Source organism: Lacrimispora sp. (assembly GCF_036758025.1).
Lineage (GTDB): Bacteria > Bacillota > Clostridia > Lachnospirales > Lachnospiraceae > Lacrimispora.
On record NZ_DAIOXM010000001.1, the window covers coordinates 1 to 57,671 of the forward strand.

The following is a 57,671-nucleotide window of genomic DNA, read 5'->3' on the forward strand; positions in this document are numbered from 1 at the left end:
GGAAGTAAGAACGGATGAAAGATATATAACAATGTGTGGTTTTGAGGGTATATGCAATTGATGATATTGCATAACATTGAATTTTAATGCGTGAATCCATGTCTGGGTTTGCGCTTTTTTTATTAAAAATTTTCATTCCGGTATTGCAATCTGCGGAATGAAAAGGTAAATTAAAAGAAGGATCATGCAAAATACAGCAGCAGGGACAGATAAGGAGCATTGATTATGGAGAAAGATCGGGGTGTCATCCGCATTTTGATGGTCTGTCATGGAAATATATGCAGATCTCCTATGGCGGAGTTTGTGATGAAGGATATGATAGAAAAGGAACGCTTAAGCGACTGTTTTTATGTGGCGTCAGCGGCAACCAGTACAGAGGAAATCGGAAATCCGGTACATAGGGGCACAAGGGAAAAGCTGAAGCAATATGGAATTTCTACTGAGGGAAAATATGCGGTGCAGATATCACGGAAGGACTATGATAAGTATGATTATCTGATTGCCATGGATAAGAGAAATGTGGTGAATATGCTCCGGATTTTAGGAGGAGATCCGAAAGGAAAGGTAAAACAGCTCCTGGACTTTTCAAATAATCCGAGAGACATTGCAGATCCATGGTACACCGGGGATTTTGATCTCACTTATGATGATGTTTATGAAGGCTGCCAGGCTCTTTTATCGTACATTCTGGACCAGGATTACCCCTGGAATTAAGAGGATTAAGAAACGGACCAGATTCCTTTGTAAATCAGGAAGGGCCCGTTTCTTTTTTTAATTATTCATCTGTGTCAAGAATGGTGACATTCAGTGCCTCGGAGGAAAGATCCAGATCTGTTCCGGCCTTTGTGGGAGGTGCAATAATGCGGATAATGGGACGCAGCGCAAATCCCGGTGTATTACCTCTGACAATAGCTGTGCTGCCATCGCTTAAGTGGACCACTGTACCAACAGGATAAGCGGCAACACACTGCAGGAAAGCGGTAAGCAGTTCCGGGTCAAAATGGGTGTCAGCGCAGCCGCTTAAATAATCAAAGATTTTTCTTGGAGCCCAGGCTTTCCGGTAAGGTCTTGTAGAGTTTAAGGCATCATAGACATCTGCAATGGCTAAGATGCGCCCATAAAGAGGGATGTCCTCTCCCGCAAGGCCCAAGGGGTATCCGGTTCCGTTAAACTTTTCGTGGTGGGTGCGGATTCCCTGCAGGACTGCCTGAGAAATAATGGTGTTCTGTCCCAATTTTTCATAGGAGATGCTGGGGTGCTGCTTCATAACTTCAAACTCATCGTCAGTAAGAGGACCGTTTTTATTGGTTATTTCAATGGGGATGTCGGTCTTTCCGATATCGTGAAGAAGACCGCAGAGAGCCAGATCATTTAAGCGGTTGAGGGGCAGTCCGATGTACCGGCCCAGCAGGACGCTTAAAATGCCCACATAAAGACTGTGGGAGTAAGTGTATCCGTCATAATCTCTGATGTCAATCATCTGGAAAAGATATTTATCCTTGCTTAAAATATTCATAACAACAGTTTCAGCTACACTGGTGATCTCCTGGTAGATCTGCCTGCTGGATTGAAAGGTCATCTTTTTCAGACTTTCATCAAAGGCCTTGCGAATGCTTGTGAGCATCTTTGCCTTTAATTCCGGCTCCACAAAATCCTCCGGTTCAATTCCCTCTGCCAATTTTGTATTGATATAAGCCCCCTGAACCCCGACACTTTGCATGCGGGCGATAATCCGTTCGTTTAATTTACACCCGGCTACTGCAAAGGGAAGCATGGGGTTTGGCCCTTGAATGTTTCGAGCCAGTTCCATGCCATCAACCAGCTTTTCAATAGGAAGATAAATCAATTTTTTCACCTCAAAGACTGGATCCCAGTCTTTTTTTCCTTTAGTCGGTATATTCCTTATTTTATCATAATTGGAAGTATATACATAATATCTCATTAAATTATAGATGTTATTGAGCCCTGCGTCAATGGAAATTTGTTATAGTCTGAAACATCAATGTGGTCTGATTTGGTACTGGTCCGGGGCCTTGACAGCCGTATAATGGAAAAGTCGCTGAAAGCCTTGAAATAGCCTTGTTTTAAGCTTTTCTTACATGACATTTCCGGATTTATATGTTATTGGATGAGGAGGAGCTGGAACAGTTTTTCAAAAGACTGTGCCTTAGGATCAGGTTATCATTCTGTCTGATTTATTTGGGGGAAGCGTCAACAAAGAACTTGCAGCAGGGCAGGTCATTTTATGCACAAGTGAGCTTTTTCCAAGTGAAATTGCAGAAATGGGAAAAGCCAGATTAAAAGCTGTAGTAACGTCCAGGTGTTCTTCCTGCTCCCATATGGTCATACTCGCTAAGAGTCTTGGCATTCCTGCCATTGTGGGAGTGGGGCATTTTCCGGAGAATATTGGCGGAAAACGAGGAACTGCGGATACTGGTGCCGGAAAATTATTCATCGGACAGGTATAAAAATAAGCATAAAAACTTTTGTTTCAAAGCAGCATGGTAATGTGGTCCGATTTGGTACTAACTTAAAAGTCCTTTGCATATGATGGTAAAAACGTCCTAGCAGGGGGATTTTCTTGAAGGAATATATTGAAGAGCGGGCGGTAGCGATCGCCAATTACATCATAGACTACCATGCGACCGTGAGGCAGACGGCAAAAAAATTTGGCATATCCAAATCCACGGTACATAAAGATGTAACAGACCGCCTGGAGCATATCAATCCCTCCCTGGCAGCAAGAGCCAGAGTGATTCTTGACATCAATAAGTCAGAACGCCATATCCGGGGGGGCCTTGCCACTAAAGAGAAATACCAGCATCGGCTGCAAATGTGCAGCAAAAGGAATTAACAGAATAAAAATGGGCAGCCGCCGCTTTTCGGGCGGCTGTTCTGCTGTAAAAATTATTTTTTTGTTACAAATTCCTTAACAATTTTATCCAATACTACTTGTTTTTAACATGAAATTTTATTATAATAACTAGTATGTATAAAATAAGAATATATAGCATTGTTATATAGGAATTGGTACAAAGGAGGCCGTATGATTAAAAAACAAGAGAGCAATTTCAAGAAAGCTGTCAATGAATTGCTGGGTTATTCTTCGGGAACAGGGGATGAGACCGATATTCCGGACTATAAAGAGGAACCAAGGGCAGCTGTGCAGGAAGCCCGGACCAGTGAAGAGGTATTGAGCCCGGACCAGAGCTCATTTTTTAATCCTTCCGGCTTTCAGGACCCTTCTGCCGGACAGGCACCGGTCCGCATGACAGCGGAGACCAGCAAGGTTTCCTCCTATACTGTGGAGACAAAGACATTGTCCATGGAACCTGTAAACCAGATATCTTCCAAGGTGGCTGTGATTACAGAGGACATGATTGTCAACGGCGATATTGTCACGCAGTCGGATTTGAATATTTACGGTCAGGTAACCGGAAGTGTTGCCAGCAGAGGTGATGTTTTAATCATGGGCCGTGTGACCGGAGACGTTTCCGGTGTCAACGTGAGAGTGGAAGGTGAGGTCAACGGAAACTTAACGGTTGACAAACGGGCTGATGTAGGTGTCAATGGAAGAATCAAGGGAGATATTACGGCCGCCAATGTGTTCAGCGAAGGTGTCAGTGAAGGTGATGTCAAAGCGGAAGATACCATACACTTTGGGGGAAGCGCTATGGTGACAGGTAAGGTTTATGCCAAAGCATTTGCTATTATACAGGGAGCCAAGATCAAGGGAATGATGACTACCTACGATTGATAGAGAAGATTATGAACAAAAGAAGAAACCTCAGGCGCAAACCTTACTTTGGAAGTGTACGGTTTTTCCGTCATTTAATACTTACAACCATTGCATTGCTTATCCTGGTCCCCACCAGCCTGGCTGTATATTTTAAAACAGAAAACAGCAGGCTGGCAAAGGAACGGTACAAGCTTTACAATGAAAATAAAGAGCTTCGGAATCAGGCTGATGAGGTGAAAAACAGCAAGCCTGTTCCGGAACCGGAGCCGGTTCAAGTCTCTTCCAGCGTATATGGAGATATACTGGTGGATACCAGCTCCTGGGAGCTGATGCTGGTCAATGACACCCATCCCTTAAGGCCCAGCTTTCAAGTGGACTTAGTGGAGATACAGCCGGGACAAAGTGTGGACAGGCGTATTGCAGGGGACTTGGAGGATATGCTGTCTGCGGCGGAAGCAGAAGGATATCACTTTCAGATATACTCCGCCTATCGTGATTTAAAGAGGCAGCAGTCCCTTTTTAATGAGTGCTTAAGACGGCTTCAGGAGGAAGGGCTGGATTATCATCAGGCTTTTTATGAAAGCAAGGCCAGGGTTGCCCTGCCGGGAACCAGTGAGCATCAGACCGGTCTGGTAGTGGATATCGCTCCCAATGCTTATTTTTATCTGGACGAGGATAGGGAGGAGACGGCGTGGCTGGCTGAAAACAGCTACCGCTTTGGTTTTATCGCCCGTTACCCGAAGGATAAGGAAAATATTACAGGAATCCGCCACGAGCCGGAGCATTTCCGTTATGTAGGAAAAACAGTAGCCAAGTTCCTGGTGGAAAATGACCTGGTGCTGGAAGAATTCTATGCTCTTCTGCAGGACAGCAGCGGGTCTGAAAAAACGGAATAAAGTTAAAAAAAATTGTTTTTTATAAAAAAATCTGTTGACATGGATCTGCAGATTGTGTTATTCTTTACCCCAGTATGAAGAGACATTATCGTTTTCATGCAAATATCGACCACTTCGTAAGAAGTTAAGCCCAGACGGACAGGCGGGTCGGCTGCCGAGCGTGGGAAACCACATTATTGATTGAGTTAGAAGCTCAAATTTTATAAGTTGATTACTTAATAATCAGTGCAATTGCACATCATCTTGTGAAACGATCAATAATAGCAGGGACGATATATTTGCTATGTAGACGGAAATGATAATTGTCATGAAGAAATAGGGGAAAAGTGCCCTTGCAGCTATTTAATTCATGAAATTACAGGCAGGTGATGTGAAGTCACCTGCTTTTTTGATGCAAAAATTTTCGCCCAATCCCCGTGCCTGCGGGAAGGGATAATCTCAGGATAAGGAGAAATAGAAGGCCATATGAACAGAGAAGATCAGAAGAGGGCACCCATTTATGAGGCTCTTGAAATATTCCGGAGAAAGAGAGTGGTTCCCTTTGATGTGCCGGGGCACAAGCGTGGGAGAGGAAATCCCGAACTGGCCCAGCTTTTAGGGGAGCGGTGTGTAGGACTTGATGTAAACTCCATGAAACCCCTTGACAATTTATGCCATCCGGTTTCCGTGATCAGGGATGCGGAACAGCTGGCAGCCCAGGCATTTGGAGCGGCTGATGCATTTTTAATGGTGGGAGGGACCACGTCAGCGGTCCAGAGCATGATTTTATCGGTCTGCAAGGCAGGAGATAAGATCATACTCCCCAGAAATGTCCATAAAAGTGCCATCAATGCCCTGGTCTTGTGCGGTGCGGTTCCGGTTTATGTAAATCCTGAGGTGAACAGCATGCTGGGCATTTCCCTGGGAATGGAAATCAGCCAGGTGGAGAAGGCTATTGAAGACAATCCTGATGCGGTGGCTGTATTTGTAAACAATCCTACCTATTACGGCATCTGTTCTGATATCCGGTCCATTGTACGGCTGGCTCATGCCCATGGAATGAAGGTTCTGGCTGACGAGGCCCATGGAACCCATCTCTATTTCGGGAAGGACCTTCCGGTATCTGCTATGGAAGCCGGAGCAGATATGGCGGCTATTTCCATGCACAAGTCAGGGGGAAGCCTGACTCAAAGTTCCCTGCTCCTGTTAAACAAAGGGGTAAACGGGGATTATGTGCGCCAGATCATCAACCTGACCCAGACTACCAGCGCTTCTTATCTTCTGTTGTCAAGCCTGGATATATCCAGAAGGAATCTGGCCCTGAGGGGAGAGGAATCTTTTGCCAAGGTGGCGGAAATGGCTGAATATGCCAGAGGGGAGATCAATTCCATCGGAGGATACTATGCCTATGGAAGGGACTTGATCAACGGAACCAGTATTTTTGATTACGATGTGACAAAGCTTTCGGTCTACACCCTGGGAAATGGCCTTGCGGGAATTGAAGTTTACGACCTCCTTCGGGATGAATATGATATTCAGATTGAGTTTGGGGATATCTGCAACATTCTGGCCTATATATCCATTGGGGACCGGATTCAGGACATTGAACGGCTGGTAGGGGCTCTGGCGGATATTGAGCGGCTTTATAAGAAGGACAGGGCGGGAATGCTCTCCGGAGAGTACATAGCGCCTAAGGTGGTCATTTCCCCTCAGGAGGCATTTTACTCTCAAAAGGTATCTTTGCCGGTGCGGGAAGCCGCAGGTGAGGTCAGCGGGGAGTTTGTCATGTGCTATCCGCCGGGAATTCCCATTCTGGCTCCCGGAGAAATGATTACAGAGGAAATTGTGGAATACATCATCTATGCCAGGGAAAAGGGCTGCTCCATGCAGGGAACCGAGGACCCGGCAGTGGAGCATCTGATGGTGCTGAAAAAGTAAGAGGAGGAAGGAGAGGGCAAAAAGATGGAGATATGGTTTTCTGAATTGCATACTTCCAATGTAAAGCTTTCAGTGCGGATCGATAAACAGTTGTTTTCCGGAGAAAGCGAGTATCAGAGGATTGATGTGTTTGACTCCCAGGAGTTTGGAAAATTTGTGGCTCTGGATGGGGACATTGTTTTTTCTGAAAAGGATGAATTTATTTACGATGAAATGGTGACTCATGTTCCCATGGCAGTCCATCCAAATGTAAGGAATGTGCTGATCATCGGCGGGGGAGACGGAGGCGTGGCAAAGGAGCTTTTGCAGTATCCTTCCATTGAATCCATTGACGTGGTGGAGACGGATAAGCTGTTTGTGGATGTGTGCCGGGATATATTTCCGGAGGTGGCAATAGGACTTGAGGACAAGCGGGTCCGGGTCTTTTACGATGATGGGCTTCGGTTTCTGAGAAATAAAAAGGAAGCCTATGACCTGATCATCAACGATTCCACAGATCCCTTTGGGCATACGGAAGGGCTGTTTACTAAGGAATTTTACGGAAGTTGCTATAAGGCCCTTAAGGATGACGGAATCATGGTCTACCAGCATGGAAGTCCCTTTTACGATGAGGATGAAATGGCCTGCAGAAGCATGCACAGGAAGGTATACCGTTCCTTCCCCATAAGCCGGGTCTATCAGGCTCATATTCCCACCTGTCCGTCAGGTTACTGGCTCTTTGGCTTTGCATCAAAAAAGTATCACCCCATTCATGATTTTAAACCGGAAACTTGGAAAAAATTAAATATAGAAACCTGGTATTATACAGCTAATCTTCACACAGGAGCCTTTATGCTGCCAAAATATGTGGAAGATTTATTGGAAGAGGAGGAAAAAGAATGAGCAGATTATTAATTATCGGATGCGGCGGTGTTGCCTCAGTGGCAATTCAAAAATGCTGTCAGAACAGCGAGGTGTTTACAGACATCTGCATCGCAAGCAGAACAAAGGAAAAATGTGATGAGTTAAAGGCTAAACTGGAGGGAACGACCAAAACCAGGATTGAGACTGCAAAAGTGGATGCGGACTGTGTGGCTGAGGTAGCTGCCCTGATTAAGGGGTATAAGCCTGATGCAGTTTTAAATGTGGCCCTTCCTTATCAGGATTTGACCATTATGGAAGCCTGCCTGGCAACAGGGGTGGATTACATTGATACGGCTAACTTTGAGCCGGAAAATACCGATGATCCGGAGTGGAGAAAGATCTATGAGAAACGCTGTGAGGAACTGGGATTTACCGCTTATTTTGATTATTCCTGGCAGTGGGATTATAAGGAGCGCTTTGAAAAGGCTGGGATTACCGCTCTCCTTGGAACCGGTTTTGATCCGGGAGTGACCAGCGTATTTTCCGCTTATGCGTTAAAACACTATTTTGATGAAATTCACACCATTGATATCTTAGACTGCAACGGAGGAGATCACGGCTATCCCTTTGCAACCAACTTTAATCCTGAGATTAACTTAAGGGAAGTATCTGCCAACGGTTCTTATTGGGAGAATGGACACTGGGTTGAGACAAAGCCTATGGAGTTTAAGTCCAAGTATGATTTCCCCGAAGTAGGAGAAAAGGACATGTATCTCCTTCACCATGAGGAAATCGAATCCCTGGCTAAGAATATTCCGGGAGTGAAGAGAATCCGCTTTTTCATGACCTTTGGGCAGAGCTATTTAACCCATATGAAGTGTCTGGAAAATGTAGGTATGCTTTCTACCTCTCCTATTGAATTTAACGGACAGGAAATCGTTCCTATCCAGTTTTTAAAGGCTTTGCTGCCTGATCCTGCTTCTCTCGGCCCCAGAACCGTAGGAAAGACCAATATTGGCTGCATTTTTACGGGAGTAAAGGATGGGAAGGAAAAAACTATCTATATTTACAATGTGTGCGACCATCAGGAGTGTTATAGAGAAGTGGGCTCACAGGCCATTTCCTATACAACCGGCGTTCCGGCCATGATCGGCACCATGATGGTGATGACCGGCGCATGGAAAAAGCCCGGTGTATTCAATGTGGAAGAGTTTGATCCCGATCCCTATATGGAAGCTTTAAACAAATGGGGGCTTCCATGGGTAGTATGCGAGGACCCGGAAACCGTAGAGGTTTGGAGACAGGAATAAAGCATGAAAATTGAGGAATTAAAGACTCCCTGCTATGTAGTTGATGAAGGCAGGCTGGAGGAAAATTTAGAGATTTTAAAGGGGGTCAGGGAACATACGGGGTGCAGCATTTTGCTGGCTCAAAAGGCGTTCTCCTGTTTTTCCCAGTATCCCCTTATTGGAAAATATCTTGACGGAACCACTGCCAGCGGCCTTTTTGAGGCCCGCCTTGGCAGGGAGGAGATGGGGCTTGAAAACCACGTCTTTGCTCCGGCCTATAAGGAAGCGGATTTTCATGAGCTGGTTAAGATTTGCGATCATATTGTGTTTAATTCCTTTTCCCAGTTGGAGAAGTTTAAGGACTGCCTCCATGGGGTGAGTGCTGGAATCCGGATTAACCCGGAGTGCTCCACCCAGGAGGGCCATGAAATTTACGATCCATGCGCACCCGGGTCCAGGCTGGGCGTGACTCTTGACAATTTTAAAGAGGAATGGCTGCCTTATATTTCGGGCCTGCATTTCCATACGTTATGTGAGCAGAATGCAGATGATTTGAAAAAGACTCTGGATGCGGTAGAGGAGAAATTTGGGAAGTATTTACACGGCTTATCCTGGCTGAATATGGGGGGAGGCCATCATATTACCAGAGAAGACTATGATATCGGCCTGCTGGAAGAGTGCATTAAGAGAATGCAGGAGAAATACGACCTTCATATTTATTTAGAACCGGGAGAGGCCATTGCTTTAAATGCCGGTTATCTGGTGACAGAGGTGATGGATGTGGTGGAAAACGGGATTAAAACTCTGATCCTTGATGCTTCTGCCGCCTGCCATATGCCTGATGTGCTGGAAATGCCTTACAGGCCCCCATTAAAGGACAGCGGTCTGCCGGGAGAAAAGGCCTTTACCTATCGGCTTTCTTCCTGCACCTGCCTGGCCGGAGATGTGATAGGCGACTATTCCTTTGACAGGGAGATAAAGCCGGGGGATAAGTTGTATTTTATGGATATGGCCATTTATTCCATGGTGAAGAACAATACTTTTAACGGTATGCCATTGCCTTCCATTGCTGTTATGGACAAGGCTGGGGAGTGCCGGGTGATCAGAGAATTTGGGTATGAAGATTTTAAGAACAGGCTGTCTTAAGCGGACGTGCCGATTAAGGAAAATGAATGTTCAGGTGCGTTTCGAGGCCGGCATGAATCTGGATAGATAGAAAGGGCGGAGAATGACGATAGAGAGATTGAAAAATCTTCCGGCTGATGACGGATTTTATATGCCGGGGGAATTTGAGCCTCACAGGGGCTGTATCATGATCTGGCCCAAGCGGCCCGGTTCCTGGCCCTTTGGGGCAAAGGAGGCCAGAAAGGCCTTTGTACAGATTGCAGAGGCCATTGCAGACAGCGAATCCGTGATCATGCTGGCAGAGCCTGATGTTGCAGAAAATGCCAGGGAAATGCTTTCTGAGCGGATTGAAGTGGTGGAAATGGAATCGGACGATGCCTGGGCCAGAGACGTAGGTCCTACCTTTGTGGTCAACGGCCATGGAGAGGTCCGGGGAATTGACTGGCAGTTTAATGCATGGGGCGGAACTGCAGACGGATTGTATCAGGACTGGGATAAGGATGATCTGGTTGCCGGACGGTTCTGTGAACGGTTCGGATATCCGGTTTACGATGCCAAACATTTTGTTCTGGAGGGCGGCTCCATTCATTCTGACGGAGAGGGAACTTTACTGGTGACCGAAGCCTGCCTGTTAAGCCCCGGGAGAAATCCTTCTCTCACTAAGACTCAAATTGAAGAGCAGTTAACGGCTTATCTGGGAGCAAAAAAGATTATCTGGCTGAAACACGGAATTTATCAGGATGAAACCAATGAACATGTGGACAATGTGTGCGCATTTGTCCGCCCAGGTGAGGTGGTGCTGGCCTGGACCGACGATGAGGATGATCCTCAGTATGAAATGTCCCTGGCAGACTTAAAGCTGCTGGAAGAAGAGACAGACGCAGCAGGACGGCATTTTAAAATCCATAAGCTTCTTATTCCAAAGAATCCGGTTTGTATCAGGGAAGATGAGCTTTCCGGCTTTGTTTTTGAGGCGGGAGAGGATGAAAGGGAAGCAGGAGAGCGTCTGGCGGCCAGTTATGTGAATTTTTATATATCAAACGGAGGGGTGATTGTCCCTCAGTTTGGAGATGAGCATGACGGAGAGGCCGTGAGGATATTAAAGGAATGTTTCCCGGAACGGAATATTTATCCGGTCTATGCAAGGGACATTATCGTTGGAGGCGGCAATATTCACTGCATTACGCAGCAGATCCCAAAAGGAGAAATTCAGTGAGAAAAGTGACAGTGGCGGCAGTTCAGATGAAGTGCTGTGAAGATATTAATAAGAACATTGCAAATGCGGAACGTCTGGTGCGGCAGGCAGCAGGGGAGGGGGCCAATGTGATCCTCCTTCCCGAACTGTTTGAACGCCCTTATTTCTGTCAGGAGAGAAGATACGAATACTATCCCTTTGCAAAGACGGCGGAGGAAAACGACGCGGTAAGGCATTTTGCCGCAATAGCAAAAGAGCTTTCCGTAGTTCTTCCCATCAGCTTTTATGAGCAGTCGGGAAACACCATGTTTAACTCTGTGGCAGTTCTGGACGCAGACGGAAGTAATCTTGGAATATATAGAAAGACTCATATTCCCGATGACCATTATTATCAGGAGAAGTTTTATTTCACCCCCGGAGACACGGGCTTTCAGGTGTTTGACACCTTATATGGAAAAATTGGAATCGGCATATGCTGGGACCAGTGGTTTCCTGAGACGGCCAGATGTCTTGCATTAAAGGGAGCAGAGCTGATCTTGTATCCAACGGCCATTGGAAGCGAGCCTATATTGGAGTGTGACAGCATGGAGCACTGGAGGCGCTGTATGCAGGGTCATTCTGCTTCTAATATTGTTCCTGTGGCAGCAGCCAACCGGATTGGAGAGGAAGCTGTCACTCCCAGTACAGAAAACGGCGGACAAAGCTCTTCTTTGAAATTTTACGGTTCTTCCTTTATTACAGACAGCACCGGGGCCATTGTCCGGTCCATGGGCAGGGAGCAAGAAGGGGTGATCCTGGCTTCTTTTGACTTAGATGAGATTTTGAAAGAACGTAGAAACTGGGGGCTGTTTAGGGACCGCAGACCGGAAATGTACGGGGAAATTGCAGGAAGATCCTGACCTCACTTTTTTGTGCAAGGAAAGTTGCGATTATAACGCTGGAATAGTCTATACTGAGGTTATCAAGGACAGATAGGGGAGGGTTTGGATGGATTGGCTGGAAAAGATGAACGGGGCGCTGAATTACGTGGAAGACAATCTCACCGGAGAAATTCACCTGGAAGAGGCTGCAAAACGGGCCTGCTGTTCCAGTTTTAATTTCCAGCGGATGTTTTCCTTTATGGCGGACGTATCCCTGGCGGATTACATCAGAAGGAGGCGGCTGTCGCTGGCTGCCATGGAGCTTTTGACCACAGAGGAAAAGGTCATTGACGTTGCCATGAAGTACGGCTATGAGTCTCCCGTTTCCTTTGCCAGGGCATTTTGTGCCATCCACGGTGTAAATCCCAGTGAGGTAAGAACCCCTGGGGTCAAGATTAAGGCCTATCCCCGTATCTCATTTGAAATAACCATTAAAGGAGTAGAGGCTATGAATTATTGTGTAAAAGAGTTGGAAGAGTTTCGTCTGGTAGGCTTTAAGAAAAGAATGTCTGTGGAAAACGGAGAAAATTTCAAGCGGATTCCGGAGTTCTGGTCCGAAGTGGGCCGCCAGGGCAAGTTTGAAGAAATGATGAAATTCAATGACCGGGAAGATCTGTCCTGCATGGGAGTATGCGCCAATATGGAAGAAAAGGTATTCGATTACTACATTGCAACCGGATCAGGAAAAGAAATACCAAAAGACATGGAGGAAATCATCATACCGGCCGGCACATACGCCATATTTGAATGCATAGGCAGGATGCCTGAGGGGCAGCAGAACGTGTGGAAGAGGATATTTACAGAATGGTTCCCTCTGTCCGGCTATGATATGGCTGACGGTCCCCAGTTGGAATGGTATTCCATGGAAGATATGGATTCAGACGATTACAGAAGTGAAATCTGGATTCCAGTGCATAAAAAGGCATAAAACTTTCTCATAAAGCCCCTGTCATTCCCATATAAATAGTACCAATCAATGAGTTTGGGAGTGTGGTATGAAAAGATTGTTTATGAAGCAATGGCCGATTTTATTTGGCCTGGCCGTTCTGATGCTGACAGGGGCTTTGCTGGGCGGCTGTATTTTTAACAAGGATAAAGGCGGCAAGGTGCGGGACCTGGAATTTTCAGTGGTTGCCGAAGGGGATATTCCTCAGGAGCTTAAGCAGATTATTGGGGAGAAAATGCAGTCCCCGTTTAAGCTGACCTTCAGCGATGATCAGAATCTTTACATAGTGACCGGGTATGGCCATCAGGCCAGCGGAGGTTACAGCATTGCTGTCAATGAACTGTATCTGACCGATAATTCCATTGTTCTGAATACGGAATTAATCGGGCCGGGAAAGGGAGAGAATGTGGGAACGGAAGCCTCTTATCCCTTTATTGTCATCAAAACAGAGATGTCGGAGCTTCCGGTGGTATTTCAGTAGGCAAATTGAGCCGGGCGGCCGTTCTGCACACTTTGAGGGAGCAGGGCGGCTGTTTTTGTGAGGAAATGGGGATTTGTGTAAATTCTCCTTTTTTCTTATTCCGCCATATGATATACTAACTCAAACAGGAGTCAGGACAAAAGGAGAGGATCACTATGATATTAAAGGATATATGGCTCGATGTGAAGGCAGTAAAGGAGAGGGATCCTGCGGCCAGAAATGCCCTTGAAGTGCTTTTGCTTTATCAGGGCATACATGCGCTGATCTGGCACCGCTTTGCGCACTGGTTTTACCAGCATAAATTGTTTTTTATTGCAAGGCTGATTTCCCAGCTGGCCAGGTTTTTCACACTGATTGAAATTCATCCCGGTGCCCAGATGGGACACGGCATACTCATTGACCACGGATGCGGAGTGGTCATCGGTGAAACTGCGGTGGTGGGAGACAACTGCACCATTTACCAGGGAGTGACCCTGGGAGGTGTGGGATTAAATAAAGGAAAGCGCCATCCTACTCTCGGCAGCAATGTGACCGTAGGCGCGGGAGCCAAAATACTGGGTTCCTTTGATGTAGGAGATAATTGTACCATAGCTGCCAATGCAGTGCTTTTAAAGCCTCTTGAAAATAATGTGACTGCAGTGGGAATCCCTGCCCGTCCCATCAAGATTGGCGGAGTGCCCATTCCCCAGGAGGGAACCGGTGTGGTGTCTGCCGAGGCATATATGAAACTGGAGGCGCGGATGAAGGAGCTGGAGGAACAGATTTTAAAGCTTCAGAAGGCTCTGGAAACCGGGGAAAAGGAAGAAGAAACACCCTGAGGACAGGATATGTCCGGAATGCGAACAAAAAAAGTATATTGAAACATGCACCTGCATAAACTTTCTTAAAGGAATAAAAGAAGGTAAGGCAGGTGCTTTTTTATGTTGGAGCTGGTGAAGAAAAACATACATATGAATCGTTGGAAAGGATATGCCACATCACAGATCACTCTGGATGATGATTTTATTGTACCGGATACCATGGATGATGTGGAGCAGATTATTTTAAGTTCTGGTGAGATCGTCATTGATTCTGTAAAAAGCCAGGCGGAGCGGGTGGTGGCCCGGGGCAAGCTGGAATTCATCATCCTGTACCGGGGAGCAGAAGGCGGATTACAGACCCTTCCCGGAAGCATTAGTTTTGAGGAGCCGGTCAATGTACCGGGGCTGGAGGAAAAGGATTTTATTCAGCTTCAGTGGGATTTAGAGGACTTGAATGCAGGACTTATTAACTCCAGAAAACTCAGTGTCAAGGCCATTGTGACCTTGCAGGTCAAGGTGGAAACCGCATACGATGTGGACGCTGCCGTGGATGTGGACACAGGAGTGTCCTCAGGAGACGCACCCGTGGTGGAAAGCCTCCGCCGCAATGTGGACGTGGCATCCATTGCCCTGCGCCACAAGGATACATTCCGTATCAAGGACACCATTACTCTGTCCGGAAATAAGCTGAATATTGACCGCATTCTATGGAGCGAAATGAGGCTGCGGGGTGTGACCACCAGGTGCATGGATGGAAAAATGATGTTGGATGGAGAACTGCCTGTTTTCGTCATTTATCAGGGCGAAGGGGAAAATGTGCCCATACAGTGGGTGGAGCAGAGTATTCCATTTTCAGGGGAACTGGATATTCCGGGGGCCTCCGGGGATATGGTTTCTTCCGTTATGGTCCATTTAATACATAAAGATGTAGAGGCAAAACCGGATTCAGACGGTGAAATGAGAGAAATCGATGTGGATGCAGTTTTAGAGCTGGATATGAAGCTCTATAAAGAAGAAAATATGGAGCTCTTAAGCGACTTGTATTCCACCAACCGGGAGCTGACTCTTCAGACCGGGGAAGCCCGTTTTGATAAAATTCTCATGAAAAATATGAGCAAATGTAAGGTTGCAGAAAAGATCAGCCCGGAACAGGCGGAAAAGATTCTTCAAATATGCCACAGTGAGGGCGCAGTAAAAATTGACGAGACAGAGGTTCGGGAAGACGGACTCCATGTGGAGGGTATTTTAGAGGTGCGGCTGCTTTATCTGACCTCTGACGACACCCAGCCTATTTTATCCGCAGTGGAGAATATTCCCTTCCACTTTTTAATTGAAGCTCCTGGAATCAATAGCGATACGGTCACCCAGTTAAATCCGGGCCTGGAGCAGTTAAGTGCTGTTATGCTGGGCGGCGGAAGCGTGGAAGTCAAGGCGACCATTTCCCTGGATTTACTGGCTCTCCAGCCGGTGTTTGTACAGATCATAGCCGGTGCATCTGAGGCTCCCGTGGATTTAAATAATCTGCAAAGGCTTCCGGGAATCGTGGGATATATTGTCCAGCCTGATGATTCTTTATGGAAAATTGCCAAAAAGTTCCATACCACCATTGATACAGTTATGGCTACCAATGGTCTGACGGACAAAACAGTGAAGCCGGGAGACCGCCTGATTCTTGTAAAAGAGCTGTCATAGACATAATTTTTTTAATCATATTCATAAAATGCCAGGCAAACAGGTAACTTTTGCCTGGCGTTTGCCGTGCTCTTTTTCCTGAATGATTTTTTGAAAACAGGGAAAGATAAAGATTGCTATTCACATATCAGCATGTCCTGTTATATAATATATTATGAAAATAAAAAAGACATTTTCATAATCGGATGCACGGTGCTGGGAAACAGCACCTTTTATGAGAAGTTAAAAAGCAACTTCTCATAAGAAGTATTATGAAGATAAGAAAAGACATTTTCATAATCGGATGCACGGTGCTGTAAAACAGCACCTTTTATGAGAATTAATAAGCTATTTTCGTAATCGGATGGACGGCGGCAGAACGCATCCAGCTGGTGCTTTAAAATAGATGACAGGATACCCTGGACGGTAGTGACGCGATTGCAAGGCGTTATTGCCGTTTACATAGCACGGATTTCCTGTACCGGGAGAGAAAAAGTGAATTACACTTATATTTTAAAATGCGCAGATAACACCTTATACTGCGGCTGGACAAACCACTTGGAAAAGCGTCTGGAGGCTCACAACCAGGGAAAAGGGGCCAAGTATACCAAGGGCCGGAGGCCGGTGGAACTGGCTTATTATGAAGCGTTTTCCACAAAGGAGGAGGCCATGAGCCGGGAATGGGCCATAAAACAGCTTTCCAGGGAGGACAAGCTGAAATTGATCAATGGATGAGAAAACCGCCGTCCCTTTGCTTAAAAAGGACCGGCGGCTTTATGTGGTTTCTATGCTACAAAGCGGTACATAAGAATATAATGGCACAAGCTGCCTCCCATGACGAAGAGGTGGAAAATCTCGTGGTTTCCAAGCTTGCTGCGGCCATTTTGAAAGATAGGAAGCTTTAAGGCGTAAATCACGCCGCCTATGGTGTAAATAATTCCTCCGGCCAGAAGCCATATAAAGGCTGCTGGAGGCATGGCCTTTGTAATTTTACTGAATGCCAGCATGCATACCCAGCCCATGGCAATGTAAATGGTAGAAGAAAACCATCTGGGGCACATGATAAAGCAGGCTTTAATGATAATACCTGTTATTGCAATTCCCCATACCAGAGCCAAAAGGCCCCAGCCGGTACGGTCCCCTAAGACCACCAGGCACACGGGAGTATACGTTCCTGCTATAAGAATGAAAATCATCATGTGATCGATCTTTTTCAGCAATTTATTCACCTTTGGGGAAATATCCAGGGTGTGATATGTGGCGCTGGCTGCATAAAGCAGAACCATGCTGAAAATAAATATGGCCAAAGCCGCAAAATGAAGAGTTCCGGCAGAAGCCGCTTTAATCAGAAGAGGGGTGGCGGCAATGAGAGCCAGCAGCATGGCAATAAAGTGGGTAAGTGCGCTGATAGGATCTTTGACTTTTACATTCATATGGGGTTCCTCCTTTTGAAACAATGAAAATATATAACGTAGTAATGAATACTATGTGTAGTCTTTTTCTATACTATACACTTGCAAAAGAAAAAATGCAACTGTTTTTTTAAAAACAGGAAAGGAATGTTATTTTATGAACCTTAACATATTATACGAAGATGAAGAAATACTGGTTGTGGAGAAACCGGCAGGGGTGGAATCTCAGTCTGCCAAGTCTTTTGAGCCTGACATGGTCAGCGAGGTGAAGAGACATATCCACACCTTATCCCCAAAGCCAGCTCCGCCATATGTGGGAGTTATCCACAGGCTGGACAAGCCCGTGGGAGGCGTTATGGTCTATGCAAAGACAAAAAGAGCCGCGGATGTTCTCAGCAGGCAGGTTTCAGGCCATGAAATGGAAAAAGTATATGCAGCAGTTGTTTGTGGAAAACCAGTGGAAAACTCAGGAGCCTACGTGGATTATTTGTGGAAAGACGGGAAAAATAATTGTTCTAAAATTGTGGATAAGGGGATAAAAGAGGGAAAACTTGCCGAACTTTCCTTCCTGATTGTGGACAGCCGAAAGAACGGGGAAGAGGAATACAGCCTGCTTGAAATTACATTAAAGACCGGACGCCATCACCAGATCCGGGTGCAGATGGCAGGACATGGAACTCCACTGTGGGGAGACAGAAAGTATAATCCTGGTTTTCAAGAGGGGTCTGTAAGGGGAAATGTGGCCTTGTTCGCCCGCAGCCTGACATTTTCCCATCCGGTTACAAAAAAGAAAATGACCTATGAGGCAGAGCCTAAGGGAGAGGGCTTTGAGATGTTTCAGGCTTTGCCGTTAAAATAAAACAGGAATTTTTTACTAGGAGGAAACTCCGCATATTTTTTTCATAGCGGCTCATACTAGAAAATGTACAAAAGAAGTACAAATCAGAAACAGGTGAGTCCATGGAGAAGCCCAGCAGGAAACTGAAGAAAACATTATTAATATTGGGAGTTACGGGGGCAGTATATATCAGCTTTAAATATCTGCTGCCCCTTGTGATTCCCTTTTTGATTGCATATGTATTTGCACTTTCCCTCCGCCCCTCTGCTCTTTGGGTGGAACAAAGATGCCGTTTTACCATAAAAAAAAGAACCATTACCCTGCCTCTGGCAGTGATCGGCGGGGTGGAAATTATTATACTGATGATTGTTCTTGGAATCCTGCTCTATGTGGGAGGGAGAAAACTGTGCATGGAAGCCCAGCTTTTGCTTGAAAACCTTCCGGGGATTATGGCCCGGCTGGATCAATGGCTGATGGGGCATTGTTCCTGGGCAGAAGGGATTTTAAAGCTGCCTGACGGCTATATGGTGGATATCATGAGAGAAATGATCTCAAAAGGAGAAACAGCCATAAAGGACGGAGCCATGCCGTTTCTCATGGTAAATACCATGACCATGGTGAAATGGATGATCCGGGTTACTGTGTTTACCGTAATTTTATTTGTCGCCACAGTGCTGACTTTGCAGGAAATGGATGATATCCGGGTGAGACGGGATAATTCCATGTTCTGCTATGAGTATGCCATGCTGGGAAACCGGCTTATGACCGTTGGAAATGCCTGGTTAAAGACCCAGGGCACAATTATGATGTGTACTATGATTGTCTGTTCCGTGGGACTATTCCTTATGGGAAATCCATATTTTATTTTAATGGGAATTGCAATCGGGATTTTAGATGCCCTGCCTATTTTTGGAACCGGAACTATTTTGATCCCATGGGCCATATTTTCCCTGGTAAGCCATAACTGGGTCCGCGGAATCGGTTTGATTGCCATTTTCATCATCTGCTACTTTTTGAGGGAAATCATGGAGGCAAAGATTATGGGCGGAAAGGTGGGGCTGACTCCCCTGGAAACTCTTGTTTCTATGTATACAGGGCTGCAGTTATTTGGGCTTTTAGGATTTATTCTGGGGCCTATCGGGCTTTTGATTATTGAGGATATTGTGGAGTTGTATGGGGGATCGTGTTATAATAGTGGGAAAGAAATGGGGCATTGACCTTTGGTACATGCCCCGCCCAGCTTAAGCGGATGCTGCCGGGCTTTGAAAGGAAGAGGCGGAAATGGAGTATCATACATATGAGAAGTTAAGGGGCTTAAGGAGGGCATTGTATCAATGTCCGGAAAAATCCGGAGAAGAACGGGAAACCATGGAATTGCTGAAGGATTTTATAAAAAACCATACTTCCCTTACGATCATTGACCGGGAAGGCTGGTTTTACGCTGTCCATGAGGAAGAAGGGGCAAAGGAAAGTATTGGGTTCCGGGCGGATATGGATGCGGTTACGGGAGAGGATGGAAGCCTTTTTCATGGCTGTGGCCATGACGGACACAGTGCGGTGCTTGCAGGGCTTTGTCTTCTGACTGAGGGAAAAAGTCTTGGAAAGAATGTGTACTTTATCTTTCAGCCTGCCGAGGAGACAGGGCAGGGAGGGGAGATGTGCAGCAGGCTTTTAACCGAAAAGGGCATAGACCGGATTTATGGCTTTCATAATCTGCCGGGATATCCTCTTGGAAAGGTGGTTCTTAGAAAAGGGACCTTTGCCTGTGCTTCAAAGGGCCTTATTCTCCGGTTTAAAGGAAGGCAGAGCCATGCGGCTTACCCGGAACAGGGAGTGAATCCTGCCTGGCTCATTGGAGAACTGATCTGCCGCATTCCGGGGTTTACAAAACAGCCGGAAATGAAAGGCATGGTGCTTGCCACCATCGTAGAGGTGAAGGTTGGGGAGGAGAGTTTTGGGATTTCCCCCGGAGACGGGAAGCTGGCTCTTACCCTTCGGGCGGAACGGCTGTCTGATTTGGAGAGACTGAATGAGTGCATACTTTCCTTTGCAAAAGAGAAAGCCGAGGAGCAGGGCATAGGACTTCAATACGATTTTCAGGATGAATTTCCAGATACGGTCAATGATCCTCTTATTGTGGAAGAATGCAGAAAAACCTTGGAGGAAAAGGGGATTTGCTGTGTTGAGGCAGAAATGCCCTTCCGGTGGTCAGAAGATTTTGGCTGGTATTTAAAACGGGCGGCCGGAATGTTTTTCGGCGTGGGGGCAGGGGAAGACTGTCCGGGCCTTCATACTGCAGGCTATGAATTTCCTGATCAGGTAATGGAGACGGCACTGGCGGCTTTTGAGATTCTTATTTAGCTGATCAATACCTGTCTTGATTATGGGGATAGGGTATGTTATATTTTACAATATAAAAGCTGTTGAACATACCGGGAAACGGATAAAGGGGAGGTAATTCATATGAGCTGGTTCCAAAAGAAAACAGTTCCAACTGTGGAAACAGAAGTTGAACACCAAGCAGCAGAGCGTACGGTTTTAGAAAGTAAGCCGAAACAGGAATCCTGTTTCAACCTATTAAGCCAGGCTATGGACTCTGGAGAGAGAGGGGCTGTGCTGAAGATTTACATAGAAAATTTTAAGCGGCTGAATCAGATATTCGGTTATGAATACTGTGAAAGTCTTTTGGACCAGATTCTCACATATTTAAGAGAGGTGACAGGGAAAGAGGTCTGTCACTACATTGGTGTGGAGTTCATTATTGTACTGGACAAATATACTCAGGGACAGGCCTTGAATCTGGCCGAGGAAATTGCAGGACGGTTTGACAGTGCCTGGAAGGTCAGAGGGACAGACTGCTTATGCTCTGTCCAGATGGGCATTTGTTCCTATCCCGGACATGCTGCTTCTCCGGACCAAATGTTAAAATGTCTGGATTTGGCAGTTATAAAGGCAGAAGAAGGCGGCCCTAACCAGGCGGTAGTTTTTGACAGCAATTTACAAAAGCAGCTGCAAAGACATCAGGCCATTGCCCTTTATTTAAAGACAGCCCTGGAAAAGGGAGAAGTAGAGGTCCGTTATCGTCCCACAGTGAACCTTGATACCGGAAAGTTTACACGGGCCGAGCTTTATATGCGTATCTTTATTAATGGCCTGGGATTAGTCGGAGCCGGAGAGTTTCTTCCTGTTGCCGAGGATTCCGGACAGATCAGGGCTGTTGAATACTATGCTCTGGAAAAGGCGGCTCAGTGCATCAAAGAACTGATAGAAGCTGACTGTGAATTTGAATCCATTGCACTGCCTATTTCCCCTGTCCTCTTTTTGCAGGAAGATTTCCTGAACCAGGTAGCCCGTATGCTGGATACCTATCAGATACCAAAGGGAAAGCTGGCTCTGGAACTTACGGAAGGCGTTTTGACTATGTCTTCTTTAAATGTCAATGTCATTTTCCAGGAGCTGCAGGAAATGGGAGTGGAGTGTATTCTCAATGAATTTGGCTCGGGCCACTCCGGAGTTTCTTCTATTTTAGAGCTTCCGGTCGACACCTTAAAACTGGAGCGTCTGTTTGTATGGCAGTTGGAGACCAATCCCAGGTCACGATTTATTCTGCAAGGGCTGGTGCGGATGGCCAGAGAGCTTGGTATCAACATTATTGCCGAAGGTGTGGAGACAGAGAACCAGGTTAAGATACTGACAGAAGCAGGATGTAATTACCAGCAGGGATTTTATTATTCCCCTACTTTGGAAAAAGACACGCTGCTAAAGACATTGGGAGTTTCCGCAGCAGACTGCTCCGAAATATTGAATCAGGAAAAGGAAAAAATGAGCAGGTGATATGGTATTTCTGCACGGCATACCCTTGACAAATATATGCAAATAACGTAGAATCAACCATACAGTCACAATTATCATATCGGTAAAATGACGTTGAAGAGGACTAGTAAGTGATGATGTATCCCAGAGAGAAGGCCCTATGCTGAAAGGTCTTTATACCCCTCATGACCCAACCTGCCTCGGAGTCCCGCAGCAAACTGCGGCGTAAGTCCTGCGTTAAGGGATACAAAGTGAGTCATGGAATTTCCATGGCTAAATTGGGTGGCACCGCCGAGCTGTTCGGTCCCTTTTATTGGGAACGGATGGCTTTTTTGATTTCAGAAAAAAGAGAGGAGAATTGTCATGTCAAAGGACAAAAAATTAGTAGAGGCCATCACATCTATGGAGGTGGATTTTGCACAGTGGTACACAGATGTGGTGAAGAAAGCAGAATTAATCGATTATACCAGCGTAAAGGGATGTATGGCTATTAAGCCGGCCGGCTATGCCATTTGGGAAAATATTCAGAGCGAGCTTGACAGAAGATTTAAGGAAACAGGAGTTGAAAATGTTTACATGCCTATGTTCATTCCTGAAAGCCTGCTTGAAAAGGAAAAAGACCATGTAGAGGGCTTTGCGCCGGAGGTTGCCTGGGTGACTCATGGCGGTTTAGAACCGCTGCAGGAAAGGCTTTGCGTCAGACCTACTTCAGAGACTTTATTCTGCGACTACTATTCCAGGAATATTCAGTCCTACCGGGACCTTCCGAAAAATTATAACCAGTGGTGTTCTGTTGTGCGCTGGGAGAAGACTACCAGACCGTTTTTACGTTCCAGAGAGTTCTTATGGCAGGAAGGCCATACAGCCCACGCAACTGCTGAGGAAGCTCAGGAGAGAACCGAGCAGATGCTTAACGTATATGCTGATTTCTGCGAAGAGATTCTGGCAATGCCTGTTGTACGTGGACAGAAAACTGATAAGGAAAAATTTGCAGGAGCAGAGGCTACCTATACCATTGAAGCCTTGATGCATGACGGCAAGGCCTTGCAGTCAGGAACCAGCCATAACTTTGGGGATGGCTTTGCAAAGGCATTTGATATCCAGTATTCCGATAAAGAAAATAAGCTTCAGTATGTACATCAGACCTCATGGGGCATGACCACCAGACTGATCGGTGCCATCATCATGGTTCACGGAGATGACAGCGGCCTTGTGCTTCCTCCAAGAATCGCACCTGTTCAGGTTATCATTATACCGGTTCAGCAGAAAAAGGAAGGCGTTCTTGACAAAGCATTTGAATTAAAAGAAGTTCTTTCCAATTATAAGGTAAAAGTAGACGATTCTGATAAGAGCCCAGGCTGGAAATTCAGTGAATGTGAAATGCGCGGAATTCCTGTTCGTGTGGAAATCGGGCCAAGGGATATTGAGGAAAATCAGGCTGTGCTGGTGCGCCGCGATACCCACGAGAAAATCACTGTTTCACTGGATGAGATCAATGAGAAGGTGGGAGAGCTTCTTGAAACCATTCAAAAGGATATGCTGGAGCGTGCACGCCTTCACAGGGAAGAACACACTTATGAGGCTGTTGACAGAGAGTCCTTTATCAAGACAGTGGAAGAAAAGCCCGGTTTTATAAAGGCTATGTGGTGCGGCTGCCAGGAGTGTGAGGATGAGATCAAGGAACTGACAGGAGCAACCTCCCGCTGTATGCCATTTAAGCAGGAAAAGCTGGCTGATACATGCGTATGCTGCGGCAAGCCTGCCACAAAAATGGTTTACTGGGGCAGAGCTTATTAATAATTGAGAAATGGAAAAGCCAGGAGGTAGAATGTGGTAAAAATTCAGATTCCAGAAGCAGCAGAAAAGATCATGGAACAACTGAATACCCATGGATTTGAAGCCTATGCGGTGGGCGGATGCGTCAGGGACAGTCTGCTGGGCCGTGAGCCGGAGGACTGGGATATCACCACCTCAGCAAAGCCGGAACAGGTGAAAGAAATCTTTCCAAGGACAGTGGATACGGGAATCCAGCATGGAACGGTTACAGTATTAGTTGACCGCATGGGATATGAGGTAACCACCTACCGCATTGACGGGGAATATGAGGATGGACGCCACCCCAAGTCTGTGGAATTTACGGGAAATCTGCTGGAGGATTTAAAACGCAGGGATTTCACCATCAATGCCATGGCCTACAGCAGCCGGGAAGGGCTGGTAGATGCCTTTGACGGAAGGAAGGACTTAGAGCGGGGAATTGTCCGCTGTGTTGGAAATGCCATGGACCGGTTTACAGAGGATGCCCTGCGGATTTTAAGGGCTATCCGTTTTTGTGCCCAGCTTGGCTTTGATATGGAAAAGGAGACGGAGCAGGCCATTTCAGCCATTGCCCCCAATCTGGCAAAGGTCAGCAAGGAGCGGATACAGGTGGAGCTTACCAAGCTTCTACTTTCCGCTCACCCGGAGCGCATAAAGGACGTATTTGAAAACGGCATAGGGCCCTTTATCTCAGAGCGGTTTGAAGAGGCGGGAAAAAGGCTGGCAGGCGGTGAGTCTGTCCGTCTTTTGCCGCCCAGAAAGCACATGCGCTGGGCCGGTTTTCTGCGAATGGAGGATTCCGGAGATGCCGTTTCCATCCTGCGGGATTTAAAGCTGGACAACGAGACTATTGACGGGGTGAGAACCCTGGTCAGCCTGTGGAAAACCCCGATTCCGGCTCATAAGCCTGCCATCCGCAAGGTGATGAGCAGCTTAACGGAAGAGCTTTTTAACGATCTTCTCTGCTTTCAGGAGATATTTTGCAGGGAAGAATACAGGGAGCAGTTAAGGCAGGTAAAGCAGTATTCTGAGGAGATCAGAAGGGCTGGAGACTGTATCCGGTTAAAGGATATGGCGGTGACCGGACGGGAGCTGATTGCAGCAGGAAGAAAGCCCGGACCTGAGCTGGGAGTCCTGTTAAACAGCCTGTTTGAAGAGGTTTTAGCATGTCCGGAATACAATGACAGGGAATATCTGATGGAGCTGGCAAAAAAGCTGTAAAATCGTACAAATCTTTCTGCATGTCTGAACTGCAACGCATATTTTTTTCCGCCCCTTCATACCCTAGAAGTAGCTGATGAGCTAAGAGTTGGAGGGGTGGTTGTGAACGAAAAATACACAGAGGTGCTTTCGCAGTATGAGCTTGAAATTCTGGATGTGAAGCGCGGCCGGGGCGCCTGGCTGTGTGAAACCAATCAGGGGCTTAAGCTGCTTCGGGAATATAAAGGCACTTTAAGACGCCTGGAATTTGAAGATCAGGTATTTTCACAAATGAAAGAGAACGGCCGTTTAAATGTGGATCGCTATGTCAGGAATAAGGAAGGAGAACTCCTCTCCAGTGCCGATGATGGAACCCGTTGGATTGTAAAAGACTGGTATGCGGACCGGGAATGCAATTTAAAGGACAGCAAGGAAGTGCTGTGCGCCATAGAGAAAATTGCTTTTTTACATAAAATGCTGCGTCAGATCGAATTCAAAGAGGAGTGGAACTTAGGCTCCATTCTGGTGCAGCTTCCTTCTGAGGAAATGGAACGCCATAACAGGGAACTGGCCCGTGCCCGGACTTTTATCAGAAATAAAAGGAAAAAGTCTGAGTTTGAATTATGTGTAATGGGAAACTATGACATATTTTTTGAACAGGCTGCAGAAGCCTGCAAGGGAATGAGGCTGTTCTGCCAGCAATGCGGCGAAGTAGAGGGGTATTTATGCCATGGTGACTTAAATCAGCACCATGTCCTTATGTGTGCCCGGGATGTGGCTATCGTGGAATTTAACCGTATGCACCGGGGAATCCAGATGGAGGACTTATACCACTTTATGCGCAAGGCCATGGAAAAACATGACTGGAATTTAAAGCTTGGTATGTCCATGCTGGAGACTTATGCAAGGGTTCTTCCTCTTACGGAGGGAGACAGGACCTGCCTTTATTACCTGTTTTTATATCCCGAAAAATATTGGAAGCAGATCAACTTTTATTACAACGCCAATAAGGCCTGGATACCGGCCCGGAACATTGAAAAACTGAAGGATTTAGAGGTTCAGCAGCCCATGCGGAATCTTTTCCTGTCGAGAATAAAATAATGGAAATACACTTCCTTTTTACCGTATTTTGCTTTATAATATACATTAACAAAAGTGGAGAGAAGGGAGTATTTTGATTATGAAAGAGTACAGGAATATCTACGAAGAATGGCTTTCCAATCCGTATTTTGACGAGGCAACCAAGGAGGAGCTCCGTGCTGTTTCAGGCGATGATAATGAGATCAAGGAACGTTTTTACCAGGATCTGGAATTTGGCACCGCCGGCTTAAGGGGAGTAATCGGGGCAGGAATCAACCGCATGAATATTTATGTGGTGAGAAAAGCGACTCAGGGTCTTGCTAACTATATTATCAAACAGGGCGGCGCAGATAAGGGCGTAGCCATTGCCTTTGACTCCAGACGTATGTCACCGGAGTTTGCAGAAGAAGCTGCCTTAACACTGGCTGCCAATGGAATCAAGGCGTATAAATTTGAATCCCTCAGGCCTACTCCGGAGCTTTCCTTTGCGGTAAGAGAGCTGGGCTGTATTGCAGGCATTAACATTACAGCCAGCCACAATCCGCCGGAATACAACGGATACAAGGTATACTGGGAGGATGGCGCTCAGTTCACTCCGCCTCATGACAAGGGAGTGACGGCTGAGGTTATGGCGATTTCCGATATTTCCACGGTTAAGACCATGAGCGCAGAAGAGGCAAAGGCAGCAGGAAAGTATGAGATCATCGGAGCGGAAATTGATGATAAATACATTGCCAATGTAAAGGCTCAGGTAGTAAACCAGGATGCCATTGATAAAATGCAGGATGGAATCAAAGTAGTCTATACCCCTCTTCACGGTACAGGCAACCTTCCGGTGAGAAGAGCGTTAAAAGAAATCGGCTTTACCCATGTGTATGTAGTTCCCCAGCAGGAGCTGCCTGACGGAAACTTCCCCACGGTCAGCTATCCCAATCCTGAGGCAGAAGAGGCCTTTGAATTAGGTCTTGCACTGGCAAAGGAAAAGGATGCGGACCTGGTTCTGGCAACAGATCCGGATGCCGACCGTCTTGGAGTGTACATAAAGGATGAGAAATCCGGACAGTACATCCCATTGACCGGCAATATGTCAGGCTCCCTGCTTTGTGAATACGTGCTGAGCCAGAAAAAGGAAAACGGAGAGATTCCGGAGGATGGACAAGTTATCAAATCTATCGTAACCACCAATCTGGTAGATGCAGTTGCAAAGGCTTACGGATGTGAACTCATTGAAGTATTGACCGGATTCAAATACATAGGCCAGCAGATTTTAAAGGCAGAGGCCACCGGACAGGGAACCTATATGTTTGGCCTGGAAGAAAGCTACGGCTGTCTTATCGGTACTTATGCACGTGATAAGGATGCCATTTCCGCAACAGTGGCTCTTTGCGAGGCGGCTGCTTATTATAAGACAAAGGGCATGACCTTATGGGATGCCATGACCGCCATGTATGAGAAATACGGTTATTATAAAGATGCGGTGAAATCCATCGGATTAAAGGGCATCGAGGGCCAGCAGAAGATCAAGGAGATCATGGAGACTATGAGAAATGATACTCCGCTGGAGGTAGGCGAATATAAGGTGATTTCCGCCAGGGATTATAAACTTGATACCGTAAAGGATATGAGCACCGGAGCAGTTGCTCCAACCGGACTTCCTCAGTCTGACGTGCTTTACTATGACCTGTCTGACGGCGCATGGCTGTGTGTCAGACCTTCGGGAACAGAGCCGAAAATCAAATTTTACTATGGCATCAAAGGCGCTTCCATGGAAGATGCAGATAAAAAGTCTGCAGCTCTTGGGGATGCAGTGATGGCTATGGTGGATAAGATGATGGCATAACGCTGGTAAATGAAATTTGTCCATAAAAAAGGAGTGAATGGCTGATGATGTCATTCACTCCTTTTTCTGCATAGCAGGATTTCTGTAATCTGTAATGAAGGTTTATTATTCTGATTTTCTGTACTTTCTGGAATATTCCTTTAATTCCTTCAATGCCTCTCCAAACAGACGGGAAGAAGCAGAAGGATTTCGCCGCAGAATTCCTTTGGTGGAAATGGTCAGACGCTTTGTCAGCTTTTCTCTGGCCTCTGTCAATGACTGGAGGCGTTCCGCCAGAACTGATTCCTTTAAGACATCGGCAGTTTCAGCTTTTATAGAGGCAGCCTTTAAGCGTACCTCGGTCCGAAGCTCTGCCACCTTATCCGTGGTTTCAGCCTTTAACAAGGCGATTTGGACCTGGGCTTCCTCCAGTTCTGTCTTCAGCTTTGTCATGGATTCCAGCACCCGGCCAAGATCCAGGGCCTCTCTGGTGGAATGTATGGCATCAGCCAGAAACAGGCCGAATAGGGCAAGGGAAAGGACCGTGCATAAAGCGGGATTGATCTGGAAAATCAGCCATTCCACAGGCCTGTGAATGAATTCCGTAAGCATGATGGTAAGAAATCCCCAGGCAAGAGAGCTGGTGAGACAGATATAGCCATTTAAATTAAATGGTTTACCGCTATAGTCCCAGTATTTCATTTTAAAAAGCCGTTCCATGGCGTAACCGGTCACGTATTCCAAAACCGTAGCACCGGCCATACCGAAGAGGAACACCAGAAATAAGTGATTCTGTACCGGAATGGTCAGAAAGAGCATGAGAATGGCCCCGCTCCCATACAGGGGAAGGAGGGGAAGACGGAGAAATCCTCTGTTAATGAAACCGGCACTCTTTATAGAAACATAAGTAGATTCAAAGATCCAGCCAAAAAAGCAATATACATAAAAAAACATCAGCCATTGATACCATGTGTAGACGTACATAAGACTAATCCTTTCTTCTTTTGGCTCTATCATAAATGTTTTTGCAATATTTTGCAACTTGATTCGTTAAAGGGAGAAGTGCAGCAATATAAATCAAATAAGAAGGAGCATTGCTTCATGGCAGTAACCGCCATCATGCGATGCTCCTTCTATATAATGCGACAGACTGCACTTGCAGCCGGTTTAATGTATGATTTTACTCACCAGCTTCTTCTTTTAAAATGATATTCAGCACAAGCGCTACAATGGTACCTGCTGAAATACCGGAAGAGAACAGAGCGTTTAAAATGCCGGGAAGGTTTGCCACAAGTGCCGGTCTCATGGTAACTCCAAGGCCAACTGCCATGGCAGAAGCAATGATCAGCATGTTGCGGTTGTTAAATTTAACCTGTGAAAGGGACTGAATACCGGAAGCAGCTACAGTTCCGAACATCAGGATTCCAGCACCGCCAAGAACCGGAGCAGGCATAATGGAAACAAGGGTTGCCAGCTTTGGGAAAAGGCTCATGATAATCAGCAGTCCGCCGGCTGCAATCGCTACTCTGCGGGAAGCACAGCGGGTCAGTGGGATCAGACCTGCATTCTGGCTGAATGTAGCCACAGGGCCGCTTCCCATAATTGGAGAAATGAGGGAACCGAATCCGTCGGCACGAACGCCGTTTGCAATGTCTTCATCAGTAAGCTTTGTATGGGTAACTTCACCAATAACCTGAACAACGCCTACAGTCTCAATTACTGTAACAAGGTATCCTGCAATAAAAGGAACCACAAATTTAGGATTAAAGTCTACGCCGTAACGGAATATCTGAGGAAACTCAACCCAGGGAGCATTTACAACCTGGCTGAAATCCACCATTCCAAGGGGGATACAGATGACATAGCCTACAACGATACCGATTAGAACGGATGCAGTGCTTACCAGTCCCTTTCCGTAACGGTTTAACAGGGCTATAATGATAAATACGACCAGAGCAATGGCGATATTGATGGGAGCGCCGTAACCTGGGTCACCCACCTGTCCTCCGCCAATCCAGTCCATGGAAACGGGCATCAATGTTACACCGATCAGTGTGATTACAGTTCCTGTAACAACCTGAGGGAAAAACTTCATAAGCGGTTTGATGAAGTAGCTTAATATCAGTTCCAGGACAGCTCCCAGCATACTGGCGCCGTAATATCCTGCCATACCGCCGCCCATGGTATTGATGATGCTGTAAGCAGGAGCAACAAAACCGAAATCCGTACCCATAATAGTTGGAAGGCCGCTTCCCACCCGGAAAGGCCTTTTTCCGATTCCCCTTGACTGAATAATAGAGCAGACACCTGAGGCCAGCAAAGCAGCACTTACCAGGTATGCGCTGTTTCTGACGTCAAAGCCCGCCATTCCGGCCAAAATGAGAGGAACAGCCACGATACCCCCAAAGGCTGTTACAATATTCTGGAATCCCAAAAGCAGGGAAACCGATATAGGCGGTTTGTCCGTAAGGGTATACTTTAAGTTGTTTTCTTCAACCCTGCGGGACTCTGCTGCAGAGGAGTCGCCTGAAAAATGCTCTTTTTCATTCATTGGAGCTTCCATTGTGTTTTGATTCATTTTACCATTCTCCTTTTTTAATTGTAAGGTTTCCGGAATCCGTTAAATTGCGGATCCGCTGATGTCTTATACCTGCTCTGTTTGGTAAAACCATTTAACCGGACTCCTTCCCCTTGGTTTCCTGATAAACAAAGTGAACAGAAAGGTACTTTTTTATAATAACATATTGGTGCAATTTTTCCTATTGTTTTTTTGAAAAAAATAAAAAATTTTTTAGGCTAAATCTAAAAAAATTTTAGGTGAATTTCAAGGGTAAAGCTGGGGGCTATATTGTATTTTTACTTGCTTTAATTCTCCTTGTCGTGTAGAATTATGTTGTTTCGTATTATGGCGGAAAATTATCAGGCGAAACCGCCAATTATTAATAGAGGAGTTTTTCAATGAGCATTTTAAACGTAGAACATCTGACACATGGATTTGGCGACCGTGCCATTTTTCAGGATGTGTCCTTTCGGCTGTTAAAGGGTGAGCACATCGGGCTGATCGGGGCAAACGGAGAAGGCAAATCCACATTTATGAATATTATAACCGGAAAGCTGCAGCCGGATGAGGGAAAAGTGGAGTGGGCCAAACGGGTCCGCACCGGTTATCTGGATCAGCACACGGTGCTGGAAAAGGGAATGACCATACGGGACGTGTTAAAAGGTGCCTTTGCCTTTCTGTTTCAGATGGAAGAACAGATGAATGAGCTCTGTGACAAAATGGGAGAAGCAGATGAGGAGACTCTGGCTTCCATGATGGAGGAGCTGGGAACCATTCAGGACCTTTTAATGGCCCATGATTTTTATATCATTGATTCCAAGGTGGAGGAAGTGGCAAGGGCTCTCGGACTTACGGATATGGGCCTTGATAAGGATGTAACAGAGCTGAGCGGAGGCCAGAGGACCAAGGTTTTACTTGGAAAGCTTTTGCTGGAAAAGCCGGACATTCTGCTTTTGGACGAGCCTACCAACTATCTGGACGCCCAGCATATTGAATGGCTGAAACGGTACCTTCAGGAATATGAAAATGCCTTTATCCTGATCTCCCATGACATCCCGTTTTTAAACAGTGTTATCAACATCATTTACCACATGGAAAATCAGAGTCTGGACCGGTATGTAGGTGACTATGATAAGTTCCAGGAGGTTCATGCGGTGAAGAAGGCCCAGCTGGAGGCAGCCTATAAGCGGCAGCAGCAGGAAATCGCTGAGCTGGAGGATTTTGTGGCCCGGAATAAGGCCAGGGTTTCTACCAGAAATATGGCGATGTCCAGGCAGAAAAAGCTGGATAAGATGGAAGTGATCGAGCTTGCAAAGGATAAACCGAAGCCGGAATTCAATTTTATAGAAGCACGTGCAGCGGGAAAGTGCATTTTTGAAACAAAGGATATGGTCATCGGTTATGATGAACCTCTGTCCAGACCCTTGAATCTGTATATGGAGCGGGGGGAAAAGGTGGTTCTGGTGGGAGCAAACGGAATCGGAAAGACCACATTGCTGAAAAGCATTCTGGGAATGACACCATCCCTTGAGGGAGAGGTGGAACTTGGAGATTATCTGTCCATCGGATATTTTGAGCAGGAAATGGCTCCTGGCAATACCACAACCTGTATTGAAGAGATCTGGAAGGAATTCCCTTCTTATACCCAGTATCAGGTGCGTTCGGCATTGGCAAAGTGCGGCCTGACCACCAAGCATATTGAAAGCCAGGTCCGGGTTCTCAGCGGAGGCGAGCAGGCCAAAGTAAGGCTTTGCAAGCTGATCAATCGGGAAACCAACCTTCTTCTTTTGGACGAGCCTACCAACCATTTGGATGTGGAAGCAAAAGAAGAGTTAAAGAGGGCGTTGAAAGCTTATAGGGGAAGCATCCTTTTAATCTGTCATGAACCGGAATTTTATGAAGGGGTTGCCACCAGAGTTATGGATTGTAAAGACTGGGCTCTCCGATTGTCCTGAAATCGGCATAGTCATTTTATAAAAAATGCTTGAGAGGTGAAATGGATGTTTGAATTTAAAATTGATTTAAACGATGAGGATTATCTGCAGTTTAACTATTATCACTCATCAAACAGCCCTATGGGTAAAAGAACTCTGCTGTATTATCGTTTTCAGATGTACATTCTCAGCGCTCTGTGTATTTTGGTGTTTTTTATTGCAAGGGCTGACAGACTGCTGATTTTCATTGAAGCAATATTTCTTGGAATTGTATCGATTCTCTGGTTTATTTTCAGTAAGAAACGTTATTTCGGACTCATAAGGAAAAGAATCCTGCGGATGAAGAGAGAGGGAAAGCTTCCGTATCACACTCACGTGACCTTGAGGTTTGAAGAGGATGAGATACATGAAAGTACACCGGAGATTGAACTCAGAGTGAAATATTCACTGATTGAAAAGATTGCTGTGACAGAACATGGTGTTTATATTTATCATAGTTCTATGCATGCTTTTCTGCTTCCAAACACTGTTTTTTCCAGTGAAGAAGAAAAATTAAAGTTTCTGGAGTTTATTAATAGGAAGGCCCATGGATTGAGAGAAAAATGATAATCTCATGGGATCAAAGGATTCAAACATTGAAGTAAATCAGATTTTCACATAAGAAGAAACTGTCTGCTGCCTCAAATATGGGCAGAAGACAGTTTCTCTTAAACTTATATTAGAAATATATACATAAAAAAACCGCCCTTCACTGAGTGAACGCGGTTGCTAAATTCTTTAGGGGGGCCGGACGGCTTGCACCGTCCGGTATGAGTATGAAAAAGCTTTGTGATTTCAAGTAAGTTACTTGAAACAAAAGGCCCGTTACCCTTTCGGATAACGTACTTAAAGTATACGAGGTAAATGTGACCAGAATATGTACTAATTATAAAAAAAGTATAAACTAAATAAAAAATAAAAAAACCCTTTCAAATCCAATGCTTATTGTATATAATAAGAAGGAAACTGTGACATATAGGCGAAATAAGTAAAAATTTGACGATAAAAGAAGTTTGGAAATGGGATAAGTTAAGCAGGAGGAATTTGTGATGATGATGTCCAATGATATTGGAATTGATTTAGGTACAGCCAGTATTCTGGTTTATATTAAGGGAAAAGGCGTGGTATTAAAAGAGCCGTCTGTAGTGGCTATTGACCGCGATACGAATAAGATCAAAGCCATTGGTGAAGAAGCCAGACTGATGATCGGAAGGACACCGGGGAATATTGTGGCAGTAAGACCGCTGCGCCAGGGAGTTATTTCTGATTATACTGTAACAGAGAAGATGCTGAAATACTTTATCAATAAGGCAGTGGGAAAAAAGACCTTAAGAAAGCCAAGAATCAGCGTTTGTATTCCCAGCGGTGCCACTGAAGTAGAAAAAAAGGCAGTAGAAGATGCTACTTACCAGGCAGGAGCCAGGGAAGTGGCTATTATTGAGGAGCCGGTGGCAGCAGCTATTGGAGCCGGTATTGACATTGCAAAGGCTTGCGGAAACATGATTGTGGATATTGGAGGAGGTACTTCTGATATTGCGGTTATTTCCCTTGGAGGAACAGTAGTAAGTACCTCTATTAAGGTTGCCGGTGATGACTTTGACGAGGCTTTGGTGCGCTATATGCGTAAAAAACATAACCTTTTGATTGGTGAGAGAACTGCTGAGGAAATCAAGATCAATATTGGAGCAGCATACAGAAGGCCGGAAGTTCTGACCATGGAGGTTCGAGGACGTAATCTGGTAACCGGTCTGCCAAAGACCATTGTAGTTACCTCTGATGAAACCTTAGATGCTTTAAAAGAGCCTGCTATGCAGATCGTGGATGCAGTTCACAACGTCCTTGAGAGAACTCCGCCGGAGTTGGCAGCTGATATTTTTGACCGTGGTATTGTGCTGACCGGAGGCGGTTCCCTGTTAAGCGGATTGGATGCCCTGATTGAAGAAAAGACAGGAATCACCACCATGATCGCAGAAGATCCTTTGACTGCTGTGGCTATCGGTACAGGCAAATTTATTGAATACATGCACGGCGGAAATAGTAAAACAGAATTTTAACCAAAAGAAGGCTGGTTGAAACCGGCCCCCGGAGGTTTACAGGACTGCTTTGGGACAACAGCTTTGGCGGAATCAAGGGATTTCGGCAGGGCCTGTTCTGGGGCGGTCTGCTTGTATTTATTCATTTACGGGAGGAACCATGGCAACAGTCTGCGGGTTTGTGGAAAAAATCAAATACAGGAATGAAGACAATGGCTATACGGTTTTAAGTCTTGTGGATGAGGGAGAAGAATACACCCTTGTGGGAAGCTTCCATTACATCAGCGAGGGAGAGATGGTAGAGGCCGTAGGAGCCATGACCGAGCATCCGGTTTACGGTGAACAGATGACCGTGGAAAGCTATGAGATCAAGTCTCCCGAGGACACGGCTGCCATGGAACGGTATTTGGGGTCCGGGGCGATCAAAGGCATTGGTGCGGCTTTGGCTGCCAGAATCATCCGCCGTTTTAAGGCCGATACTTTCCGTGTTCTGGAGGAGGAGCCGGAGCGGCTTTCTGAAATCAAGGGAATCAGTGAAAAGATGGCTATGTCCATTTCCCAACAGATAGAGGAAAAGAAGGAGATGCGCCAGGCTATGATGTTTCTCCAGAATTACGGTATTTCCATGAATCTGGCGGTGAAGATCTATCAGGAATACGGGCCCAGACTTTACGGAATACTGAAAGAAAATCCCTACCAGCTGGCTGATGATATTCCTGGTGTTGGCTTTAAAATGGCCGATGAAATTGCCAGAAAAGTGGGGATTCTTACGGATTCGGATTTCCGGATCAAGTGCGGAGTTCTCTATACTCTTTTACAGGCTGCCGGAAACGGACATACTTATCTGCCGGAGGATGAGCTTTTAGACCATGCTTCGGAGCTTCTTAAGGTGGAGAAGCAGTCCATAGAAAAGCATCTGATGGATATGCAGCTTGACAAGCGGCTGGTTATACGGGAGACAGAGGGCAGACGCACCGTTTATGCTTCCCAATATTATTACATGGAATTAAATGTGGCAAAGATGCTTCACGATTTAAATGTCAAGGGCACTATGGCTGAGGAGGAAATCAGATCAAGGCTTTTAAAGCTTCAGAAGGAAACGGAAATGGAGCTGGATGAAAAGCAGGCTCAGGCAGTGGTGGAGGCAGTTAACAGCGGACTTCTCATCATCACCGGAGGTCCGGGAACAGGAAAGACCACTACCATCAATACCATTATCCGGTTCTTTGAAAGGGAGGAAATGGAGATTCTCCTGGCAGCACCGACTGGGCGGGCGGCAAAGCGGATGACAGAGGCCACAGGATATGAGGCCAGAACGATTCATCGGCTTTTGGAGCTGACCGGAGTTCCGGGGGATGAGCGCTCCGCTCATATGCATTTTGACAGGAATGAAGAAAATCCTTTGGATGCGGATGCAGTGATTATTGACGAGACTTCCATGGTGGATATTCATCTGATGCAGTCTTTGTTAAAGGCTGTCAACCCGGGGACAAGGCTGATTCTGGTGGGCGATGTGAACCAGCTTCCCAGCGTTGGCCCGGGAAATGTGCTTCGGGATATGATTGATTCCGGAAGCTTTAATGTAGTTATGTTGACTAAAATCTTCCGTCAGGCAACACAAAGCGATATTGTAGTCAATGCCCATAAGATAAACGCAGGAGAAGCAGTTCCCCTGGGAAAAAAGAGCAATGACTTTCTATTTATTAAACGGGAAGAGCCCAATGCCATTATTAATGCTATGATCACTTTAGTTCAGGATAAGCTTCCTGGTTACGTCAATGCAAAAACATATGATATCCAGATTCTGACGCCCATGAGAAAGGGTGCCATAGGCGTGGAACGGCTCAATTCCATATTGCAGGAGTACTTAAATCCGCCTTCTGAGGAAAAGGCGGAAAAGGAACTGTCCGGGGTTACTTACCGGGTGGGCGATAAGGTGATGCAGATTAAGAATAATTATAATGTTGAGTGGGTGGTTCAAAATAAATATGGGATTCCAGTTGATAAGGGAACTGGAATTTACAATGGGGATATTGGGGTTATACGGGATATCAATGGCTTTGCAGAGTTGGTGACCGTAGAATTTGACGAGGGCAAAACTGTGGATTACAGCTTTAAGCAGTTGGAGGAGCTGGAGCTTGCTTATGCTATCACCATTCATAAGTCCCAGGGAAGTGAATATCCGGCAGTGGTTATTCCGGTATTTTCCGGCCCCAGGATGCTGATGACCAAAAACTTAATTTATACTGCGGTGACCCGGGCCAAATCCTGTGTCTGTCTGGTTGGAATGCCTGAGGTATTTCATGAAATGGCAGGAAATGAAATGGAACAGCGCAGGTATTCCGGTTTGAAGGAGCGGATTTCGGAGATCAGTCTGTTAGATTAGGTGAGATCAGCAGGTTTTGGAGGTTTTTTCCGTTTGTATAGATATTTGGGCAGACAAGGGATGTGAGTCTGCCCATCCCATGTTTTCATGTCTTTTTTCTATCCTCTATGTTTCCTTCCTTTCAGTTTTCCGGTTTTGTGTTTTTCGTATTTTATACTCCTATTTTTACTTCTATTTTTCATCTTTTATTTTTCATTTTTCTGTTTCTCACTTTTCTATTTTTTACTTCAAGGAGAATCCTTCTATATGTATCTACCATTTTTCATTGATTTATTATTTCCCAGACGATGTCCTGTCTGTGACGGGATTGTTATGCCTAAAAACAAGCTGATCTGCCAGAAATGCATGAACCGTCTGTCTTTTGTAAAAGATCCGGTCTGCAAAAAATGCGGAAAGGAGATCATAAGCGAACAGGCCGAATACTGCCTCGACTGTGTCCGTCATAAACGAACCTTTGAATACGGAAGGGCTCTCATAAACTACGATGAAAATGCAGGCCGTTCCATGGCGAAAATAAAGTATAAGAACAAGCGGGAATACCTGGACTTTTACGGAGATGCCATATGTGCCAGATACGAAAAGCTGATCCGGCGCATGGAGGCGGAGGTTTTGGTGCCTGTTCCAGTCCATCCTTCCAGAAGGCGGGAGAGGGGATTTAACCAGGCGGAAATTCTGGCCCGCCGGATAGGAGAACAGCTTGAAATCCCGGTCTGTCCCCAAATGCTGGTGAGAAATAAAAAGACCATGCCCCAGAAAGGCCTTGATCCTTCCGGACGGCTTAAGAATCTGGAGGAAGCATTTGGGGCAGGAGAGATTTTGCCTCAGGTGAAGGGAGTGATTCTGGTGGATGACATTTATACCACAGGAAGCACCATAGAGGCATGCACCCGTGCATTAAAAAAGGCGGGGGTGAAAAATGTTTATTTCCTTGCGATTTGTATTGGACGGGGGCAGTAGATTGATGTATGATATGGTTATGAAATTCATTGAAACCAGGAGGATGACATGATAATCAGAACTGCAGAAGAAAAGGATATGCCGGCGCTGCTGGATATTTATAATTATGAGGTGGAATACGGATTAGCCACTTTTGACTTAAACCCCAAAACCATGGAGGAACGGATGGAGTGGTTTAAGGAGCATAACATCGGAAATCACCCCTTGATCGTAGCGGAAGAGGATGGAAAGGCCGTAGGCTATGCCAGTCTTTCTTCTTACAGGGCTAAGGAAGCCTATAGGGCTACGGTGGAGCTGTCTGTCTATATTGATAAGGATTACCGGCGCAGGGGAATCGCAGGAGCGTTGTCTTCTGCCATTTTGGAGATTGCAAGGGAGAGGGATGACATTCATACGGTTATTTCTGTTATAACAGGTGGAAATGAAGCCAGCCTCCTTCTTCATGAAAGACTTGGATTCGTATACTGCGGGACCATACGGGAAGTGGGCGTGAAGTTTGGGAAGCTGCTGGATATTGAGAATTACCAGATGATGGTGTAGCCTGTGATTTCGGACAGGCTTATTTTCTGAAATGTGAAGCAGGGAGGAGGTTGACAGATGGATCAATATTACACATCAGGCCAGTTTGCCAAAAAAGCCAATGTTTCCATACGAACTGTCCGCTATTACGATAAGCAGAGCTTGTTAAAGCCGTCGGGGATGAGCGAAGGGGGATACCGGCTGTATACAGATTCTGATTTCGCAAAGCTCCAGAAGATTCTTTCCCTAAAATATCTGGGCTTTTCCTTAGATGAAATCCGTTCCATCACCATCAATGACGATGACAACGATTATGTAGAGGAATCCCTCCGTCTTCAGTTAAACCTCATAAGAAAACGGATTGAACACTTAAAGCTGGTGGAGCAGACCCTTACGGAAACCTCAAGGCTGGTCAATGAGAATGAGTCTGTGGACTGGAATAAAATTCTTCACTTAATCCATATTACCAATATGGAGCGGTCCCTTGTGGAGCAGTATAAGGACGCGGCCAACTTGAGCATCCGCATTGGCCTGCACAAGAAATACACCAAAAATCCCACAGGATGGTTTCAATGGCTCTATAGTCTTATGGAGCCCTTAGACAGCAAAACAATTCTGGAACTGGGATGCGGAAACGGGGAGTTGTGGTATACCGGTGGCCATCGGATTCCGGCTGATGCAAAAATCTGTTTATCTGATGTATCCAAGGGAATGGTTCGGGATGCGGAGGAGCGTTTAAAGACAGTCTCCGGTCAATTTTCCTTTGAGACATTTGACTGCCGGCGGATTCCAAAGTCGGAAGAAAGCTTTGATATTGCCGTGGCAAACCATGTGCTGTTTTATTTAACAAGCCTGGATGCCGCCCTTAAGGAAGTTCATAGAATACTAAAACCGGGAGGCGTATTTTTCTGCAGCACCTACGGACCGGACCACATGAAGGAAATCAGCCAGCTGGTAAAGGAATTTGACTCCAGGATCGCTCTTTCTGAAGTGAATTTATACGATGTATTCGGACTTGAAAACGGAGAAGAAATTTTAAAGTCCAGCTTCCGGTCCGTGGAAAAAAGGGTTTTTCAGGATCATCTGGAGGTCCGGGATGGAGGCGCTCTTTTAGAATATATCTTATCCTGTCACGGAAACCAGCAGGAGTATTTAAGCGACCGCTATGAGGAGTTCCGGGAATTTCTGGAAAAGAAGATGGAAAAGAAGGGATTTCTTCATATTACAAAGCAAGCGGGAGCGTTTATCTGTATTAAATAGCATAAAAAACATGTAAAAATCATAAAACACTTGACAGTGACCTTACGTCACCCTGTATGATGGTAAAAAGAAATCATGCATAACGATGATATGGAGGAGGAACAAATGAAGGGAATTATTCTTGCCGGAGGCTCCGGTACCAGACTTTACCCATTGACTATGGTAACTTCCAAGCAGTTACTGCCTATTTATGACAAGCCTATGATCTATTATCCACTTTCTGTTTTAATGAGCGCGGGGATTCGGGACATTCTGATCATTTCCACACCAGAGGATACGCCCCGGTTTGAGGCCCTTTTGGGAAGCGGTGCTCAGTTTGGCATCCAGTTATCCTATGCGGTTCAGCCTTCACCGGACGGACTGGCCCAGGCTTTCATCATTGGTGCAGACTTTATCGGAGATGACAGCGTAGCCATGATTCTTGGTGACAACATCTTTGCAGGCCATGGTCTGAACAAGCGGCTTTTAAATGCTGCCAACAAAAAAGAAGGGGCAACCGTATTCGGCTATTATGTAGATGATCCGGAGCGCTTTGGAATTGTAGAGTTTGATTCCGATGGAAAGGCCATTTCCATTGAAGAAAAACCGGCTAATCCCAAGAGTAATTACTGTGTGACAGGCCTTTATTTCTACGACAACAAGGTTGTGGAGTACGCGAAGAACTTAAAGCCCTCACCGAGAGGGGAACTGGAAATCACGGACTTGAACCGTATTTACCTGGAAGAAGGAGTTCTGGAAGTGGAGCTTTTGGGACAGGGCTTTACCTGGCTTGATACGGGAACTCATGAATCCCTGGTGGATGCCACTGATTTTGTCCGTACAGTAGAGACACACCAGCACAGGAAGATTGCCTGCCTGGAGGAGATCGCTTATTTAAACCACTGGATTACCAGGGACCAGCTTATGGAAAGCATTGAGCCTTTGAAAAAGAACCAGTACGGACAGTATTTAATGGATGTCCTTGCAGGAAAATATATTGACAAATTACACGGATAAGGGAGAACATAAATATGAAAATCATTGTTACCGGCGGAGCCGGATTTATCGGCGGAAATTTCGTACATCACATGGTGAACAAGTATCCGGAATATCAGATCATTAACCTGGATTTATTGACCTACGCAGGAAATTTGGAGACCTTAAAGCCTGTTGAGGATAAGCCTAATTATAAATTTGTAAAGGGCGATATCGCTGACCGCGCCTTTATTTTCGACCTTTTTGAAAAGGAAAAGCCGGACGTAGTGGTGAACTTTGCAGCAGAAAGCCATGTGGACCGTTCCATTACGGACCCTGAAAGCTTTGTGAGAACCAATGTAATGGGAACTACTACCCTGCTGGATGCATGCCGCACTTATGGAATCAAGAGGTATCATCAGGTATCCACAGACGAGGTATACGGAGACCTGCCTTTGGACCGTCCTGACTTGTTCTTTACAGAGGAAACTCCCCTTCATACCTCAAGCCCTTACTCCTCTTCCAAGGCCAGCGCAGACCTTTTCGTTCTGGCATACCAGAGAACCTACGGACTTCCGGTGACCGTTTCCAGATGCTCCAATAACTACGGCCCCTACCATTTCCCGGAGAAGCTGATTCCCCTGATCATCAGCCGCGCTCTGGCAGATGAAGAACTTCCCGTATACGGAACAGGGGAAAATGTCAGAGACTGGCTCCACGTTTCCGATCACTGCCAGGCCATTGACTTAATCATCCACAAGGGTGAAGTGGGTGAAGTCTACAACGTAGGCGGACATAATGAGCGCACCAATTTAGAGGTGGTAAAAACCATTCTTAAGGCCCTGGACAAGCCGGAAAGCCTGATTAAATTCGTGACAGACCGTCCTGGACATGACAGACGCTACGCCATTGACCCGAAAAAGCTGGAAACAGAGCTTGGCTGGAAGCCTCAATACAACTTTGATACAGGAATCGCCCAGACCATTCAATGGTATCTGGACAATGAGGACTGGTGGAAGCATATCATTAACGGAGAATACCAGAATTATTTTGACAACATGTACGGAAAGTCTCTGGCTGAATAGCAGCACGGACTTTCTGATTGGAAGAAAAGAGGCGGCTATGAAAGTATTGGTAACTGGCGTAAAGGGCCAGCTTGGATTTGATGTGGTAAATGAACTGGAAAAGCGGGGGCATGAGGCAGTGGGGGTGGACATCGAGGAGATGGACATTACCGATGAAGACAGCGTAAACAGGGTGATCAGGGAGGCTGCTCCCGACAGCGTGATCCACTGTGCGGCTTATACCGCAGTGGATGCGGCTGAAGACAATGAAGAGCTGTGTGAGCGGGTCAATGCAAAGGGCACGGAATACATTGCCAGGGTGTGCCGGGATTTGGACATTAAGATGATGTACATCAGCACAGATTACGTGTTTAACGGCCAGGGAACACGTCCCTGGGAGCCGGATGATGAGAGAGAGCCATTGAGTGTCTATGGCCGGACTAAATACCATGGAGAACTGGCAGTGGAAGAGAACCTGACCAAATACTTTATCGTGCGGATCGCCTGGGTGTTTGGTGTAAATGGAAAGAACTTCATAAAGACCATGTTAAACCTGGGAAAAACCCACGATAAGCTGACTGTGGTTGCCGATCAGACCGGTTCCCCTACCTATACCTATGATCTGGCCCGCCTTTTGGTAGATATGATTGAAACGGACAAATACGGACGTTACCATGCCACTAACGAAGGACAGTGTACCTGGTATGAGTTTGCCTGCGAGATATTTAAGCAGGCAGGCATGGATGTAAAGGTGGAGCCTGTTAGCTCGGACCAGTATCCTGCAAAGGCAAAACGTCCGGCCAACAGCCGCATGAACAAGGACAAGCTGGAGGAAAACGGCTTTGTGCGCCTGCCTTCCTGGCAGGATGCGCTGAAACGGTATCTGGAGGTTATATTTCCCGTCTGATTGTCAATAGGAGGAGATATGGAAATCGAGATCAATGACTACTGGGAACCGGATCATTTCAGGGCCCTGAGCGAAGACAATTACAATATCTCCAGGTCCTGTGAATACGAAAAGAATGAAATGCACCACATCCACTCTGCAAGCGAAATGCTGTTTGTGGAAGAGGGGGCTGCGGAATATTACGTCAGCGGAAAGAAATACCTTCTGGAAAAGGGAGATATTATGGTAATCGGAGGGCAGGAGCATCATCAGAGAAGGCTTCTGGCCCTTCCCTTCTTAAGGTACGGGCTGTCGGTCAGACCCTCCTATTACGAAAGCTTAAACCTTGGGGAAGATTTAAAAAAGGTCTTTTCCACCCCCACTCCCCAGGCCCATGAGGCCCATTATAAGCGTGTGGATGAGCACGTATTTAACCGCATCATTACACTGTTAAAGGAATTGTACGGGGAACAGGACGTTCATCAGCCTTTTCGTTCCATGATGGAACGGACGGCTATCACAGAAATCGCCATCCTGATGTTCCGGGTGTTTAAGCTGGAACGGTCAGAAAGCGAATTGTCTGAAATGAACCTTCGGATGAGGGCCATTAAGGATCATATTGATGGGCATTATCAGGAAAACCTGGATCTAAAGGTGTTAAGTGAGCTTTTTTATCTCCATCCGGCCACCATCAGCAGGGAGTTTAACAAGTATTTCGGAAAAAATCTGGTGAAATATATAAATGCAGTCCGAATCTGTGAGGCTGCAAAGCTCCTTGAAAACACCAATGAAACCGTCACCGTCATTGCCGCAAAATGCGGGTATGACAGTGTGAATACATTTTTAAGACAATTTAAGTCCGTTATGGAAACCACTCCTTTGCAGTACCGGAAATCCATTATGGAATGGTTTGAAAGAAGCAAGGGAGATGCACAAGGGCCGTAAGAAATTACGGTCTTTTTCTTATGCTGCGGGGACAATGATAAAGTTGTAACAAACTTACATATGTTGGTTTTCCTTGAGGAAAAAAATTATCATTTAGAATTTAAGATTCCATATAGGCACCGGCTGAAACGAAAAAATGAAGAGAAATCTCCCCATATATAATTAAAAAGTGGTGATATTTGACTAAAAACTATGCAGAATAAACAATGAGAATGAGCTATGATGAAATCACGCAAAGAAATTAGCCCATTATCATGAACGGAGGAAAACAGCTATGAGAAAAAGAGTTCTTGCATTATTTTTTGCATCCCTTATGGCCATGTCAGCAGTAACAGGCTGCGGCTCAGGAGCAGGACAGAAGGAAACAACAGCAGCAGCAAAAGGATCAGAAGGCGGAGAGACAAGCGCTGCAGACAAGGGAGCAGAGGGAGAGAAGGTAACCCTCACCGTCTTTGACGGATATGCAGGAGAGGACCCCCACGGACAGTATATCTACAAGTATGCCGAGGAATACATGGCAGAAAATCCTAATGTAACCATCGAAGTGCAGGCAGTCAGCACCAACGACATCTACACAAAGCTTTCCGCTATGGCAGCTACACCCGATGATGTGCCAACTATTTTCTTCACATCAGCAGACGCAGTGGCAACCCTTCACGACTTAGGCCTGACAGCGGACATCAGCGGACTTGTACCGGAAGATTTAAAGGCTTCCTTTGCAAACGGCGTTGTGAATTCCTGTATGCTCGGTGATGAAATGTCCTACTTCCCGGTAGCCGTTCAGCCGACAGCAGTTATTTACCGTACAGACCGTTTCAAAGAAGCAGGCTTAGAGATTCCAAAGACCTGGGAAGAGTTTGTAGAGACTGCAAAGGCTCTTACAAAGGATACCAATGGCGACGGACAGATGGACGAATGGGGATTTGACATGGTTGGTTCCAACAACTCCTCAGGACAGAGCCGTTTCATGGCATACTTATGGTCAAACGGAATCGAGTGTGTGACAGAAGATAACGGAACATGGGCAACTGACATCACAGAAGACCAGAAGTTCATGGATGCATTCTCCAGATGGACCAACATGAATGTGGAAGGCATTGTTCCTACCGGTATTACAGAAGTGGATTACCCCACAGCAGCCAACTACTTTGCAATGGGATATGCCAGCATGTTCTTAACAGGACCTAACGCTCTCGGCGTGGCATATGCCAACAACCCTGACTTAAAAGGAAATTTGGGCTCCTTTAAAATGCCTGGAGATTACCCTGGAACCATGCTTGGAACAGAAGGCTATGCGGTCAGCGCTCATGCTACTGATGCAGAGAAAGAAGCTGCCATCGACTACTTAAGATTCTTCGTAGAGCATGACAAGGACATGCAGTTCTGGCAGAGCAGCGGAAAGATTCCGGCTACCGCAGAAGGACAGAAGGCAGAGTACGTGTCCGGAGAAGATTATGCAGGATTCTTACAGCAGATCGCAGACGGCTGCCGCCCAACTGTTAAGTTTGCCGGTGTCAGCGGCTTAAAGAGCGCTCTTGGAAATGCATACGCTTCCGTATTCTCCAACGAGAAGACAAATGAAGAAGCAGTGAAGACCTTGATCAGCGATATCAATGAGTTATTAGAAGATTACAACTAAGGTTAAAAATGAGGGAGGAGAATTCCTCCCTCAAAAAATTAAGAAGGGAGTAAGATGAAGGTTATGAGCAAAGATGGAACTGTACGAGTCAAAGTGAAATCCCAGAGACAGGGATATTACTTTACCCTGCCGATTGTGGTTATGTTAGCCTCCCTTATTATCTATCCTATGATTTACGGGTTCTATATCAGCTTTTTCAATACGAACCTTGTTACAAAATGGAATTTTGTCGGACTGAAATATTATACGGCGGCCTTTCAGGAAGCGGCCTTTTACCAGTCTGTTTTGCTGACCGCCTGGTTCATGGTTTTGGTGGTAGGCGGTCATTTTCTTCTGGGCTTTATCCTTGCCACCATGCTGAACAAGGAATTTAAGGGCAGAACGGTTTTCCGTGTGATCTTCATGCTGCCCTGGTTTTTCCCGGAGGCAGTGGTTGCTCTTTTGTTTACCTGGATCATGAATCCCATGTACGGAATTTTAAACAGCGTACTTAAAAGCGTGGGGCTTATATCCACCAATATATCCTGGCTGGGCAGCAAGGAGCTGGCATTTCCTGCAGTGGTTTTTGTCTGCATCTGGAAGGGCTTTCCTCTGGTCATGACCATGATTCTGGCCGGACTTCAAAGTATATCTAAGGATTATTACGAGGCAGCGGAAATTGACGGAGCCAGCAAATGGGCCCAGTTTAAATACATCACTGTTCCGGCCCTAAAGCCCATTCTGACTACGGTCCTGATTCTGGACAGTGTGTGGTGGTTCAAGCAGTACACCCTGGTTTACACCATGACAGCAGGCGGTCCGGGAACAGCCACCAATTTAATCAGCTTGAGCATCTATGGTACGGCATTTAATGACTTGAGATTCGGAAAGGCTTCTGCCTGGGGAATCCTTGTATTTTTCATTTGCTATTTGATCAGTCTGGTGAGTAAGGCGGTGACAAGAGATGACGAGTAGAACAAAAAAGAAAAGAAACAGCATGATTTTGAATTATGCGGTTTTAACGATTATGGCTGCATTTATTGTGGTTCCGGTTTTATGGATGATATCCACGGCTTTTAAAACAGAGCCTCAGACTTATTATCCCCAGCCCAAATGGCTTCCGGACCCATTTTCCCTGGATTCCTTCCGCAAGTTTTTCAATACCTATAACTTTGGACGCATGACCATGAACAGCTTAATTGTCTGCCTTTCCGCCATGGTAATCTGCGTGGCCTTCGCCTGCCTGGCAGGGTATGGAGTGACCAGGTTTAAGTTTAAGGGAAGAAAACAGCTTATGAGCTTTCTTCTTATTACACAGATGTTCCCAAGCGTCATGCTGGTGGTGCCCTTTTACGCGGTGCTCTCCAGATATAAGCTTGTCAATACCTTGTTCGGTCTGGTTATCGTATATGCCGCCACCAATATCGCATTCAGTACCTGGATGATCGTGTCCTATTTCCGGACCATTCCCCTGGAGCTTGACGAGGCGGCCAGAGTGGATGGGGCTTCCAGCTTCCGTATATTCTGGAACATCATCCTTCCCCTGATCGTGCCTGGAATTGCGGCGGTAGCCATGTTTGTATTGTTTAACGGATGGAATGAGTATATGTATTCTTCTGTCCTGGTATCAAAGGATAATTTAAAAACCCTGACTGTGGGAATTATTTCCTTAAATTCCCAGTATCAGATCAAGTGGAATGATTTAATGGCGGCATCCAGCATATCCAGCCTTCCGCTGGTAGTTTTATTTGTAAGCTTCCAGAAGTATTTCATCGCTGGAATGACCGGAGGAGCTGTAAAAAGCTAATTTTTATTAAGTACGATTTACGGAGGTAGTAAAGATGGATAACATAAAAATCCAGGACATTAAAGTTTTTGTGACAGCTCCAAGAAACATCAATCTGGTGGTTGTAAAGGTAGAGACGACTGAGCCGGAGTTATACGGCTACGGCTGCGCCACATTCACATGGCGCCATAAGGCGGTGGTGACTGCTATTGAAGAATACCTGCGTCCCATGCTGAAGGGACATCCGGTTGATGACATCGAAGGGATCTGGCAGATGATGATGGGCAGTTCCTATTGGAGAAACGGGCCTGTGCTGAATAATGCCATTTCCGGTGTGGATGAAGCCCTTTGGGACATTAAAGGAAAACGTGCAGGAATGCCTCTTTACAGCCTCTTAGGCGGAAAGTGCAGGGAAGGTCTTGCCGTTTACCGCCATGCCGACGGAAAGTCCATCGAAGAGGTGGAGGAATGTATCCGCGGTTATATGGATGAGGGATACCGTTACATCCGGTGTCATATGGGAACTTACGGAGGAAACTTTGACGGCAATATCCAGCGTATGGTAAAGCCGGAACATGCTCCCGGCGGAGCTTACTTCCATCCCAGAATGTATATGGACAGCGTTTACAAGCTGTTTGACCGTGTGAGAACGGATATCGGCTGGGGAGTGGAACTTATGCATGACGTTCATGAGCGCCTTACCCTTTCCGAGACCCTGGAATTTGCCAAGGAAATGGAGCAGTACAAGCTGTTTTTCCTGGAGGATTCCCTTGCTCCGGAACATGTGGAGTTCTTTAAAACCCTCCGTTATCACACTACCCTTCCGCTGGCTATGGGAGAGCTGTTTACCAACCCCAACGAGTGGAAGACCATTATTCAGAATCAGTGGATTGATTTCATCAGGGTTCATTTAAGCGACATCGGAGGCCTGACTCCAGCCAGAAAGCTGGCTCATTTCAGCGAAGCCTATGGAGTGCGGACCGCATGGCACGGGCCTAATGATTTATCTCCTATTGGAATGGCAGTTCAGATGCATTTGGATTTAAACAGTCATAATTTTGGAATACAGGAGTTCTCCGGTTTTACCAAAGAGGAGCAGGAAGTGTTCCCGGGCTGTCCGGAAGTGAGGGACGGATATGCCTATGTCAATGATCAGCCGGGAATTGGTGTTGGATTTGATGAAAAGGCGGCAGAGAAGTATCCTGCGGTGGATATGGACCATAGCTGGCTGTTTTCACGGCTTCCTGATGGGACGGCAGTGAGACCGTAAAAAATATATAAAAATACACAAGACGGACTGATTTACATTTATAGTCCGTCTTGTGTTATGTTTTGCATTTTCAGCCTTTCACTATTCGGCGGCAGAAGAAGCCGGCCTCTGACACGGCAAAATTTTTCCTGCAGCCATATACAGGGAATACCATTCCTCCCTGGTCAGTTCAAAGTCAGCTCCCTTGCAGATGCTGTTTAACCGCTCTGCACTGGTAGTTCCCACAATAGCCTGAATACGGGCCGGATGCCTTAAGATCCATGCAGTTGCAATGGCGGAATTGTCCACACCGTATTTTTCAGCCATCTGGTTCAGCTCCTTATTTAATTCCGGGAATTTCTTGTTGTCTAAAAACACTTCCTTAAAAACGCTGCTCAGGAAGGGAGACCATGCCTGAACTGTAATATCCTTTAACCTGCAGTATTCCAAAATTCCCCCGGCCACATCGTAGCCATTCTGGTTTACCATATTTACATTAATGCCGGAATCAATGATTCCTGTATGTCCAAGGCCGAACTGAAGTTGGTTGATGATCACTTTATTATTACAATATTTATTTAACAATTCAATCTGATAAGAATTGTGATTGCTCACGCCAAAGTACCGTACTTTTCCCTGTTTCTCCAAAGAAGAGAAGGCCTCAGCCACTTCCTCCGGCTCCATCAGTGCATCAGGCCTGTGAAGCAGCAAAAAGTCCACATAATCGGTTTTCAGGCGTTTTAAGCTTCCGTCTACGGCGCTTACAATATGCTCTTTGGAAAAATCATAACAGCATCTGGGCTTGATGGCACATTTTGTCTGCAAAATCATCTTTTCCCTGATCGCAGGATTCATGCTGATGGCTTCTGCAAAAAAGGACTCTGCTTCGCCTTTTGCGTAAATGTCGGCGTGGTCAAAAAAATTGGCACCATTTTCCATAGCTGTTTTGATTAAAGCTTCCGCTTCTTTTATATCCCGCCCTGTAATTCTCATGCAGCCAAGCCCGATGGCAGGAATCTTGATTTTATCTTTTCCTATTTCTATCTGCTTCATAATCATTACCTCGTTTTCTATATTATGGCGTTACTGAAGATTATCATAAATAATATTATACTCCACCTGTCCGCCGGGGTACAAGAAGAATAAAAGGATTTTCGTCTCAAAAATCCTGCTGTCTCATCTTGCAATTTTCCTTGCCTCATGGTATAATACAAAAATGCCGTAAAGACGATAGTTTTTCATAAAAAAAGATTGACGAATCCTGGCCTGTGTGTTATATTTATTGGGCGAATGGAAGAGCTAGGTCTTTTTTTTATGCTCAAAATTGTTTGACGCAAAGAGGAAGACTCAAAACACAACAACGAAAATTTAAGTGGAGGTGGAAGTCGTGCGCACAAAAATCACACTGGCATGTACTGAATGCAAACAGCGTAACTATAACATGACCAAAGATAAGAAGACTCATCCGGACAGAATGGAAACCAAGAAGTACTGCAAGTTCTGTAAGAGCCATACCATGCACAAGGAAACAAAGTAATCAGTTTGTAAAGGACGTGAAATTATGGGAGATACAGTGAACAACGAAGGTGCTCGGAAGAAAAGCTTTTTCAGAGGTTTAAAGGCCGAGTTTGCCAAAATCATTTGGCCTTCCAAAGAAACCGTAATGAAGCAGACCGTGGCAGTTGTATCAGCGGCGGTTGCTTTAGGACTGATTATTGCGATTCTTGATCTGATCATCGGATTTGGTCTCAGTTCTATCTTAGGGTTAAGGTGAGTTTATGTCAGAAGCAAATTGGTATGTAGTCCATACCTATTCAGGTTATGAGAACAAAGTAAAAGTCGATATCGAAAAGACCATCGAGAACAGAGGTCTGCAGGAGCAGATCCTGGAGGTTTCAGTTCCCTTGGAATCTGTCATTGAGATTAAAAATGGCATTGAGAAAAAGGCCGATAAAAAGATGTTCCCCGGCTACGTACTGATCCATATGTTCATGAACGATGAGACATGGTATGTGGTCCGTAACACACGCGGGGTGACAGGCTTTGTAGGCCCTGGATCAAAACCGGTTCCTCTGACTGAATATGAGATGGAAAAGCTTGGATTCCGGAATGAGGAGATCATTATTGGCTTTGAAGTGGGAGATACCGTTGTGGTAACTTCCGGTGCATGGAAGGATACCGTTGGTGCTATCAAGTCCATCAACGAAGGTAAGAAAACCATCACCATGAGCGTTGAGATGTTCGGCCGTGAAACACCGGTGGAATTGAGTTTCAGCGAAGTGAAAAAGATGTAACAAGTAAAAGCGGCTTATATCCGTATAAGCTCGTGGGAGGGAAATCCCCGACAATACCACATTTATTAGGAGGTGCCTTATTATGGCAAAGAAAGTAACAGGATATATCAAATTGCAGATTCCAGCAGGAAAGGCTACACCAGCTCCTCCTGTAGGTCCGGCACTTGGACAGCATGGTGTAAACATTGTACAGTTTACAAAGGAATTCAACGCAAGAACAGCAGATCAGGGAGATTTAATCATTCCGGTTGTTATCACTGTTTATGCAGACAGAAGCTTCAGCTTCATCACCAAGACTCCGCCTGCTGCTGTATTATTAAAGAAGGCCTGCAAGCTCAAATCCGGCTCTGCAGTACCGAATAAGACAAAGGTAGCTACCATTTCCAAGGCTGAACTGCAGAAGATTGCAGAACTGAAAATGCCAGATTTAAATGCTGCATCCGTTGAGGCTGCTATGAGCATGATCGCTGGTACTGCAAGAAGCATGGGAATTACTGTAGAAGCATAATTCTCTTATTTGAAGGATTTTTGAAAACGTGGGAGGGAAAATCCCCGACAACACCACTAGGAGGTTATTTAGAATGAAAAGAGGAAAAAGATACGCAGAGGCAGCAAAGGCAGTAGATCGTTCTGTTCTCTACGATGCACCGGCAGCAATCTCTTTAGTAAAGACCAATGCAAGTGCTAAATTTAATGAAACCATTGAAGCTCATATCAGAACCGGTTGTGACGGCCGTCACGCTGACCAGCAGATCCGTGGTGCAGTTGTACTTCCTCATGGAACAGGTAAGACTGTAAAGATCTTAGTTTTCGCAAAGGGACCTAAGGCTGATGAGGCACAGGCTGCAGGCGCAGATTACGTTGGAGCTGAGGAACTGATTCCGAAGATCCAGAACGAAGGCTGGCTGGATTTTGATGTAGTTGTTGCTACACCGGACATGATGGGTGTTGTAGGTCGTTTAGGACGTGTCCTGGGACCAAAGGGCTTAATGCCAAACCCAAAAGCCGGAACTGTTACCATGGACGTAGCAAAGGCAATTGACGACATCAAAGCTGGTAAGGTTGAGTACAGACTTGATAAAACAAATATTATCCACGTGCCAGTTGGAAAAGCTTCTTTCACAGAAGAACAGTTAGCGGACAACTTCCAGACGCTTGTTGATGCAATCATTAAAGCAAAACCAAGTACAGTTAAAGGCGCTTATTTAAAGAGCGTTACACTGGCTTCCACCATGGGACCTGGCGTAAAGCTGAACGTAGCGAAGTTAATGAACTAATTTTGTTTTGTGGTTGACATGAATTATAAATAATGTTATAATATTTCAGTATTAACTGCCGAAGACAGCAGGTGCCGTAAGGCATAAGGTGTAAACGCCTGCCGAGGAATGTACAAGAATCATTTTTAAAATGAATTTGTAGACCTCTCTGTCCTTTGGGCAGAGGGGTTTTTTCTATGGCATAATTCCCTTGCAGTTTATACGAGCAGGCTTTGCGGGAAACCGCAGGCTTAGACTAAACAGGAGGTAAACCATAATGGCAAAAGTTGAATTAAAACAGCCGATCGTAAGCGAAATCAAGGACTTACTGGATGGCGCTGAGACAGCAGTAGTTGTAGACTACCGCGGTATTACAGTTGCTCAGGATACAGAGCTTCGTAAGAAATTGAGAGATGCTGGTGTTACTTATAAGGTATATAAGAACACTATGATCCGTTTCGCAGCGAAAGGAACTGCATTTGAGGCTTTAGATCCAAGCCTGGAAGGACCTACAGCAATCGCTGTATCCAAGACAGATGCAACCGCTCCGGCAAGAATCCTGGCTGAATTCGCTAAGACAGCTCCCGCTTTAGAAATTAAGGGCGGTGTTGTAGAAGGCGCTTACTATGACGCCAAAGCAATGGGACAGATCGCCAGCATTCCTTCCAGAGAAATCCTTCTCGGAAAGTTACTGGGCAGCATCCAGTCTCCTATTACAAACTTTGCACGCGTACTCAAGCAGATCGCAGACGGTCAGGGCGGAGAAGCAGCAGAGGCATAAAATTCTTAATAAAGGCAAACGAAGTTGCGCCTGAATTTTAGCCGTTCGATGAGCTTAAGCAAATCGAACTTCATTAAAAAAATAAAACATATTAAATACGGAGGTATATTATCATGGCAAAGTTAACAACAGCTGAGTTTATTGAAGCTATTAAAGAGTTATCTGTATTAGAATTAAACGAATTAGTAAAGGCTTGCGAGGAAGAGTTCGGTGTATCCGCAGCAGCAGGCGTTGTAGTTGCAGCAGCAGGTCCTGCAGCAGCAGAAGAAGAGAAGACTGAGTTCGACGTTGAATTAACAGAGGTTGGTCCTAACAAGGTTAAGGTTATCAAGGTTGTTCGTGAAGCTACAGGCTTAGGCTTAAAGGAAGCTAAAGACGTAGTTGACGGCGCTCCTAAGGTAGTAAAGGCTGGCGCTTCCAAGGAAGAAGCTGAGCAGATCAAGGCTTCCTTAGAGGCTGAAGGCGCAAAAGTTACTTTAAAGTAATTTTTCTTTGGCTGTATGGACAGGGTCCTGCTTTCTTAAGAAGGCAGGGCTCTGTTTTTTTCATGGACAGCCTGCTGATTTTATGGAAGAAATCGCATAGGGAAATAACAGAATAGTCTTGACAATTCTGTGTATTTGGGTTAGAATGAATGAGTATTATCGAATGGAGTTATGATTTCACATATTTTTGTAAGTCATTATTTTCGGATGATGATTTACAAAAATATGTGATTTTTGTTTCAGGCGATATAACAAATAATTTTTATTTATTTCAGGAGGTACACGTTATGAACAACGGTACAGTAAAATGGTTTAATGGAGCTAAGGGATACGGTTTCATCGTAAATGACGCAACAGGCGAGGAAGTTTTCGTACACTTCTCCGGTATCGTTGCTGATGGTTACAAGACTCTGGAAGAAGGCCAGAAAGTAACTTACGAGACAACAGAAGGAAATCGCGGTCTGCAGGCAGTTAACGTTTGCATGGCTTAATTGAATCTTTGATTTACAAGAAGGGCTGTCCCCATTCTCAGAATGGAGGGCAGTCCTTCTTCGTTATTTGGGCTTCCCAAAACAGGAGAGACAGGGGAAGAAAAAACACTTAAGTTTTGGTTTTATTTTTGTGAAATGGCCCATAGACTAAATAATAATGGCAGAAAGCAGGGCTTATGCATGAGTAAGATCAGATGGAAAATAGCTTGTCTTTTATTTGTTCTGGCACTGGATATTGTTTTCCTGAGGGGAATGTACCATTCTTATGTGCAGGCAAAGGATACTTTGTTTATTCCCGTAAACGGGGACTCAGAGGAAATCAATGAGGTGCGGAGGCAGTTTTCCGGAGATAAGCAGATTGCCCTGACCTTTGATGACGGCCCTGATCCTGTTTATACGCCCCGGCTTTTAGAGGGATTGAAAGAGAGAGGGGTTCATGCCACCTTCTTCCTCCTGGGAGAAAACGTGGAGGGCAAGGAGGCCATTGTAAAGCAGATGTACCAGGATGGCCATCTGATCGGCAGCCATGGCTACAGCCACGTCCAGATGAGCAAGGAGGAAATTAAAACGGCTTGTGAGCTGATTGAGGAGAACAACAAGAAGATTGAGGCCATTATCGGAAAACGGCCCCAGTATCTGCGCCCTCCTTATGGAGCCTGGACGGAGGAGCTGGAGTGTACCATTGACATGACGGTGGTGATGTGGGATATCGATCCTCTGGACTGGAAAGCCCAGAATGCCAGGAAGGTGGTGCGGCACATCGTAAAGAATGTGGAGCCGGGTGATATCATACTTCTTCATGATGTATACCCCACGTCCGTAGAGGCTGCCCTGGAGGCCATTGATACCCTGATTAAGCAGGGATATACCTTTGTTACTGTGGATGAGCTTTTGGTGGACTGAGAAGGCTTTACAGGGCAAAGAAATGCTCCTGTTCCAAGGGAATCGCTGAAGCTGATTCCTGCAGAACAGGAGCTTATGTTTTGTTTATGACTTTTTTTCGTTTTCTTCTTTATTCTTTTGGGTAACAGAACTCATTCCAATGACCTTATTTACCGGCATTGCAAAACATATTCCATGTCCGGGAGATTTCCAGCCTGCCTTTTCCTTGATTGCATGCATGATTCGCTTTGCTGTGGCTATATCGGTAATTGTCAGAATGATTTCTTTTTCAGAGTCGACGGTAATGCCCATAAACGACTCATGCTGGGCGCCTTCGCCTCTCGCATTTATTATAGTAGCACCATTTGCGCCTTCTGCCCTTACGATATCCATAATTGATTCCGTAAAGCCGGCATTGACTATAATAAAAAGTGCTTTCATTTGCTCACAACCATCCATTGGGTTTGTCTCCTCCTGGTAAGATAAAAGTTAAAATGACATGCCTGAAATCGGCAGAGTAAAGGCTATGCCGCTGTTGGGCTGGCCAAAGTGAAATTCATCCAGCAACATAGTAAATATAGCATCTGATTTTTCTTTTGGCAATACGGAAGTCACGATAATTTTGTTTTCTTCAGGAACCAGGCCCAGCATATCCAAAAGATAATTGGGCTTTACGGTTCCTTTTCCGTATACCGTGTTGACTATCCGGCAGTCGATGCTGCACATTCTTTCCAGCAGCGCATCCTTTTGCTTTCTTCCGGCAATCAATATCAGAAATTCAATGTTATCAATTGTTTGATTATTCATAAGTTCCCTCCTCTAAGCCGGAGCTTTCTTCTATAATATATTCGTCGTCGTCGTTCATGTCATCGGTGTAATCGGTAATGCTTTCATCCAGATCACCCTCATACATGGACAGCTCTTCAAACTCTTTGGCATCATGTTCCTTGTTCAGTGCCAGTGTCTTCTTAACCTTTGCTTCATAAATGATTCCAAGGAGCTGAACTGCAATGAGAGGAGTTACTGAGATAAATGCAATGATTCCAAATCCGTTTGTCAGCACAGACTGGGCTTTAGAGCCTGCCGACATGGCAACAGCTTGGGCCGTTCCCAGAGTGAGCGGTGTCAGAAAGGCTGATGTCAGTGCACCGCCTGTTACGCCTCCTGAATCAAAGGCCAGCCCCACAAAAAGAGAGGATGTATACCTCATCATAATAATGGATAAGAAGTAGAGCGGAACCAAGAACCACAGAATATTGATCTGGGTTAAAATCTTCAGCATGGAAAGCAGGGAAGCAAACCCGATTCCAAGTGCCAGGGTGATTCGGATGGTCATCTTCCTGATATGACCGTTGGTTATTTCCTCAAGCTGTTCCCCTAAAACCGTAACAGCCGGTTCGGACAGGGTTATGGCCGCTCCCAGGATAAATCCCAAAGGCAGAAGGAGCCATTTAAACCAAAGGGGGCGGGACGTTTCCAGGAATACCTCGCCGATGTACTTTGCTGCAAATGCAAAGCCGTAATCAATTCCCGATAAAAAGATGAGCAGTCCGGCGTAAACAGGTATGATACCCAGCATCATTTTGATAAACTGCTTTTTGGGAAACTTGAGGAAAAGCTGGAAGGGTAAAAAAACAATAACAATGGGAAATAAGGCCAGAGCCACACCGGAAATATTGGAAATTACAATGTCGGCAAAGCTTTCTGCAGCACCCGGATCGTAGAGACCCGCAGGAGGAATGGACCCGCCGTGCTTGATGTTGAGAATGATGCCGTAAATAAATACTGCCATGATAGGACCTACAGAGGCCATTCCAATGATTCCAAAGGTATCGTCATTGGTTTTGCGCTTTGACATGGTCGCTGAAATACCAATGCCAAGAGCCAGGATAAATGGAACTGAAATATCTCCCGTAGTAGCGCCGCTTCCGTCAAATGCCAGGGCCACGAATTCTTCGGGGACAAGGGCTACGGTCAAAAATATCATGGAGTAAAGTATGGCGAATATAACCTTGATATTTAAGTCCTTAATGATACGGAATAAGGCGAAGCCTACGAATATTCCCACTCCTGAGCTTAAGATCCATACAAAAACAGTTTCGTTGACCTCTGCCATAATCATGTGAGTCTGACGGGCAAGAACTGCCAGAGCCGGTTCTGCTACTGTGGCAAGAATCCCGAATAAAACGCCGAAAAAGATTATGAAAATGCCCTTTTTAAATTTGATCAGGGAGCTGCCTACGATTTTTCCTATGGGGAGGATACTGGAATCCAGCCCGACCAGGAAAAATGCCTGCCCGAACACAACGCTGGCGTAGCCTAAGGTCAGCTTTACATAATCAGAGGGGTTTTTCATAGGCGCTATAAAGACACAAACCAGAACAATAATGATTACCAGAGGAATCGAGGATAAAAATACTTCTTTTAGTGTTCTTAATGTTTTCATACTTATTATTGTAAAGGAAGAGAAAGGAAATTGCAAGGTTTAAATGGTGCTAAATAGCGTCAATTTCCCTTTCTCAGTTAAATGGTCAGAATAAATCTTATGTAAATCAGATGGTTTTTTTAAAAAAGGAACTCCTGATCAATGAGATTTTCCGCATATTCTTCCACTGCCTTCTCGATTTTCCGGTAAGCTTCCAGCATTTCCTTGCCCTTTTCAGTCAAACGGGTTCCTCCCCGCTCACTTCCCCCTTTTTCAGAAATGACCACAGGAAATCCCAGCTCCTCTTCCAGGGTCCGTATCATCCGGATGGCCTTTGGATAGGAAATCCCTGTATATTCTGTCGCTTTTTTTATGGATTTATACATTTCAATGGCATCCAGCATTTCTTTTACGCCTTTTCCCATAAAAATTTTATTTTTACCGATTCTTATTCTTGTCACTACCCGCATAATTAATCACCTCAGGTTAACTATAACAAAGGTTTCAGCCCCATGGCAAGGAGAATGTGCGGAAATTAAAAAATAATTTTGTTTATTGATTTTTCAATCCCGATATATTAAGATATTTATATCGAAAAAAGAAAGGAATTCCATATCATGCAGAAAAAGACAATTAGGACAAGCTTTTATCTGGCAGCACTGCTTTTAGGCATTACAGTTGGATTAAGCGCCTGCAAATCAGCGGCAGACACAACCGGTTCACAGGTAAAGGAGACGCAGGCGGTAACGGAAAGCAGCTCCGCCCAGCCAGAACAAACAAAGGAGGAATCTTCCCAGACATCACAAAACAGTCCGGCCGTTCAGGAGGTTACGGACCATGCAGGGCGAAAGATTGAACTGCCTGGAGAAATTAAGAGCGTATATTCAACCAGTCCCATTGGAACTATGCTGATGTATACCTTTGATGACAAAATGGTGGCCGGGCTCAATGTAATTATATCTGATGCGGAAAAGGCGTATTTGACGGATTACTATGTGAATCTTCCTCATTTAGGCGGCTGGTACGGCAAAGGAAACCAGGGAAATATCGAAGAGATTATAAAAGCAG

The 57,671-nt window shown here is 45.6% G+C and carries 58 protein-coding genes and 2 other annotated features (1 of these 60 running past the window's edge); of the genes, 49 read left to right on the forward strand and 9 right to left on the reverse strand.

Annotated features, from left to right (window positions below; genetic code table 11):
* Window positions 1-225 precede the first annotated feature (225 nt).
* Window positions 226-714, forward strand: a complete 489-nt coding sequence (locus tag V7M78_RS00005) for a low molecular weight protein-tyrosine-phosphatase (RefSeq protein WP_333645400.1) — start codon at window positions 226-228, stop codon at window positions 712-714.
* 61 nt (window positions 715-775) lie between these two features.
* On the opposite strand, the gene V7M78_RS00010 is transcribed toward V7M78_RS00005, so the two are convergent.
* Window positions 776-1,855 carry an HD-GYP domain-containing protein gene (locus V7M78_RS00010; protein WP_333645401.1) on the reverse strand — a complete coding sequence of 360 codons (1,080 nt, stop codon included), beginning with the start codon at window positions 1,853-1,855 and terminating at the stop codon, window positions 776-778.
* Window positions 1,856-2,240: 385 nt separating this feature from the next.
* Between V7M78_RS00010 and V7M78_RS00015 the strand changes: the two genes are divergently transcribed.
* From V7M78_RS00015 to V7M78_RS00085, 15 genes are all read left to right on the forward strand, one after another.
* Complete coding sequence (locus tag V7M78_RS00015) at window positions 2,241-2,468, forward strand: PEP-utilizing enzyme (RefSeq protein ID WP_333646025.1); 228 nt, start codon at window positions 2,241-2,243, stop codon at window positions 2,466-2,468.
* A 113-nt stretch (window positions 2,469-2,581) separates the two neighbouring features.
* Window positions 2,582-2,854, forward strand: a complete 273-nt coding sequence (gene spoIIID / locus V7M78_RS00020) for a sporulation transcriptional regulator SpoIIID (RefSeq protein ID WP_333645402.1) — start codon at window positions 2,582-2,584, stop codon at window positions 2,852-2,854.
* Window positions 2,855-3,046: 192 nt separating this feature from the next.
* Window positions 3,047-3,757 carry a polymer-forming cytoskeletal protein gene (locus V7M78_RS00025; RefSeq protein WP_333645403.1) on the forward strand — a complete coding sequence of 237 codons (711 nt, stop codon included), beginning with the start codon at window positions 3,047-3,049 and terminating at the stop codon, window positions 3,755-3,757.
* 11 nt (window positions 3,758-3,768) lie between these two features.
* Window positions 3,769-4,635, forward strand: coding sequence for a M15 family metallopeptidase (locus V7M78_RS00030; RefSeq protein ID WP_333645404.1), 867 nt, complete (start codon window positions 3,769-3,771; stop codon window positions 4,633-4,635).
* A 465-nt stretch (window positions 4,636-5,100) separates the two neighbouring features.
* Window positions 5,101-6,552 (forward strand): aminotransferase class I/II-fold pyridoxal phosphate-dependent enzyme, encoded by a 1,452-nt coding sequence (locus V7M78_RS00035; RefSeq protein WP_333645405.1) that lies wholly within the window; start codon window positions 5,101-5,103, stop codon window positions 6,550-6,552.
* 24 nt (window positions 6,553-6,576) lie between these two features.
* On the forward strand, window positions 6,577-7,434 hold the full coding sequence (gene speE, locus V7M78_RS00040) for a polyamine aminopropyltransferase (protein ID WP_333645406.1): 858 nt from the start codon (window positions 6,577-6,579) through the stop codon (window positions 7,432-7,434).
* Window positions 7,431-8,705, forward strand: coding sequence for a saccharopine dehydrogenase family protein (locus V7M78_RS00045; protein ID WP_333645407.1), 1,275 nt, complete (start codon window positions 7,431-7,433; stop codon window positions 8,703-8,705). Before speE ends, V7M78_RS00045 begins: the two co-directional genes overlap by 4 nt.
* Before the next feature lie 3 nt (window positions 8,706-8,708).
* The gene (nspC, locus tag V7M78_RS00050; protein ID WP_333645408.1) at window positions 8,709-9,830 is read left to right on the forward strand and encodes a carboxynorspermidine decarboxylase; all 1,122 of its coding nucleotides are present in this window, start codon (window positions 8,709-8,711) and stop codon (window positions 9,828-9,830) included.
* A gap of 82 nt (window positions 9,831-9,912) precedes the next feature.
* Window positions 9,913-11,025: an agmatine deiminase gene (gene aguA / locus V7M78_RS00055; RefSeq protein WP_333645409.1), complete on the forward strand. Its 1,113-nt coding sequence runs from the start codon at window positions 9,913-9,915 to the stop codon at window positions 11,023-11,025.
* Window positions 11,022-11,903, forward strand: a complete 882-nt coding sequence (gene aguB / locus V7M78_RS00060) for an N-carbamoylputrescine amidase (RefSeq protein WP_333645410.1) — start codon at window positions 11,022-11,024, stop codon at window positions 11,901-11,903. Before aguA ends, aguB begins: the two co-directional genes overlap by 4 nt.
* A gap of 88 nt (window positions 11,904-11,991) precedes the next feature.
* A complete protein-coding gene (locus V7M78_RS00065) occupies window positions 11,992-12,852 on the forward strand; it encodes an AraC family transcriptional regulator (RefSeq protein WP_333645411.1) in 861 nt (286 codons plus the stop codon).
* An 82-nt stretch (window positions 12,853-12,934) separates the two neighbouring features.
* Window positions 12,935-13,351 carry a protease complex subunit PrcB family protein gene (locus V7M78_RS00070; protein ID WP_442914612.1) on the forward strand — a complete coding sequence of 139 codons (417 nt, stop codon included), beginning with the start codon at window positions 12,935-12,937 and terminating at the stop codon, window positions 13,349-13,351.
* A gap of 155 nt (window positions 13,352-13,506) precedes the next feature.
* Complete coding sequence (gene cysE, locus V7M78_RS00075; RefSeq protein WP_333645413.1) at window positions 13,507-14,169, forward strand: serine O-acetyltransferase; 663 nt, start codon at window positions 13,507-13,509, stop codon at window positions 14,167-14,169.
* A gap of 102 nt (window positions 14,170-14,271) precedes the next feature.
* A complete protein-coding gene (locus V7M78_RS00080; RefSeq protein WP_442914602.1) occupies window positions 14,272-15,843 on the forward strand; it encodes a DUF3794 and LysM peptidoglycan-binding domain-containing protein in 1,572 nt (523 codons plus the stop codon).
* A 474-nt stretch (window positions 15,844-16,317) separates the two neighbouring features.
* The gene (locus V7M78_RS00085; protein ID WP_333645414.1) at window positions 16,318-16,557 is read left to right on the forward strand and encodes a GIY-YIG nuclease family protein; all 240 of its coding nucleotides are present in this window, start codon (window positions 16,318-16,320) and stop codon (window positions 16,555-16,557) included.
* 50 nt (window positions 16,558-16,607) lie between these two features.
* On the opposite strand, the gene trhA is transcribed toward V7M78_RS00085, so the two are convergent.
* Window positions 16,608-17,255 carry a PAQR family membrane homeostasis protein TrhA gene (gene trhA / locus V7M78_RS00090; RefSeq protein WP_333645415.1) on the reverse strand — a complete coding sequence of 216 codons (648 nt, stop codon included), beginning with the start codon at window positions 17,253-17,255 and terminating at the stop codon, window positions 16,608-16,610.
* A gap of 136 nt (window positions 17,256-17,391) precedes the next feature.
* Here trhA and V7M78_RS00095 point away from each other — a divergent pair, with 136 nt between their 5' ends.
* The 8 genes from V7M78_RS00095 (at window position 17,392) to V7M78_RS00130 (ending at window position 27,820) form a co-directional block, all read left to right on the forward strand.
* The gene (locus V7M78_RS00095; protein ID WP_333645416.1) at window positions 17,392-18,093 is read left to right on the forward strand and encodes an RluA family pseudouridine synthase; all 702 of its coding nucleotides are present in this window, start codon (window positions 17,392-17,394) and stop codon (window positions 18,091-18,093) included.
* A 101-nt stretch (window positions 18,094-18,194) separates the two neighbouring features.
* The gene (locus V7M78_RS00100; RefSeq protein WP_333645417.1) at window positions 18,195-19,289 is read left to right on the forward strand and encodes an AI-2E family transporter; all 1,095 of its coding nucleotides are present in this window, start codon (window positions 18,195-18,197) and stop codon (window positions 19,287-19,289) included.
* Between the two features lie 64 nt (window positions 19,290-19,353).
* Window positions 19,354-20,433 carry a M20/M25/M40 family metallo-hydrolase gene (locus tag V7M78_RS00105; RefSeq protein WP_333645418.1) on the forward strand — a complete coding sequence of 360 codons (1,080 nt, stop codon included), beginning with the start codon at window positions 19,354-19,356 and terminating at the stop codon, window positions 20,431-20,433.
* A 102-nt stretch (window positions 20,434-20,535) separates the two neighbouring features.
* The gene (locus V7M78_RS00110) at window positions 20,536-21,906 is read left to right on the forward strand and encodes a GGDEF domain-containing phosphodiesterase (protein ID WP_333645419.1); all 1,371 of its coding nucleotides are present in this window, start codon (window positions 20,536-20,538) and stop codon (window positions 21,904-21,906) included.
* Window positions 21,907-21,990: 84 nt separating this feature from the next.
* Window positions 21,991-22,197, forward strand: a binding site (T-box leader).
* Window positions 22,198-22,248: 51 nt separating this feature from the next.
* Window positions 22,249-23,682: a proline--tRNA ligase gene (gene proS / locus V7M78_RS00115; protein WP_333645420.1), complete on the forward strand. Its 1,434-nt coding sequence runs from the start codon at window positions 22,249-22,251 to the stop codon at window positions 23,680-23,682.
* Window positions 23,683-23,715: 33 nt separating this feature from the next.
* Window positions 23,716-24,921, forward strand: a complete 1,206-nt coding sequence (locus tag V7M78_RS00120) for a CCA tRNA nucleotidyltransferase (RefSeq protein WP_333645421.1) — start codon at window positions 23,716-23,718, stop codon at window positions 24,919-24,921.
* 102 nt (window positions 24,922-25,023) lie between these two features.
* Window positions 25,024-26,001 (forward strand): spore coat protein CotS, encoded by a 978-nt coding sequence (locus tag V7M78_RS00125; RefSeq protein ID WP_333645422.1) that lies wholly within the window; start codon window positions 25,024-25,026, stop codon window positions 25,999-26,001.
* Between the two features lie 79 nt (window positions 26,002-26,080).
* Window positions 26,081-27,820, forward strand: a complete 1,740-nt coding sequence (locus tag V7M78_RS00130; protein ID WP_333645423.1) for a phospho-sugar mutase — start codon at window positions 26,081-26,083, stop codon at window positions 27,818-27,820.
* A 105-nt stretch (window positions 27,821-27,925) separates the two neighbouring features.
* Here the strand turns inward: V7M78_RS00130 and V7M78_RS00135 are convergent, their stop codons facing one another.
* Complete coding sequence (locus tag V7M78_RS00135) at window positions 27,926-28,783, reverse strand: putative ABC transporter permease (protein ID WP_333645424.1); 858 nt, start codon at window positions 28,781-28,783, stop codon at window positions 27,926-27,928.
* 196 nt (window positions 28,784-28,979) lie between these two features.
* Window positions 28,980-30,377: a uracil-xanthine permease family protein gene (locus tag V7M78_RS00140; RefSeq protein WP_333645425.1), complete on the reverse strand. Its 1,398-nt coding sequence runs from the start codon at window positions 30,375-30,377 to the stop codon at window positions 28,980-28,982.
* A 380-nt stretch (window positions 30,378-30,757) separates the two neighbouring features.
* On the opposite strand from V7M78_RS00140, the gene V7M78_RS00145 reads away from it, so the two are divergent.
* The 15 genes from V7M78_RS00145 to V7M78_RS00215 all read left to right on the forward strand — a co-directional run bounded on the left by V7M78_RS00145 (window position 30,758) and on the right by V7M78_RS00215 (window position 48,010).
* Window positions 30,758-32,314 (forward strand): ABC-F family ATP-binding cassette domain-containing protein, encoded by a 1,557-nt coding sequence (locus V7M78_RS00145; protein WP_333645426.1) that lies wholly within the window; start codon window positions 30,758-30,760, stop codon window positions 32,312-32,314.
* 45 nt (window positions 32,315-32,359) lie between these two features.
* The gene (locus V7M78_RS00150) at window positions 32,360-32,899 is read left to right on the forward strand and encodes a YcxB family protein (RefSeq protein WP_333645427.1); all 540 of its coding nucleotides are present in this window, start codon (window positions 32,360-32,362) and stop codon (window positions 32,897-32,899) included.
* A gap of 482 nt (window positions 32,900-33,381) precedes the next feature.
* A complete protein-coding gene (locus V7M78_RS00155) occupies window positions 33,382-34,386 on the forward strand; it encodes a rod shape-determining protein (RefSeq protein WP_333645428.1) in 1,005 nt (334 codons plus the stop codon).
* Window positions 34,387-34,525: 139 nt separating this feature from the next.
* Window positions 34,526-36,751: an SF1B family DNA helicase RecD2 gene (recD2, locus tag V7M78_RS00160; protein WP_333645429.1), complete on the forward strand. Its 2,226-nt coding sequence runs from the start codon at window positions 34,526-34,528 to the stop codon at window positions 36,749-36,751.
* A gap of 246 nt (window positions 36,752-36,997) precedes the next feature.
* Window positions 36,998-37,708 carry a ComF family protein gene (locus tag V7M78_RS00165; protein WP_333645430.1) on the forward strand — a complete coding sequence of 237 codons (711 nt, stop codon included), beginning with the start codon at window positions 36,998-37,000 and terminating at the stop codon, window positions 37,706-37,708.
* A gap of 48 nt (window positions 37,709-37,756) precedes the next feature.
* Window positions 37,757-38,248: a GNAT family N-acetyltransferase gene (locus V7M78_RS00170; RefSeq protein ID WP_333645431.1), complete on the forward strand. Its 492-nt coding sequence runs from the start codon at window positions 37,757-37,759 to the stop codon at window positions 38,246-38,248.
* Between the two features lie 57 nt (window positions 38,249-38,305).
* Window positions 38,306-39,487, forward strand: coding sequence for a MerR family transcriptional regulator (locus tag V7M78_RS00175; RefSeq protein ID WP_333645432.1), 1,182 nt, complete (start codon window positions 38,306-38,308; stop codon window positions 39,485-39,487).
* Between the two features lie 105 nt (window positions 39,488-39,592).
* Window positions 39,593-40,483, forward strand: a complete 891-nt coding sequence (gene rfbA / locus V7M78_RS00180) for a glucose-1-phosphate thymidylyltransferase RfbA (protein WP_333645433.1) — start codon at window positions 39,593-39,595, stop codon at window positions 40,481-40,483.
* 14 nt (window positions 40,484-40,497) lie between these two features.
* Window positions 40,498-41,526: a dTDP-glucose 4,6-dehydratase gene (gene rfbB / locus V7M78_RS00185; RefSeq protein WP_333645434.1), complete on the forward strand. Its 1,029-nt coding sequence runs from the start codon at window positions 40,498-40,500 to the stop codon at window positions 41,524-41,526.
* A 37-nt stretch (window positions 41,527-41,563) separates the two neighbouring features.
* Window positions 41,564-42,412 carry a dTDP-4-dehydrorhamnose reductase gene (gene rfbD / locus V7M78_RS00190; RefSeq protein WP_333645435.1) on the forward strand — a complete coding sequence of 283 codons (849 nt, stop codon included), beginning with the start codon at window positions 41,564-41,566 and terminating at the stop codon, window positions 42,410-42,412.
* Window positions 42,413-42,430: 18 nt separating this feature from the next.
* A complete protein-coding gene (locus tag V7M78_RS00195) occupies window positions 42,431-43,336 on the forward strand; it encodes an AraC family transcriptional regulator (RefSeq protein WP_333645436.1) in 906 nt (301 codons plus the stop codon).
* 274 nt (window positions 43,337-43,610) lie between these two features.
* The gene (locus V7M78_RS00200) at window positions 43,611-44,975 is read left to right on the forward strand and encodes an ABC transporter substrate-binding protein (protein WP_333645437.1); all 1,365 of its coding nucleotides are present in this window, start codon (window positions 43,611-43,613) and stop codon (window positions 44,973-44,975) included.
* A 54-nt stretch (window positions 44,976-45,029) separates the two neighbouring features.
* Window positions 45,030-45,929, forward strand: a complete 900-nt coding sequence (locus V7M78_RS00205) for a carbohydrate ABC transporter permease (protein WP_333645438.1) — start codon at window positions 45,030-45,032, stop codon at window positions 45,927-45,929.
* Window positions 45,919-46,761 carry a carbohydrate ABC transporter permease gene (locus V7M78_RS00210; protein WP_333645439.1) on the forward strand — a complete coding sequence of 281 codons (843 nt, stop codon included), beginning with the start codon at window positions 45,919-45,921 and terminating at the stop codon, window positions 46,759-46,761. Before V7M78_RS00205 ends, V7M78_RS00210 begins: the two co-directional genes overlap by 11 nt.
* 34 nt (window positions 46,762-46,795) lie before the next feature.
* Window positions 46,796-48,010: an enolase C-terminal domain-like protein gene (locus V7M78_RS00215; protein ID WP_333645440.1), complete on the forward strand. Its 1,215-nt coding sequence runs from the start codon at window positions 46,796-46,798 to the stop codon at window positions 48,008-48,010.
* Window positions 48,011-48,091: 81 nt separating this feature from the next.
* On the opposite strand, the gene V7M78_RS00220 is transcribed toward V7M78_RS00215, so the two are convergent.
* On the reverse strand, window positions 48,092-49,042 hold the full coding sequence (locus V7M78_RS00220; RefSeq protein WP_333645441.1) for an aldo/keto reductase: 951 nt from the start codon (window positions 49,040-49,042) through the stop codon (window positions 48,092-48,094).
* 334 nt (window positions 49,043-49,376) lie between these two features.
* Between V7M78_RS00220 and rpmG the strand changes: the two genes are divergently transcribed.
* The 9 genes from rpmG (at window position 49,377) to V7M78_RS00265 (ending at window position 54,199) form a co-directional block, all read left to right on the forward strand.
* On the forward strand, window positions 49,377-49,526 hold the full coding sequence (gene rpmG, locus V7M78_RS00225) for a 50S ribosomal protein L33 (RefSeq protein WP_024838263.1): 150 nt from the start codon (window positions 49,377-49,379) through the stop codon (window positions 49,524-49,526).
* Between the two features lie 24 nt (window positions 49,527-49,550).
* Complete coding sequence (secE, locus tag V7M78_RS00230; RefSeq protein WP_333645442.1) at window positions 49,551-49,763, forward strand: preprotein translocase subunit SecE; 213 nt, start codon at window positions 49,551-49,553, stop codon at window positions 49,761-49,763.
* Window positions 49,764-49,767: 4 nt separating this feature from the next.
* Window positions 49,768-50,283, forward strand: coding sequence for a transcription termination/antitermination protein NusG (nusG, locus tag V7M78_RS00235; protein ID WP_333645443.1), 516 nt, complete (start codon window positions 49,768-49,770; stop codon window positions 50,281-50,283).
* An 82-nt stretch (window positions 50,284-50,365) separates the two neighbouring features.
* A complete protein-coding gene (rplK, locus tag V7M78_RS00240; protein ID WP_097002672.1) occupies window positions 50,366-50,791 on the forward strand; it encodes a 50S ribosomal protein L11 in 426 nt (141 codons plus the stop codon).
* A gap of 73 nt (window positions 50,792-50,864) precedes the next feature.
* On the forward strand, window positions 50,865-51,560 hold the full coding sequence (gene rplA, locus V7M78_RS00245) for a 50S ribosomal protein L1 (protein ID WP_333645444.1): 696 nt from the start codon (window positions 50,865-50,867) through the stop codon (window positions 51,558-51,560).
* 40 nt (window positions 51,561-51,600) lie between these two features.
* Window positions 51,601-51,744 (forward strand) — a sequence feature (ribosomal protein L10 leader region).
* A gap of 72 nt (window positions 51,745-51,816) precedes the next feature.
* The gene (gene rplJ / locus V7M78_RS00250) at window positions 51,817-52,320 is read left to right on the forward strand and encodes a 50S ribosomal protein L10 (protein ID WP_333645445.1); all 504 of its coding nucleotides are present in this window, start codon (window positions 51,817-51,819) and stop codon (window positions 52,318-52,320) included.
* A gap of 113 nt (window positions 52,321-52,433) precedes the next feature.
* Window positions 52,434-52,805, forward strand: a complete 372-nt coding sequence (gene rplL / locus V7M78_RS00255; protein WP_333645446.1) for a 50S ribosomal protein L7/L12 — start codon at window positions 52,434-52,436, stop codon at window positions 52,803-52,805.
* 287 nt (window positions 52,806-53,092) lie between these two features.
* Window positions 53,093-53,296: a cold-shock protein gene (locus tag V7M78_RS00260; RefSeq protein ID WP_013271149.1), complete on the forward strand. Its 204-nt coding sequence runs from the start codon at window positions 53,093-53,095 to the stop codon at window positions 53,294-53,296.
* A gap of 180 nt (window positions 53,297-53,476) precedes the next feature.
* On the forward strand, window positions 53,477-54,199 hold the full coding sequence (locus V7M78_RS00265) for a polysaccharide deacetylase family protein (RefSeq protein ID WP_333645447.1): 723 nt from the start codon (window positions 53,477-53,479) through the stop codon (window positions 54,197-54,199).
* 84 nt (window positions 54,200-54,283) lie between these two features.
* Here the strand turns inward: V7M78_RS00265 and V7M78_RS00270 are convergent, their stop codons facing one another.
* The 4 genes from V7M78_RS00270 to V7M78_RS00285 form a co-directional block, all read right to left on the reverse strand.
* On the reverse strand, window positions 54,284-54,637 hold the full coding sequence (locus V7M78_RS00270) for a P-II family nitrogen regulator (protein ID WP_333645448.1): 354 nt from the start codon (window positions 54,635-54,637) through the stop codon (window positions 54,284-54,286).
* A 30-nt stretch (window positions 54,638-54,667) separates the two neighbouring features.
* A complete protein-coding gene (locus tag V7M78_RS00275; RefSeq protein ID WP_333645449.1) occupies window positions 54,668-54,985 on the reverse strand; it encodes a hypothetical protein in 318 nt (105 codons plus the stop codon).
* Window positions 54,978-56,624 carry a DUF1538 domain-containing protein gene (locus V7M78_RS00280; RefSeq protein WP_333645450.1) on the reverse strand — a complete coding sequence of 549 codons (1,647 nt, stop codon included), beginning with the start codon at window positions 56,622-56,624 and terminating at the stop codon, window positions 54,978-54,980. The genes V7M78_RS00275 and V7M78_RS00280 overlap by 8 nt, the downstream gene beginning before the upstream one ends.
* Window positions 56,625-56,743: 119 nt before the next feature.
* The gene (locus tag V7M78_RS00285) at window positions 56,744-57,073 is read right to left on the reverse strand and encodes a winged helix-turn-helix domain-containing protein (protein WP_333645451.1); all 330 of its coding nucleotides are present in this window, start codon (window positions 57,071-57,073) and stop codon (window positions 56,744-56,746) included.
* Window positions 57,074-57,220: 147 nt separating this feature from the next.
* On the opposite strand from V7M78_RS00285, the gene V7M78_RS00290 reads away from it, so the two are divergent.
* Window positions 57,221-57,671 carry the 5' portion of an ABC transporter substrate-binding protein gene (locus V7M78_RS00290; RefSeq protein WP_333645452.1) on the forward strand. The gene runs 740 nt beyond the window's last position, so only the first 451 of its 1,191 coding nucleotides appear in the window; its start codon is at window positions 57,221-57,223; its stop codon lies beyond the right edge, outside the window.

Coding starts and splice junctions, on each gene's coding strand:
- V7M78_RS00005 (WP_333645400.1), top strand. CDS start 226: ATGGAGAAAGATCGGGGTGTCATCCGCATTTTGATGGTCTGTCATGGA.
- V7M78_RS00025 (WP_333645403.1), top strand. CDS start 3,047: ATGATTAAAAAACAAGAGAGCAATTTCAAGAAAGCTGTCAATGAATTG.
- V7M78_RS00030 (WP_333645404.1), top strand. CDS start 3,769: ATGAACAAAAGAAGAAACCTCAGGCGCAAACCTTACTTTGGAAGTGTA.
- V7M78_RS00035 (WP_333645405.1), top strand. CDS start 5,101: ATGAACAGAGAAGATCAGAAGAGGGCACCCATTTATGAGGCTCTTGAA.
- speE (WP_333645406.1), top strand. CDS start 6,577: ATGGAGATATGGTTTTCTGAATTGCATACTTCCAATGTAAAGCTTTCA.
- V7M78_RS00045 (WP_333645407.1), top strand. CDS start 7,431: ATGAGCAGATTATTAATTATCGGATGCGGCGGTGTTGCCTCAGTGGCA.
- nspC (WP_333645408.1), top strand. CDS start 8,709: ATGAAAATTGAGGAATTAAAGACTCCCTGCTATGTAGTTGATGAAGGC.
- aguA (WP_333645409.1), top strand. CDS start 9,913: ATGACGATAGAGAGATTGAAAAATCTTCCGGCTGATGACGGATTTTAT.
- V7M78_RS00065 (WP_333645411.1), top strand. CDS start 11,992: ATGGATTGGCTGGAAAAGATGAACGGGGCGCTGAATTACGTGGAAGAC.
- V7M78_RS00070 (WP_442914612.1), top strand. CDS start 12,935: ATGAAGCAATGGCCGATTTTATTTGGCCTGGCCGTTCTGATGCTGACA.
- cysE (WP_333645413.1), top strand. CDS start 13,507: ATGATATTAAAGGATATATGGCTCGATGTGAAGGCAGTAAAGGAGAGG.
- V7M78_RS00080 (WP_442914602.1), top strand. CDS start 14,272: ATGTTGGAGCTGGTGAAGAAAAACATACATATGAATCGTTGGAAAGGA.
- trhA (WP_333645415.1), bottom strand. CDS start 17,255: ATGAATGTAAAAGTCAAAGATCCTATCAGCGCACTTACCCACTTTATT.
- V7M78_RS00095 (WP_333645416.1), top strand. CDS start 17,392: ATGAACCTTAACATATTATACGAAGATGAAGAAATACTGGTTGTGGAG.
- V7M78_RS00100 (WP_333645417.1), top strand. CDS start 18,195: ATGGAGAAGCCCAGCAGGAAACTGAAGAAAACATTATTAATATTGGGA.
- V7M78_RS00105 (WP_333645418.1), top strand. CDS start 19,354: ATGGAGTATCATACATATGAGAAGTTAAGGGGCTTAAGGAGGGCATTG.
- V7M78_RS00110 (WP_333645419.1), top strand. CDS start 20,536: ATGAGCTGGTTCCAAAAGAAAACAGTTCCAACTGTGGAAACAGAAGTT.
- proS (WP_333645420.1), top strand. CDS start 22,249: ATGTCAAAGGACAAAAAATTAGTAGAGGCCATCACATCTATGGAGGTG.
- V7M78_RS00130 (WP_333645423.1), top strand. CDS start 26,081: ATGAAAGAGTACAGGAATATCTACGAAGAATGGCTTTCCAATCCGTAT.
- V7M78_RS00135 (WP_333645424.1), bottom strand. CDS start 28,783: ATGTACGTCTACACATGGTATCAATGGCTGATGTTTTTTTATGTATAT.
- V7M78_RS00140 (WP_333645425.1), bottom strand. CDS start 30,377: ATGAATCAAAACACAATGGAAGCTCCAATGAATGAAAAAGAGCATTTT.
- V7M78_RS00145 (WP_333645426.1), top strand. CDS start 30,758: ATGAGCATTTTAAACGTAGAACATCTGACACATGGATTTGGCGACCGT.
- V7M78_RS00150 (WP_333645427.1), top strand. CDS start 32,360: ATGTTTGAATTTAAAATTGATTTAAACGATGAGGATTATCTGCAGTTT.
- V7M78_RS00155 (WP_333645428.1), top strand. CDS start 33,382: ATGATGATGTCCAATGATATTGGAATTGATTTAGGTACAGCCAGTATT.
- recD2 (WP_333645429.1), top strand. CDS start 34,526: ATGGCAACAGTCTGCGGGTTTGTGGAAAAAATCAAATACAGGAATGAA.
- V7M78_RS00165 (WP_333645430.1), top strand. CDS start 36,998: ATGTATCTACCATTTTTCATTGATTTATTATTTCCCAGACGATGTCCT.
- V7M78_RS00170 (WP_333645431.1), top strand. CDS start 37,757: ATGATAATCAGAACTGCAGAAGAAAAGGATATGCCGGCGCTGCTGGAT.
- V7M78_RS00175 (WP_333645432.1), top strand. CDS start 38,306: ATGGATCAATATTACACATCAGGCCAGTTTGCCAAAAAAGCCAATGTT.
- rfbA (WP_333645433.1), top strand. CDS start 39,593: ATGAAGGGAATTATTCTTGCCGGAGGCTCCGGTACCAGACTTTACCCA.
- rfbB (WP_333645434.1), top strand. CDS start 40,498: ATGAAAATCATTGTTACCGGCGGAGCCGGATTTATCGGCGGAAATTTC.
- rfbD (WP_333645435.1), top strand. CDS start 41,564: ATGAAAGTATTGGTAACTGGCGTAAAGGGCCAGCTTGGATTTGATGTG.
- V7M78_RS00195 (WP_333645436.1), top strand. CDS start 42,431: ATGGAAATCGAGATCAATGACTACTGGGAACCGGATCATTTCAGGGCC.
- V7M78_RS00200 (WP_333645437.1), top strand. CDS start 43,611: ATGAGAAAAAGAGTTCTTGCATTATTTTTTGCATCCCTTATGGCCATG.
- V7M78_RS00205 (WP_333645438.1), top strand. CDS start 45,030: ATGAAGGTTATGAGCAAAGATGGAACTGTACGAGTCAAAGTGAAATCC.
- V7M78_RS00210 (WP_333645439.1), top strand. CDS start 45,919: ATGACGAGTAGAACAAAAAAGAAAAGAAACAGCATGATTTTGAATTAT.
- V7M78_RS00215 (WP_333645440.1), top strand. CDS start 46,796: ATGGATAACATAAAAATCCAGGACATTAAAGTTTTTGTGACAGCTCCA.
- V7M78_RS00220 (WP_333645441.1), bottom strand. CDS start 49,042: ATGAAGCAGATAGAAATAGGAAAAGATAAAATCAAGATTCCTGCCATC.
- secE (WP_333645442.1), top strand. CDS start 49,551: ATGGGAGATACAGTGAACAACGAAGGTGCTCGGAAGAAAAGCTTTTTC.
- nusG (WP_333645443.1), top strand. CDS start 49,768: ATGTCAGAAGCAAATTGGTATGTAGTCCATACCTATTCAGGTTATGAG.
- rplK (WP_097002672.1), top strand. CDS start 50,366: ATGGCAAAGAAAGTAACAGGATATATCAAATTGCAGATTCCAGCAGGA.
- rplA (WP_333645444.1), top strand. CDS start 50,865: ATGAAAAGAGGAAAAAGATACGCAGAGGCAGCAAAGGCAGTAGATCGT.
- rplJ (WP_333645445.1), top strand. CDS start 51,817: ATGGCAAAAGTTGAATTAAAACAGCCGATCGTAAGCGAAATCAAGGAC.
- rplL (WP_333645446.1), top strand. CDS start 52,434: ATGGCAAAGTTAACAACAGCTGAGTTTATTGAAGCTATTAAAGAGTTA.
- V7M78_RS00260 (WP_013271149.1), top strand. CDS start 53,093: ATGAACAACGGTACAGTAAAATGGTTTAATGGAGCTAAGGGATACGGT.
- V7M78_RS00265 (WP_333645447.1), top strand. CDS start 53,477: ATGAGTAAGATCAGATGGAAAATAGCTTGTCTTTTATTTGTTCTGGCA.
- V7M78_RS00270 (WP_333645448.1), bottom strand. CDS start 54,637: ATGGATGGTTGTGAGCAAATGAAAGCACTTTTTATTATAGTCAATGCC.
- V7M78_RS00275 (WP_333645449.1), bottom strand. CDS start 54,985: ATGAATAATCAAACAATTGATAACATTGAATTTCTGATATTGATTGCC.
- V7M78_RS00280 (WP_333645450.1), bottom strand. CDS start 56,624: ATGAAAACATTAAGAACACTAAAAGAAGTATTTTTATCCTCGATTCCT.
- V7M78_RS00285 (WP_333645451.1), bottom strand. CDS start 57,073: ATGCGGGTAGTGACAAGAATAAGAATCGGTAAAAATAAAATTTTTATG.